General features: G+C 62.6%; 52 protein-coding genes, 3 tRNA genes and 4 pseudogenes (1 of these 59 only partly in view). 34 read left to right on the top strand and 25 right to left on the bottom strand.

Going from position 1 to position 56,691, the window contains the following annotated elements:
• Positions 1-260, top strand: partial view of an ArsR/SmtB family transcription factor gene (locus C476_RS03680; RefSeq protein ID WP_008009986.1) — the 3' portion only. Its footprint begins 31 nt before the window's first position; only the last 260 of its 291 coding nucleotides appear in the window; its start codon lies beyond the left edge, outside the window; its stop codon occupies positions 258-260.
• Positions 247-675: a hypothetical protein gene (locus C476_RS19325; RefSeq protein ID WP_241430466.1), complete on the top strand. Its 429-nt coding sequence runs from the start codon at positions 247-249 to the stop codon at positions 673-675. Before C476_RS03680 ends, C476_RS19325 begins: the two co-directional genes overlap by 14 nt.
• 413 nt (positions 676-1,088) lie before the next feature.
• Here C476_RS19325 and glmS read toward each other — a convergent pair.
• The 7 genes and pseudogenes from glmS to C476_RS03645 all read right to left on the bottom strand — a co-directional run bounded on the left by glmS (position 1,089) and on the right by C476_RS03645 (position 7,149).
• Positions 1,089-3,020, bottom strand: a pseudogene (glmS, locus tag C476_RS03670) (glutamine--fructose-6-phosphate transaminase (isomerizing)).
• An 87-nt stretch (positions 3,021-3,107) separates the two neighbouring features.
• Positions 3,108-3,476: pseudogene (locus C476_RS19630) on the bottom strand (phosphoglucosamine mutase); the annotation flags it as partial.
• A 165-nt stretch (positions 3,477-3,641) separates the two neighbouring features.
• A tRNA-Gln gene (locus C476_RS03665) sits at positions 3,642-3,745 on the bottom strand.
• Positions 3,746-3,855: 110 nt separating this feature from the next.
• Positions 3,856-4,605: an HNH endonuclease gene (locus tag C476_RS03660; RefSeq protein WP_008009977.1), complete on the bottom strand. Its 750-nt coding sequence runs from the start codon at positions 4,603-4,605 to the stop codon at positions 3,856-3,858.
• Between the two features lie 121 nt (positions 4,606-4,726).
• Entirely contained in the window at positions 4,727-5,875 is a 1,149-nt protein-coding gene (locus C476_RS03655; RefSeq protein ID WP_008009975.1) for a pyridoxal phosphate-dependent aminotransferase, read from the bottom strand.
• A complete protein-coding gene (gene ribH, locus C476_RS03650) occupies positions 5,872-6,306 on the bottom strand; it encodes a 6,7-dimethyl-8-ribityllumazine synthase (RefSeq protein WP_008009973.1) in 435 nt (144 codons plus the stop codon). Before ribH ends, C476_RS03655 begins: the two co-directional genes overlap by 4 nt.
• A gap of 123 nt (positions 6,307-6,429) precedes the next feature.
• The gene (locus tag C476_RS03645; protein ID WP_008009972.1) at positions 6,430-7,149 is read right to left on the bottom strand and encodes a DUF4097 family beta strand repeat-containing protein; all 720 of its coding nucleotides are present in this window, start codon (positions 7,147-7,149) and stop codon (positions 6,430-6,432) included.
• 307 nt (positions 7,150-7,456) lie between these two features.
• Between C476_RS03645 and C476_RS03640 the strand changes: the two genes are divergently transcribed.
• The 17 genes from C476_RS03640 (at position 7,457) to C476_RS03560 (ending at position 23,817) form a co-directional block, all read left to right on the top strand.
• Positions 7,457-8,620 carry a 5-(carboxyamino)imidazole ribonucleotide synthase gene (locus C476_RS03640; RefSeq protein ID WP_008009970.1) on the top strand — a complete coding sequence of 388 codons (1,164 nt, stop codon included), beginning with the start codon at positions 7,457-7,459 and terminating at the stop codon, positions 8,618-8,620.
• Between the two features lie 59 nt (positions 8,621-8,679).
• Positions 8,680-9,318 carry an AIR carboxylase family protein gene (locus C476_RS03635; RefSeq protein WP_008009968.1) on the top strand — a complete coding sequence of 213 codons (639 nt, stop codon included), beginning with the start codon at positions 8,680-8,682 and terminating at the stop codon, positions 9,316-9,318.
• Between the two features lie 313 nt (positions 9,319-9,631).
• Complete coding sequence (locus tag C476_RS03630; protein ID WP_049911582.1) at positions 9,632-10,036, top strand: NADH-quinone oxidoreductase subunit A; 405 nt, start codon at positions 9,632-9,634, stop codon at positions 10,034-10,036.
• The gene (locus tag C476_RS03625; protein WP_008009965.1) at positions 10,033-10,740 is read left to right on the top strand and encodes an NADH-quinone oxidoreductase subunit B; all 708 of its coding nucleotides are present in this window, start codon (positions 10,033-10,035) and stop codon (positions 10,738-10,740) included. The genes C476_RS03630 and C476_RS03625 overlap by 4 nt, the downstream gene beginning before the upstream one ends.
• A complete protein-coding gene (locus tag C476_RS03620; protein ID WP_008009963.1) occupies positions 10,737-12,392 on the top strand; it encodes an NADH-quinone oxidoreductase subunit D in 1,656 nt (551 codons plus the stop codon). Before C476_RS03625 ends, C476_RS03620 begins: the two co-directional genes overlap by 4 nt.
• 1 nt (position 12,393) lies before the next feature.
• The gene (locus C476_RS03615) at positions 12,394-13,515 is read left to right on the top strand and encodes a complex I subunit 1/NuoH family protein (protein WP_008009961.1); all 1,122 of its coding nucleotides are present in this window, start codon (positions 12,394-12,396) and stop codon (positions 13,513-13,515) included.
• A complete protein-coding gene (locus C476_RS03610) occupies positions 13,512-13,973 on the top strand; it encodes a NuoI/complex I 23 kDa subunit family protein (RefSeq protein ID WP_008009959.1) in 462 nt (153 codons plus the stop codon). The genes C476_RS03615 and C476_RS03610 overlap by 4 nt, the downstream gene beginning before the upstream one ends.
• Before the next feature lie 41 nt (positions 13,974-14,014).
• Entirely contained in the window at positions 14,015-14,287 is a 273-nt protein-coding gene (locus C476_RS03605; RefSeq protein WP_008009958.1) for an NADH-quinone oxidoreductase subunit J, read from the top strand.
• Positions 14,284-14,736, top strand: coding sequence for a hypothetical protein (locus C476_RS03600; protein WP_008009956.1), 453 nt, complete (start codon positions 14,284-14,286; stop codon positions 14,734-14,736). Before C476_RS03605 ends, C476_RS03600 begins: the two co-directional genes overlap by 4 nt.
• A complete protein-coding gene (gene nuoK / locus C476_RS03595) occupies positions 14,733-15,038 on the top strand; it encodes an NADH-quinone oxidoreductase subunit NuoK (protein WP_008009954.1) in 306 nt (101 codons plus the stop codon). The genes C476_RS03600 and nuoK overlap by 4 nt, the downstream gene beginning before the upstream one ends.
• Position 15,039: 1 nt before the next feature.
• Positions 15,040-17,091, top strand: coding sequence for an NADH-quinone oxidoreductase subunit L (gene nuoL, locus C476_RS03590; RefSeq protein WP_008009952.1), 2,052 nt, complete (start codon positions 15,040-15,042; stop codon positions 17,089-17,091).
• Entirely contained in the window at positions 17,088-18,614 is a 1,527-nt protein-coding gene (locus C476_RS03585) for a complex I subunit 4 family protein (protein WP_008009949.1), read from the top strand. The genes nuoL and C476_RS03585 overlap by 4 nt, the downstream gene beginning before the upstream one ends.
• Positions 18,614-20,140, top strand: a complete 1,527-nt coding sequence (locus C476_RS03580; protein WP_008009948.1) for an NADH-quinone oxidoreductase subunit N — start codon at positions 18,614-18,616, stop codon at positions 20,138-20,140. The genes C476_RS03585 and C476_RS03580 overlap by 1 nt, the downstream gene beginning before the upstream one ends.
• 45 nt (positions 20,141-20,185) lie before the next feature.
• Positions 20,186-21,679 carry a DHH family phosphoesterase gene (locus C476_RS03575; protein WP_008009946.1) on the top strand — a complete coding sequence of 498 codons (1,494 nt, stop codon included), beginning with the start codon at positions 20,186-20,188 and terminating at the stop codon, positions 21,677-21,679.
• Positions 21,680-21,763: 84 nt separating this feature from the next.
• Positions 21,764-22,108, top strand: coding sequence for a hypothetical protein (locus C476_RS03570; protein WP_008009944.1), 345 nt, complete (start codon positions 21,764-21,766; stop codon positions 22,106-22,108).
• A 39-nt stretch (positions 22,109-22,147) separates the two neighbouring features.
• A complete protein-coding gene (locus tag C476_RS03565) occupies positions 22,148-22,963 on the top strand; it encodes a CBS domain-containing protein (protein WP_008009942.1) in 816 nt (271 codons plus the stop codon).
• Between the two features lie 113 nt (positions 22,964-23,076).
• Positions 23,077-23,817: an NAD(P)-binding oxidoreductase gene (locus tag C476_RS03560; RefSeq protein ID WP_008009940.1), complete on the top strand. Its 741-nt coding sequence runs from the start codon at positions 23,077-23,079 to the stop codon at positions 23,815-23,817.
• Positions 23,818-23,884: 67 nt separating this feature from the next.
• Here the strand turns inward: C476_RS03560 and C476_RS03555 are convergent, their stop codons facing one another.
• A complete protein-coding gene (locus tag C476_RS03555) occupies positions 23,885-24,949 on the bottom strand; it encodes a polyprenyl synthetase family protein (RefSeq protein ID WP_008009939.1) in 1,065 nt (354 codons plus the stop codon).
• Between the two features lie 148 nt (positions 24,950-25,097).
• On the opposite strand from C476_RS03555, the gene C476_RS03550 reads away from it, so the two are divergent.
• Both C476_RS03550 and C476_RS03545 read left to right on the top strand, forming a co-directional pair.
• Positions 25,098-26,408, top strand: a complete 1,311-nt coding sequence (locus C476_RS03550; RefSeq protein ID WP_008009936.1) for a M28 family peptidase — start codon at positions 25,098-25,100, stop codon at positions 26,406-26,408.
• A 133-nt stretch (positions 26,409-26,541) separates the two neighbouring features.
• The gene (locus tag C476_RS03545; protein WP_008009935.1) at positions 26,542-27,315 is read left to right on the top strand and encodes an NAD(+)/NADH kinase; all 774 of its coding nucleotides are present in this window, start codon (positions 26,542-26,544) and stop codon (positions 27,313-27,315) included.
• A gap of 32 nt (positions 27,316-27,347) precedes the next feature.
• Here C476_RS03545 and C476_RS19315 read toward each other — a convergent pair.
• Both C476_RS19315 and nth read right to left on the bottom strand, forming a co-directional pair.
• Positions 27,348-27,608, bottom strand: a pseudogene (locus C476_RS19315) (hypothetical protein).
• Positions 27,609-27,709: 101 nt separating this feature from the next.
• Positions 27,710-28,393 carry an endonuclease III gene (gene nth, locus C476_RS03535; RefSeq protein WP_008009932.1) on the bottom strand — a complete coding sequence of 228 codons (684 nt, stop codon included), beginning with the start codon at positions 28,391-28,393 and terminating at the stop codon, positions 27,710-27,712.
• Between the two features lie 120 nt (positions 28,394-28,513).
• On the opposite strand from nth, the gene mvaD reads away from it, so the two are divergent.
• Positions 28,514-29,497 (top strand): phosphomevalonate decarboxylase MvaD, encoded by a 984-nt coding sequence (gene mvaD / locus C476_RS03530; RefSeq protein ID WP_049911574.1) that lies wholly within the window; start codon positions 28,514-28,516, stop codon positions 29,495-29,497.
• A 399-nt stretch (positions 29,498-29,896) separates the two neighbouring features.
• Here mvaD and fen read toward each other — a convergent pair whose 3' ends face one another.
• Positions 29,897-30,874: a flap endonuclease-1 gene (fen, locus tag C476_RS03525; protein WP_008009928.1), complete on the bottom strand. Its 978-nt coding sequence runs from the start codon at positions 30,872-30,874 to the stop codon at positions 29,897-29,899.
• Positions 30,875-31,186: 312 nt separating this feature from the next.
• Between fen and C476_RS19310 the strand changes: the two genes are divergently transcribed.
• From C476_RS19310 to C476_RS03500, 5 genes and pseudogenes are all read left to right on the top strand, one after another.
• Positions 31,187-32,809 (top strand): cytochrome ubiquinol oxidase subunit I, encoded by a 1,623-nt coding sequence (locus C476_RS19310; protein WP_008009926.1) that lies wholly within the window; start codon positions 31,187-31,189, stop codon positions 32,807-32,809.
• Positions 32,802-33,892, top strand: a pseudogene (locus tag C476_RS03515) (cytochrome d ubiquinol oxidase subunit II). Before C476_RS19310 ends, C476_RS03515 begins: the two are co-directional and overlap by 8 nt.
• Positions 33,892-34,215, top strand: a complete 324-nt coding sequence (locus C476_RS03510; RefSeq protein WP_008009924.1) for a hypothetical protein — start codon at positions 33,892-33,894, stop codon at positions 34,213-34,215. Before C476_RS03515 ends, C476_RS03510 begins: the two are co-directional and overlap by 1 nt.
• Positions 34,216-34,339: 124 nt before the next feature.
• Positions 34,340-34,552, top strand: a complete 213-nt coding sequence (locus C476_RS03505; protein ID WP_241430464.1) for a hypothetical protein — start codon at positions 34,340-34,342, stop codon at positions 34,550-34,552.
• Between the two features lie 136 nt (positions 34,553-34,688).
• Entirely contained in the window at positions 34,689-34,886 is a 198-nt protein-coding gene (locus C476_RS03500; RefSeq protein ID WP_152418171.1) for a hypothetical protein, read from the top strand.
• 1,197 nt (positions 34,887-36,083) lie between these two features.
• On the opposite strand, the gene cydB is transcribed toward C476_RS03500, so the two are convergent.
• The 6 genes from cydB to C476_RS03470 all read right to left on the bottom strand — a co-directional run bounded on the left by cydB (position 36,084) and on the right by C476_RS03470 (position 43,224).
• Entirely contained in the window at positions 36,084-37,097 is a 1,014-nt protein-coding gene (gene cydB / locus C476_RS03495; RefSeq protein WP_008009918.1) for a cytochrome d ubiquinol oxidase subunit II, read from the bottom strand.
• The gene (locus tag C476_RS03490; protein WP_008009916.1) at positions 37,090-38,490 is read right to left on the bottom strand and encodes a cytochrome ubiquinol oxidase subunit I; all 1,401 of its coding nucleotides are present in this window, start codon (positions 38,488-38,490) and stop codon (positions 37,090-37,092) included. Before C476_RS03490 ends, cydB begins: the two co-directional genes overlap by 8 nt.
• A 72-nt stretch (positions 38,491-38,562) precedes the next feature.
• Complete coding sequence (locus C476_RS03485) at positions 38,563-39,339, bottom strand: peroxiredoxin (protein ID WP_008009914.1); 777 nt, start codon at positions 39,337-39,339, stop codon at positions 38,563-38,565.
• A 236-nt stretch (positions 39,340-39,575) separates the two neighbouring features.
• Entirely contained in the window at positions 39,576-40,424 is an 849-nt protein-coding gene (locus C476_RS03480) for a DUF1641 domain-containing protein (protein WP_008009912.1), read from the bottom strand.
• Between the two features lie 2 nt (positions 40,425-40,426).
• Entirely contained in the window at positions 40,427-41,590 is a 1,164-nt protein-coding gene (locus C476_RS03475) for an NAD(P)/FAD-dependent oxidoreductase (RefSeq protein ID WP_083857023.1), read from the bottom strand.
• Positions 41,591-42,135: 545 nt separating this feature from the next.
• Entirely contained in the window at positions 42,136-43,224 is a 1,089-nt protein-coding gene (locus C476_RS03470; RefSeq protein ID WP_008009908.1) for a rhodanese-like domain-containing protein, read from the bottom strand.
• Between the two features lie 226 nt (positions 43,225-43,450).
• Here C476_RS03470 and C476_RS03465 point away from each other — a divergent pair, with 226 nt between their 5' ends.
• Positions 43,451-44,626: an MBL fold metallo-hydrolase gene (locus C476_RS03465; RefSeq protein ID WP_008009906.1), complete on the top strand. Its 1,176-nt coding sequence runs from the start codon at positions 43,451-43,453 to the stop codon at positions 44,624-44,626.
• Positions 44,627-44,646: 20 nt separating this feature from the next.
• Complete coding sequence (locus C476_RS18845) at positions 44,647-44,796, top strand: DUF7512 family protein (protein ID WP_008009903.1); 150 nt, start codon at positions 44,647-44,649, stop codon at positions 44,794-44,796.
• A gap of 415 nt (positions 44,797-45,211) precedes the next feature.
• On the opposite strand, the gene C476_RS03460 is transcribed toward C476_RS18845, so the two are convergent.
• The 3 genes from C476_RS03460 to C476_RS03450 all read right to left on the bottom strand — a co-directional run bounded on the left by C476_RS03460 (position 45,212) and on the right by C476_RS03450 (position 46,774).
• Positions 45,212-45,760: a GNAT family N-acetyltransferase gene (locus tag C476_RS03460; protein ID WP_008009902.1), complete on the bottom strand. Its 549-nt coding sequence runs from the start codon at positions 45,758-45,760 to the stop codon at positions 45,212-45,214.
• A 116-nt stretch (positions 45,761-45,876) separates the two neighbouring features.
• Positions 45,877-45,947: transfer RNA gene (locus C476_RS03455), tRNA-Gly, on the bottom strand.
• Between the two features lie 128 nt (positions 45,948-46,075).
• On the bottom strand, positions 46,076-46,774 hold the full coding sequence (locus tag C476_RS03450; protein ID WP_008009900.1) for a class I SAM-dependent methyltransferase: 699 nt from the start codon (positions 46,772-46,774) through the stop codon (positions 46,076-46,078).
• 204 nt (positions 46,775-46,978) lie between these two features.
• Between C476_RS03450 and C476_RS03445 the strand changes: the two genes are divergently transcribed.
• The 3 genes from C476_RS03445 (at position 46,979) to C476_RS03430 (ending at position 48,989) form a co-directional block, all read left to right on the top strand.
• Positions 46,979-47,050, top strand: a tRNA-Ala gene (locus C476_RS03445).
• A 330-nt stretch (positions 47,051-47,380) separates the two neighbouring features.
• Entirely contained in the window at positions 47,381-48,547 is a 1,167-nt protein-coding gene (locus C476_RS03435) for a thiolase C-terminal domain-containing protein (protein WP_008009896.1), read from the top strand.
• 49 nt (positions 48,548-48,596) lie between these two features.
• Complete coding sequence (locus C476_RS03430; protein WP_008009894.1) at positions 48,597-48,989, top strand: Zn-ribbon domain-containing OB-fold protein; 393 nt, start codon at positions 48,597-48,599, stop codon at positions 48,987-48,989.
• 79 nt (positions 48,990-49,068) lie between these two features.
• Here the strand turns inward: C476_RS03430 and C476_RS03425 are convergent, their stop codons facing one another.
• The 3 genes from C476_RS03425 to C476_RS03415 all read right to left on the bottom strand — a co-directional run bounded on the left by C476_RS03425 (position 49,069) and on the right by C476_RS03415 (position 51,628).
• Positions 49,069-50,007 (bottom strand): alpha/beta fold hydrolase, encoded by a 939-nt coding sequence (locus tag C476_RS03425; RefSeq protein ID WP_008009892.1) that lies wholly within the window; start codon positions 50,005-50,007, stop codon positions 49,069-49,071.
• A 113-nt stretch (positions 50,008-50,120) separates the two neighbouring features.
• Positions 50,121-51,215, bottom strand: coding sequence for a methylmalonyl Co-A mutase-associated GTPase MeaB (meaB, locus tag C476_RS03420; protein WP_394295553.1), 1,095 nt, complete (start codon positions 51,213-51,215; stop codon positions 50,121-50,123).
• Positions 51,212-51,628 (bottom strand): cobalamin B12-binding domain-containing protein, encoded by a 417-nt coding sequence (locus C476_RS03415; protein ID WP_008009887.1) that lies wholly within the window; start codon positions 51,626-51,628, stop codon positions 51,212-51,214. The genes meaB and C476_RS03415 overlap by 4 nt, the downstream gene beginning before the upstream one ends.
• Positions 51,629-51,850: 222 nt before the next feature.
• Here C476_RS03415 and C476_RS03410 point away from each other — a divergent pair, with 222 nt between their 5' ends.
• Positions 51,851-52,525, top strand: a complete 675-nt coding sequence (locus C476_RS03410) for an HD domain-containing protein (protein ID WP_049911573.1) — start codon at positions 51,851-51,853, stop codon at positions 52,523-52,525.
• Between the two features lie 489 nt (positions 52,526-53,014).
• Here C476_RS03410 and C476_RS03405 read toward each other — a convergent pair whose 3' ends face one another.
• The gene (locus tag C476_RS03405; protein ID WP_008009883.1) at positions 53,015-53,692 is read right to left on the bottom strand and encodes a LysE family translocator; all 678 of its coding nucleotides are present in this window, start codon (positions 53,690-53,692) and stop codon (positions 53,015-53,017) included.
• A gap of 206 nt (positions 53,693-53,898) precedes the next feature.
• Here C476_RS03405 and C476_RS03400 point away from each other — a divergent pair, with 206 nt between their 5' ends.
• Positions 53,899-54,522: a TlpA family protein disulfide reductase gene (locus C476_RS03400; protein ID WP_049911572.1), complete on the top strand. Its 624-nt coding sequence runs from the start codon at positions 53,899-53,901 to the stop codon at positions 54,520-54,522.
• A gap of 81 nt (positions 54,523-54,603) precedes the next feature.
• On the opposite strand, the gene C476_RS03395 is transcribed toward C476_RS03400, so the two are convergent.
• Positions 54,604-56,664 (bottom strand): outer membrane protein assembly factor BamB family protein, encoded by a 2,061-nt coding sequence (locus C476_RS03395; protein ID WP_049911571.1) that lies wholly within the window; start codon positions 56,662-56,664, stop codon positions 54,604-54,606.
• Between the last annotated feature and the right edge of the window lie 27 nt (positions 56,665-56,691).

The following is a 56,691-nucleotide window of genomic DNA, read 5'->3' as shown; positions in this document are numbered from 1 at the left end:
GGTCTCGTGGAGGCCGCAATCGGCTTCGTATCCTCCGCGCACTCAACGACCAGCCACGAAACACCAATCAATTGTCAAATGACCTGGGTCTGAACTACAAAACAGTGCAGCACCACCTCGAAATCCTCGAAGAGAACAATATCGTGGCCACGGAGGGTGACAATTACGGGCAGATGTACTTTCTCTCAAACAGAATGATGAACAACCTCGACATCATGGAAGACGTGGCGGAACAGGCCGGAGTTGATGATGATTCGTAACTGGATTGAGAGCCCTCTTGGAACGACAGTAGCGAGTGCCATCATCGCGGCGGGTATCGCACTTGCTGTCACACTGTCCACATCAATTCCATCTCATGGTCCTCCGGCGAGGACGCTGTCCTCACAGGTTGAACTGCTCATTCGGATGGAGATTTTCTTTACAACCCTGAACCTCGTGTTGCTAGTGGTACTTGCAGTCATATACGTGCAGCTCTATCGCGATCTTCCGAACAAGTACACAGCAAGCCTGCTTGTGCTAAGCCTCGCGCTGCTTCTATACGCGGGAACGTCAAATCCATTAGTACACAACGTCTTAGGCTTCCGGCCTCGCCCAAATATCGGCGCGTTTGTGTTTCTCCCAGACTTCTTCATCGGACTTGCCATCCTGGTTCTCCTCTATCAGAGCCAGACCTGAGTTCGCATTAATTTTCCAGATCTCTGAGGTGTCTTCATAAACTGGTTTCGTTGGTAGATTAGTTGGCAGTGCGACAGGAGGGGCGATTGAGAGGAGATTCGAAGCCGAACTAGTCACTGATTCGTCCGATATCACGCATTACAGGTCCGCTAAATCCGGTGTGGTCTCAACTTGCCCGTCGCCTTGCTTGAGGAGTCTTCCGCTGGACTGTCTCATCGTGTGCTGAGTCGGAACGCTGGGGCCATGTGGGAGAATGAGGGTACCCAGAGAAGAGCCTACCTGATCGTGACGCGAGAGCGCTCTCTCCGTCGTGTCGCTCCTGCTTCGCTCATGGAACGCTATGCGCGGCTTCGAGACGTGAACCGGTTGCGTCGAACTGACCGCGAAAAAACGTTAGCTGTGAGACGAGCCGATCATTCGACCGTCACGCTTTTCGCGAGATTGCGTGGTTTGTCGATCGGTCGCTCGAGCTGTTTCGCGGCGTGGTAGGACAGCAACTGCAACTGGACGTTCGCGAGCAGTCCCGCCCAGACGGGATGGGTCTCGGGAACCGACAGGTGTGCGTCGGCGACATCGACGAGGGGATGGTCGTCGGGTCCAACGGCGATGATCGGTGCCCCGCGGGACTGGGCTTCGATCGCGTTCGTCTTCGTCGTCTCGTCGTCGGCGCTGGTGTAAACCGCGAACAGCGGCGTCTCCTCGGTCACGAGCGCCAGCGGCCCGTGTTTGAGCTCGCCGGCGGCGAACCCTTCCGCGTGCTCGTAGGTAATTTCCTTGAACTTCAGCGCGCCCTCGAGCGCGACGGAGTGGCCGAGCCCGCTGCCGATGAAGAAGAACGACTCGCTGTCGAGGGTGTCCCGAGCGAGCGCCTCAGCTCGAGTCGACTCGAGGACGGTCTCGACGTGCTGTGGCAGGTCCGTGAGCGCCTCGAGCATCGCCGCTCGATCGTCGGCGGGGGTCGCATCCGGAACGTCACCGGCGATGCGCTGGGAGAGGAGCGCGAGCGTGACCGCCTGCGAGGAGTAGGTCTTCGTCGCGGCGACACCGACCTCCGGGCCGGCGCGGATGTAGACCGCGTCGTCGGCTTCACGGGCGGCTGTCGAACCGACGACGTTGGTGACTGCGAGGGTTCGCGCGCCGCGGTCGGCCGCGGTTCGGAGCGCATCGAGAGTATCGGCAGTCTCGCCGCTTTGTGTGACTGCGACGGTGAGCGTGGTTTCGTCGACCGGCGCGGTCGTCGACTCGTACTCGCTGGCCCGGAGCACGTCGGCCCCAATCCCGGCCTCGCGGACCAGCTGGCTGCCGTACATCGCCGCGTGATACGACGTCCCGCAGGCGACGAACTGGACGGACTCGATCCCGTCGAACGTCCCTGGCGGGAGATCCTCGAACGCGACCTCACCGTCCTCGATCCGGCCTTCGATCGTGTTGGCGAGGGAGGTCGGCTGATTGTGGATCTCCTTGAGCATGTAGTGGTCGTACTCGCCTTTCCCCGCGTCCTCCGGGTCCCAGTCGACGGTGTCGACCGATCGGTCGACCGGGTTGCCGGCGAGATCGGTGATCTGGTAGGAATCGGGCTCGAGGACGACCAGATCGCCGTCTTCGAGGTAGATCACCTCGTCGGTGTGATCGAGAAACGCCGGGACATCACTGGCGAGGAACCACTCCTCCTCGTCGAGTCCGAGGACGAGCGGCGACCCCTTCCGTGCGGCGTACACCGCCTCTTCACCGTCGACGATCGCGGCGATCGCGTAGCTCCCCTCGAGCGTGTCGACAGCCCGGCGAACGGCCTGTTCGGTGTCGCCGGTCGCGTCCCGATACTCGTCGATGAGGTGGGGGATGACCTCAGTGTCGGTGTCGCTGTCGAACTCGTGGCCCTTCTCTCGGAGCTCCGCCCGGAGGTCGTCTTAGTTGTCGATGACGCCGTTGTGGACCACCGCGACGTCACCTGCCGTGTCTGTATGCGGATGCGCGTTCTCGTCGGTCGGTGGGCCGTGGGTACTCCAGCGGGTGTGGCCGATCCCCATGTTTCCGTGTGGCCGCGTATTCAACGCCGATTTGAGGTCGGACACTTCGCCCGAACACTTGTGTACCTTGACGCCGGAGCCGTTCTGGACGGCGATCCCTACCGTCGCGTCGGTTGCCTCGACGAGCGCCGAGAGGTCACCAAGCGTCTCTCGTGTCGGCTCGCTCGGCCGACCCGGAAAGCGCCCGTCTCGCTGTCCGTTTAGCGTCACGACGTCGCAGCCAAGCTCCGCGAGAACGCGTGCAGTGATCGCGCCGGTCCCGTTCCCGACGTCGACGGCGACGCTCGTCGGCTCGTCGATCGAGACAGCCTCGCGCAACGCCGCAGCGTGGCGATCGGTCGCGTCTGCGAGCGGCTCGCGCGATCCCTGTCCGTCCCACGGACGGAGGTCGTACTCCTCGCCCTCGACGCGAGTGGCGATCCCGTCGAGTTGCTCGGGATCGAAGGCCTTGCCCGAGGCCGACCAGAGTTTGAGCCCGTTGTCCGGCGCGGGGTTGTGCGAGGCCGTCACGACGATGCCTGCATCCGCGTTCGTTCGCGGGACCGCTCTGGCGATCGTCGGTGTTGGGGCGATGCCGGCCTCGAGCACGTCCGCACCACACTCACGCAGTCCGGCGGTTACTGCATCGACCAGGACTGCACCGCTCTCGCGCGCGTCTCGTCCCACGACGACGCGATCGTAGCCGTCGGACGCGACGGCGCGCCCGATCGCAAGCGCGAGTTCGGCTGTTACCTCCTCGCCGACAGTGCCGCGGATACCGCTCGTTCCGAACATAGGATGGGCTCTCGAGGACGCAGGGATTACTATGGAGTTGTTAGGACGAGGTAGCGGGTATTCAGGGGCTGCTTCTGCCCATGTCTGTGTGCTACTGGCAGCAATCACAGCAGGCTGTGGGTCACACGGACTACCACTTCATCGAAAGTATAAGAAATATTATAGTAGTCCCGGGCAGATTCGAACTGCCGTCATGGGCTTGCTTCCGTGACGGACTGAACCGAAACACGTCCAAAGGCCCATATGATTGGCCACTACACCACGGGACTTCTCACTCCGATCAAAGTCCCGTGTACCTCGTAAATCCTCCGGATTTACTCGCCACCACGGGACTCAACGGAACGTCACTCGATAGATAGACTGCCATCGCACAATAGTGTTACTTTTCGTCGTGAGACGGAAGTGTGATCGTCCCCGCTTCGGCATGGCGATGACAGCTCCGACAGAGCGTTATCACGTTGTCCATCGTGTGTGCGTCTTCGGGTTGATCGAACGACCGGACTGGTCGGCGATGATGCACGTCTGGATTCCGGCCCAGTTCTTCGGCACTCGTCCCGCAGTGTTGGCACTCGTAGTCGTCACGCTCGAGTGCCTGCCGTCGAACCTGCCACCACTGTTGTCCGTAGTCGATCGATCCGCCTTCCCACTGATGGTGATCCGGTCCGACGACGTTCTCTGATAACCAGTCGCCATAGCACTCGAGCGTACAGAAGACGCCTCGTGTTTGCTTCTCGAGTCGCGCCGGCCGAACCTCGAGTTCGGCATCGCAGGCTTCGCAGCCGACGACGACCCGCTCACCCTTCTCCGACGGATTTCCCGGAACCAATCCGCGGGCACTCTCGACGCATTCTGAACAGTACATACCCGGCTTGTCCGAGGAATAGTAGTCGAACGTCGCTCCACACCGATCGCACGTCCCGGTTTCTTTCCCGCCTTTCCAGTTTCCGTTGTGTTCTCCGGCGTTTGGATTACAGTCGTCGCAGAACTCGAGTCGGGATTTTGGGTCGTAGAACTCGGTTCCACAGCCAGTACACGTCCGGTTCGGCAGCGACTCGTCGTGAACTTTGGTGTGATGCTGGCGCATTCCCCGTTCGGTGGTCAGGGACTTGCCACAGGTCGGACAGTCCATGAATAATACTAACTATATAGATGAATAAACAATACCAAACCAGAGTGAAAGTAACCGGTCAGACTCGATCACTTTCCAGAACCGAAATCAGCGACGGAAAATCCGCTCCGACGAGTTCAGCTTACAGGTAGCCTTCTTCGGCCAGTCGCTCGATGCCTTCCTCGAGTCGTTCTTCGCTCGCCGCATACGAAATTCGGGCGTAGCCGGGCGTCCCAAAGGCGCTGCCGGGCACGGTTGCGACGTGGGCGTCTTCGATCGCGCCCTCACACCAGGCCTGATCGTCGTCGTCGACGGGCAGCATCATGTAGAACGCGCCCTCGGGGACGGCGACGTCGACGCCGTGGTCGTCAAGCAGGTCGATGACGAGGTCGCGGCGCTGCTCGAACGCTTCGGTCATCTCTTCGACGGCTTCGTCGGTGTTCTCGAGCGCTTCGATTCCGGCGTGCTGGACGAAGTTCACGGCCGAGGAGACGGAGTGGCTGTGGAGTTTGCCGGCCTGATCGATCAGGTCCTGGGGGCCGGCGAAGTAGCCGAGCCGCCAGCCGGTCATCGAGTAGGCTTTCGAGAAGCCGTTGACCGTCACGGTGCGGTCGGCCATGCCCTCGAGCGTGCCGAGACTCGTCGGTTCGACGCCGTAGGTGATCTCCTTGTAGATCTCGTCGGAGATGACGGTGACGTCGTGTTCGACGGCCAGATCGCGGACGCCCTCGAGTGCGGCGTCGGAGTAGACCGCGCCGGTGGGGTTCGACGGGGAGTTGACGATCAGCAGGTCGGTGTCGTCGGAGACGGCGGCCTCGAGGTCGTCGAGGGCGGGCTCGAGCTGGAAGTCCGAATCGGAGAGGTCGACGCGGGTCAGGTCGCCGCCGGCCATCTTGACCATCGCCTCGTAGGAGACCCACGCGGGGTCGAGCAAGACGACTTCGTCGCCGTCCTGGATGAGTGCCTGAACGATCTCGTAGAGGGCCTGCTTCGCGCCGGGTGTGACGATGATCTCGTCTGCGGTGTGCTCCAAGCCGTCGTCGGCGAGTTTGTCGGCGATTGCCTCGCGCAGTTCGAGGATACCGGCAGAGGTCGTGTAGCCGGTGTGGCCGGCGTCCATCGCGTCCTTGCCAGCCTCGACGATGTTCTCGGGCGTGGGGAAGTCGGGCTCGCCGACGGAGAGGTCGACGACGTCTGCGCCCTCAGCCTCGAGTTCGGTGGCGAGTGCGGAGATAGCAAGCGTCGCGGACGGTTCGACTCGGGTTACACGGTCGGTAAATTCCATAGTCATTGTTGGGAATCGGCTACGGGACTGGGGTCCGGGAGTTCGTCGACGAGGTCGAGCGCGCCGTCGACAGCCTTGGCTGCGTTTTCGACGCGTTCGCGCGCTTCGGCGGCGGACATACCGGGGCCGGTCACGCCGAGTGTCACCGGCGTATCGCGCTCGAGACTCACGTCGGAGAGTCGCTGCGCGGTGGCGTCGGTGATCACCTGATCGTGGTCGGTATCGCCGGTGATGACGGTGCCGATCACGGCGACGGCGTCAACCTCGTCACGACGTGCGAGGCGATCGGCGGCCAGCGGCGCGTCGTAGACGCCCGGCACGTGGACCGTCTCGTACACGTCGGCACCCGCGGCCGTTGCGGCCTCGAGTGCGTCCTGCTCCATCTGCTCGGTGATCGGCCGGTTGAACTCCGCGACCACCAGTCCGAGCGTGGTCATAGGCGAGCGGTAGGGAGGACGGGTAAAAGAGGTACCGTTCTGCGGTGGCCGCGTGCTATCGATTGCCGACCGGGTCAGGGCTCGGCGGCACCCGATTCTCGCGCTCGATCCGGATGGGTATCGCTACGATGTGTCGGTACTGCGAAGCGTCACGTCGCCGTTGGTCGTCTCGAGGCGGATGCGGCGGGTTCCATCACCCAGCGTCATTTCGAGCGAGCCATCGCCCGACGCGTTCGAGTTTTCGAAGCCGTCGATCGAGATGTCGCCGTTGGTCGTCGAGACGCTAACGGTCGCATCGAGTGAGTCGGGTGCCCGAACCGTGATTTCGCCGTTGGTACTCTCCGCGGTCAGGTCGCCGTCGCCGTCTGTAAGCGAGACGTCGATATCTCCGTTGGTCGTCTCCGCATCCACGTCGTCGGTCACGTTCCGAGTCTCGATGTCACCGTTGGTCGTCTCCGCTCGCGCAAGTCGGATCCCTGCCGGGACTGTCACCTCGAGGTCGACCTTGGGCTCGGGACCGAACAGAAACGCCGACGTTTCCGAGTCCGCCTCGAGCGTCAGGTGTCCGTCGCTCCGGCTAGACGCGAGGGTCACCGACTCGAGGATGTCTTCGGTCGGTGCCGCTTTGGTGGCCGTAACCTCGATCGCGTCGCCTTCGTGTCCGTCGACGGTGATCGAGCCGTTGACGGTCGTGAGTGAGAGTGAACTGAGGTCAGTGGTCTGGTAGGTTTCCGTCACGGTTTCCGTTGCGCCCCTGCCGGTCGCGAGACAGCCAGCGATCGTGCTGAGCGCGCCGAGACTCCCCCCACCGAGCAACTGGCGTCGTGAAATGTTACTCGTCATACTCATACAGATGTGGTCCGATCGACATATGTAATACTAGTCAGTTTTCGACACGGGTGTTGTCCACGAAGATTTTTATATGATAACGGTAGCAGCGCCTGTGACGGGCTGTTGTCACTGTTTATCGTCGAATCCGCAACCCGTCATGCGGGTGCGCCGGAACTGACCGACAGGAGTTCGTATGACGGCGTCACCCTGTGACGTGCCAGCTTCGAGATCGGACGCCTCGGTGACAGGCAGAGGATAATCGCGTCTCGAGCATGCCGTTTGAGAATTCTTAAGCGCGGGCGACGATAACCGCGGCGTAATGACGACGCTACGGACGCCGGGACCGACGATCGGCGTAGTCGGAGGGGGACAGCTCGGGCGGATGCTCGCCGAGGCGGCCGCGCCGCTGGGTGTCGAGGTGGTCGTGCTCGATCCGACGCCGGACTGTCCGGCGGCGCTGGTCGCTCGCGACCAGATCGTTGCCGACTTCGACGACGAGGCGGGGATCCGCGACCTCGCAGAGCGAGCCGATATCCTCACGTTCGAAATCGAACTCGCCGACCAGAACGTCATGGATCGCATCAGCGAGGAGACGGGGACGCCCGTCCACCCGAAGCCGTCGACGCTCGAGACGATCCACGACAAACTCGTCCAGAAACGCGAGCTCGAAGATGCGGGCGTTCCAGTGCCGCCGTTTCGCAAGGTCGACGATGCCGACGACATCCGCGCGGCGATCGACGACTACGGCGCGCCGGTGATGCTCAAAGCGCGGACCGGCGGCTACGACGGGCGTGGCAACGTCCCCGTCGAATCCAAAGCCGACGCCGAGGACGCCCTCGAGTCGGTCGCTGGCCCCGCGATGGTCGAGTCCTTCGTCGACTTCGAGCGCGAGGTGTCGGTCATCGCCGTCAAGGGTGACGACGAGGTCGCGACCTTCCCACTGGGAGAGAACGTCCACGAAGACGAGATCCTCCGGGAGACGATCGTCCCTGCCCGCTCGAGCGAAGCCGTTACCGAGCGCGCATATGACGTTGCGCGGGACGTACTCGAAGTAATGGACGGGCGTGGCGTCTACGGGATCGAGCTCTTCGAAGCGACGGACGGCGAGATCCTGCTCAACGAGATCGCCCCGCGCCCGCACAACTCTGGCCACTGGACGATCGAGGGGACCCAGACCTCGCAGTTCGAACAGCACATCCGGGCCGTGCTTGGCTGGCCGCTCGGTTCGACGGCCCTGCGTTCGCCGACGGTGATGACGAACCTGCTCGGCGATGTCGAGGAAGAAGGGCTGGCACAGTTGGGAGATATCGACGAGATCCTCGAGACGCCCGGTGCGTCCCTCCACTGGTACGGCAAGCACCAAGCGCGACCCCTTCGGAAAATGGGCCACGTCACGGTGACTGCCGACGGAGACGACGATTCGGTCGATGACCTCCTCGAGACAGCACGCGACCTCAAGGCCGCCGTGACGTTCCAGTCGTAGCATCCCTCGCCCATCTCGTTTACCACTGTTTCAAGTCATTCGCCCGACCAGCATCGCCCATGAGCGACAGTGTTAGCGACCTGATCGACCGACTGCACGACGAAGCCAAGCAGGACCGCCCGGCCGCGGAAACCCCCGATGTGGGGATCGTGATGGGGAGTGACTCCGACCTCGAGACGATGATGACCGGCGGCCGGCGGCGGGGTGCTTACGACGCTTTCGTCGACAAACTCGGCTTCGCCGAGCAGACCGACTACGAGAGTGCGCCCGACGAGCGATTCACGTTCGAGACCTACGTCACCTCAGCCCACCGGACACCCGACTTAATGACGGCTTACGCCGAGACCGCGGAGGATCGCGGTCTCGAGGTCATCATCGCCGGCGCGGGCGGCAAGTCCGCAGATCTGCCGAACATGACTGCCTCGATCGCGTATCCGCTGCCAGTCATCGGCGTCCCGGTCCAGGAAAAATCCGTTGACAGCGTCATCGGGATGCCGACCGGCGCGCCGCTCGTCGCCGTCGACGCCGGCAAGTCGTTCAATGCCGCGCTATCGGCCGCTCAGATCCTCGCTCGCCAGCACGACGACGTTCACGACCGGTTGGTCGACTACCACGGGGGACTACGCGAAGGCGTCGGAGCTGTGTCCCGGAAACTCCACGACGAGGGGACGCCGGCGTTCCGAGAGCGCGAGCAGTAACGAGCGCGTCGCGTTCGGGACGGGGACGGTACCGTCTCGACGTCCGGTGGCAGATCTGCCGCGATAATTGTTTCTGAGCGTCGACGCCAGCTTGGCCGAGAACAGGCCCGCTCGAGTGCCTAACGTTATTGGTTCGACGGCGAGTAATATTTCTTTACCGGTCCGACACCTCTCCAGGTATCTATATATAGGATCATGTGACTATTCACATGGGAGTTATTCACGCTGAAATCCCGTTGTAGCCCGTGTTTCCCGCAAAAACAAAGGATCAACCCTTATGTGCGTGCGGTTTGAAGCCTCGAACGTTACCGAGATGAATGATTGGATCGCCATCGGGGCACTGGCGCTCGTTGGGGTACTGATACCGTTCGGGATGATGACGGTATCGTATCTCCTGCGGCCCACGGTTCCCGAAACGAGTAAACGCGCCACCTACGAGAGTGGCGAGATTCCGACCGGCGGAACGCGCATCCGGTTCAATATTCAGTACTACATGGTTGCGCTTCTGTTCGTCGTCTTCGATATCGAGACCGTCCTCCTGTTCCCCTGGGCGGTCGCCTATCAGGATGCGCTCGCGGCGGATATCCCGCTTGCCCGCGCCCTCGGGCCGATGCTGGCGTTCGTCGCCATCCTGCTCGTCGGACTCGCGTGGGCGTGGCGCACAGGCGCGGTACAGTGGGCACGGACACCTCGCCAACTGGACGCTGACAGACCATGAGTAGCGAACAACCACGCCAGCAGATCTACGACAGCACCGCACCGTCGACGGACACCCGCGATTCGCGCATCGGTGAGGGTGCCGACGACCGCTTCAATTCCAAGCTTCGCGAGGCCTTCGGATCGACCCCCTTCATTCTCACGAAGTTCGACAAGTTCATGAACTGGGTGCGGGGCAACTCGATGTTCATGCTCCAGTTCGGGATCGCGTGTTGCAGCATCGAGATGATGCACACCTACGCGATCAAACACGACCTGGACCGCTTCGGGGCCGGTGTGCCGCGTGCATCACCCCGGCAGGCCGACGTGATGATCGTCCCCGGGACGATCGTCTCCAAGTTCGGCCCCCGAATGAAGCGGGTCTACGACCAGATGCCCGAACCCAAGTTCGTCGTCGGCATGGGCTCGTGTACGATCTCCGGCGGCCCCTTCCAAGAAGGCTACAACGTCGTCAAGGGTGCCGAGGAGATCATCCCTATCGACATCCACGTCCCCGGCTGCCCCCCGCGGCCGGAAGCACTCGTCTACGGCATCGCCAAACTTCAAGAACGGATCCGCAACGGCGAGTCGACGCCCGTCGTGGTCAAGCCGTACGAACTCGAGGAGTTCGGCGACCTGCCGAAAGACGAGCTCGTCCAAAAGCTCGCAGACGACATCGACGAAGACGACCTCGTGATGCGCTACAACTGGGCTGATTCACCATGAGCACGGGACTCGAACGACAGCCGGCAGTCGAGGTCACCGAAGACGAACTCGAGGCGATCGTCGGTGATCGCGCGCTCGCACGCGACGATCATCTGAACGCGCCCGGATTCGTCATCCGGCCGGACGACGTTCAGGACGTCCTCAAAGACCTCCGGGACGAGGCCGGGTTCGACCACCTCGCCAATCTGACTGCACAGGAGTATCCAGACCGGTACGAATCGATCTACCACCTCCGGAAGTACGCCGATCCGACACAAGAAGTATCGGTCGTCGTGCCGACCACGACCGACGAGCCAGTTAGCCAGACCGCCGAACCGGTCTTCCGGACTGCCGACTGGCACGAACGGGAGGCGTTCGACCTCGTCGGCATCGACTACGAAGGCCATCCTGATCCGCGACGGATCCTCCTGCCCGAAACCTGGCAGGGCCACCCGCTCTCGCGGGACTACGACCAGGAGAAACCCCAGCTGGTGACGCTGACGGAACATGCCAATCCGATCCAGCCCGACCACCACGACGACGAGTCGGACACGATGTTCCTCAATATCGGGCCACACCATCCGGCGACCCACGGTGTGCTCCACATCGAGACGGTGTTAGACGGCGAAACCGTCGTCGACGTCGATCCCGACATCGGCTATCTGCACCGCTGTGAGGAGCAGATGTGCCAGCAGGGAACCTATCGCCACCAGATCATGCCGTATCCCGACCGCTGGGACTACGTCTCGGCTGGTCTCTTGAACGAGTGGGCCTACGCACGCGTCGCTGAAGACCTCGCGGACATCGACGTCCCCGAGTACGCGCAGGTCATTCGGACGATGGGGGCCGAACTCTCCCGGATCGCCTCACACATGCTCGCGCTGGCGACATTCGCACTGGACGTCTACGGCGACTTCACCGCCATCTTCCAGTATGGGATGCGCGACCGCGAGGTCGTACAGGACATCTTAGAGGACCTGACCGGCCAGCGACTCATGTTCAACTACTTCCGGCTTGGCGGAGTCGCCTGGGACCTGCCCGAACCCCGCGAGGAATTCATCGAGAAGACACGTGACTTCCTCGATGGCCTCCCCGCGAAGGTCGACGAGTACAACGACCTGCTGACCGCAAACGAGATCTTCCAGATCCGGACCCACGACACCGGCATCTTAGAGCCCGAGGTCGCCAAACAGTACGGCTGTACCGGGCCCGTCGCTCGCGGCTCCGGCATCGACTATGACCTCCGCCGGGACGATCCCTACGGCTACTACGACAACTTAGAATGGGACGTCGTCACCGAGGACGGCTGTGACAACTACAGCCGCGTCCTCGTGCGCATGCAGGAAGTCGAAGAATCCGCGAAGATCATCGAGCAGTGTCTCGACTTGCTCGAGGACTGGCCGGAAGACGAACGCACCGTCCAGAGCAACGTCCCGCGGACGCTGAAACCCGACGCAGACACCGAGATCTACCGCGCTGTCGAGGGTGCGAAGGGCGAACTCGGGATCTACATCCGCGCGGACGGCACGGACAAGCCGGGCCGGTTCAAGATCCGCAGTCCGTGTTTCCACAATCTCTCGGCGCTGCCCGAGATGGCCGAAGGGGAGTACATCCCCGACATGATCGCCTCGCTTGGCAGCCTCGATATCGTGCTTGGGGAGGTGGACCGCTAGTATGACTGGTCTGCAGTTTGCGGCCCCGGTCGATACGACGCCAGCGGTGCCGACGGTACCGCTGCAGGATACGGTTTTGCTCCCCGAGCGGATCGGCGAGCTGACCGGCCTCGACGGGTTCGGACTCGGTGGGGAGTTGCTCGCGACGTTTATTGCCGCCTTCATCGTCGGCAACCTGATGCTCGCGATGACCGGCGTCGCGGGACCGTGGGCCAAACGGAAGATCACTGCCGCATTCACCGACCGGATCGCGGTCAACCGGCTCGGGCCGGCAGGCCTCTTTATTATCCTCGCCGACTCCGTCCGGCTCCTCTCGAAGGAGCTGGTCATCCCCGAGAACGCGGATCGGCCGGCCTACGACCTCGCGCCGATCGTCGTCGCGGGGTCGGCGCTGCTGGGCTTTGCCGTCATCCCGATGGGCAGCGGCATCCACCTCGCGGATCCTGAAGTCGGCCTTGCGTACGTCTTCGCCGTCTCGGGGATCGCCAGCCTCGGGCTGGTAATGGCCGGCTACTCGTCTGCGAACAAGTATTCGATGCTCGGCGGGCTGCGTGCAGTGGCACAGAACATCGCCTACGAGATCCCGCTGGTCATCACCGGGATGTCAGTCGTGATCTTCGCCGGCACGCTACAACTGGGCGAGATCGTCGCGGCCCAGCACGAGACGCTGGTGGAGATCGCGGGTATCTCGATTCCGACGTGGTACGCGTTCGTCAACCCCTTCGCGTTCGTCCTGTTTCTGGTGGCGAACTTCGCGGAGGTCGGTCGCAACCCCTTCGACACGCCGGAGGCACCGACCGAGATCGTCGCGGGGTATCAGACCGAGTACTCCTCGGTCTACTTCGTGTTGATCTACCTCGGTGAGTTCCTTCACATCTTCCTCGGTGGGGCGATCATCGCGACGATCTTCCTCGGCGGTCCGGCCGGACCAGGGCCCGCAGCACTCGGCATCGTCTGGTTTATCATCAAGATCTGGGGCGTCTTCTTCGCGACGCAGTGGCTGCGCTCGGCGGTGCCACGCGTCCGGATCGACCAACTGATCGAGATCGGCTGGAAGGGACTGCTCGTCCTTTCGTTCGCTAATCTCGTCCTGACTGCGGTAATCGTGGGGCTGATAGCATGATCGGGATACTCAAATCGATGGCAACGACGATGAAACACGCACTCGACGGCTCTACGTTCACGGTGGAGTATCCGGAGACCGCACCGGACGTCTCGCCGCGATTCCGCGGCGTCCACAAGTTCAGCCAGGAGCGGTGTATCTGGTGTCGCCAGTGTGAGAACGTCTGCCCGAACGATACGATCCAGATCGTCACGAACGATCAACGACAGGGCGAACAGTACAACCTCCACATCGGCCAGTGTATCTACTGCCGGCTTTGCGAGGAGGTCTGTCCCGTCGATGCCATCCTGCTGACGGAAAACTTCGAGTTCACCGCGGACACGAAACACGATTTCGTCTACAACAAAGAGCAGCTGAAAGCGGTACCGTGGTACAAGGACATCGACCCGCTCGCCGCCCGCGAGCCCGATCGGGACGCGTGGGTCGGTGAGGGTGAAGGGGAGGTCGATTATCAGTAACGGGTCCGCCCGTCCCGCAAACGGGCAGTAACTACCAATACATGAACTACGAGCTGATCGCGTTCGCGCTGTTTGCGTTACTTACGCTTGCCAGCGCGGTGGGTGTCGTGCTCATGCAGGACCCGTGGCATTCGGCGCTCCTGCTGGGCGTAGCGCTGCTCAGCGTGGCGATTCATTACGTGATGCTGGCGGCTGAGTTCGTCGCCATGATGCAGGTCCTCGTCTACGTCGGCGGGGTTCTCGTCCTCATCACGTTCGCCGTCATGCTGACACAGCGCGACGAATCCGACACGGACGAGGTGGTACAGGCATGACGACCGGCCCGAAACTCAGACTCGGCAAGACGCTGGTCCCCGGACTACTCGCGGTCGGGCTGTTCGGCGTGATGGCGCTGATCACACTGAACGCGGCCTTCGAGCCGATGACCGCGGCTGCAGGGGCTGGCTTCCCCGCCGACGTCTCGATTACGGCCGAACTCGGCTACGCGCTGTTCGGCTTCGACGAACTCCAACAGATCGGCGGCACCGAACCGTTCCTCGCCGCCGTCTTGCTCGTCGCCGTCGCACTCGACGCCGCACTCGACGCCTCACTCGTCCTCGCGAAACGCGAGGAGGAAGGCGAACCCGTCGCCGCGCTTGCAAGCGCCGGCGAGGAAGCGAGCGCGACTGGCGGACCGGAACCGGCCGTGACTGACGGCGGGACCGATGACTCGAGTACAGCAACGACCGACCGGCACACAGACACTGGAGGTGAGAGCCGATGACCGTCGACGTGCAGTATTACGTGCTGCTGTCGATGGCAGTGTTCTGTATCGGGCTCTTCGGAGTGTTGACGCGTCGTAACGCACTGTTGTTCCTGATGTCCGTTGAACTCATGCTGAACGCGGCCAATATCAATTTGATCGCGTTCTCGTTCTATCACGGCAATCTCACCGGGCAGCTATTCGCGCTGTTTACGATGGCGCTGGCTGCTGCCGAGGTGGCCGTCGGACTCGGGATCATCCTGGTGTTGTACCGTAACTTCCGTGACATCGACGTCACGGTTCCGACGACGATGAGGTGGTAAGATGGCAGCAACAGCAACAGGACCGTTCGGATTCGCACCGGCGATCGCAGTGCTCCCGCTCGTGGCCTTCGCCGTCACGCTGCTCTTTGGGAAGCACTTGCCGAAGAAAGGCGCGCTTCCGGGTATTATCGCGACGGCAGGCTCGCTACTGATCTCGCTCGTGATGTTCGCGGCAGTCGGCGGCGGGAACGCATATCACACGACGCTGTATGAGTGGACGGCCGGCGCGGCCGCAAGCGAGACCGGCGCTGAAGGGATCGCCTTCACGTTCGGCGTGTTGATCGATCCGCTCTCGGCGCTCATGTTGGTGATCGTCTCGCTGGTCGCCTTGCTCGTCCACGTCTTCAGTCTCGGTTACATGAACGCCGAAGGTGAGACCGGGCTCCCGCGGTACTACGCCGAACTCGGCCTCTTTACGTTCAGCATGCTCGCCTTTGTCTTCGCGGACAACCTGCTGATGGCGTTCATGTTCTTCGAACTCGTCGGGCTGTGTTCGTACCTGCTGATCGGGTTCTGGTTCCGCACGGAATCGGCCCCCTCGGCCGCGAAGAAGGCGTTCCTGGTCACCCGCTTCGGTGACTACTTCTTCCTGATCGGGGTCGTCGCCATCGCGGCGACGTTCGGCACGGTCGGCTTCGCCGGCGAGGCCTCGTTCGTCACCGCCGCCGAGACGGCGATCGACGACGGCGCGACGCTGTTCGGCTTCGACGCCCAGACGTGGGTGACGATCACCGGACTGCTCGTGTTAGGCGGGGTGCTTGGCAAGTCCGCGCAGTTCCCGTTCCACACCTGGCTGCCCGACGCGATGGAAGGTCCGACTACCGTCTCCGCGCTCATCCACGCGGCGACGATGGTCGCGGCCGGTGTCTATCTGGTCGCGCGGATGTTCGGCTACTACGCGCTTTCCCCAACGGCGCTTTCGATCATCGCGTTCGTCGGCGGCTTTACCGCGCTCTTTGCCGCGACGATGGGCGTCGTCAAAGACGACGTCAAACAGGTGCTGGCGTACTCGACGATTAGCCAGTACGGCTACATGATGCTCGGGCTCGGTGTCGGCGGCTACGTCGCCGGCGTTTTCCACCTGCTGAATCACGCCTTCTTCAAGGCCTTGCTGTTCCTCGGTGCCGGGGCCGTCATCGTGCTCATGCACCACGAACAGAACATGTGGAAGATGGGCGGACTCAAAGACAAAGCACCCGTCACCTACTACACCTTCCTCGCCGGCGCGCTCGCACTCGCGGGGATCGTCCCCTTCTCCGGCTTCTGGTCGAAAGACGAGGTGCTGTTCGACGCGCTCATCATCGGCTTAGAGCAGCCGATCATCCTCGCGGCCTACGCGATGGGACTGGTTGCGGTGTTCTTCACGGGCTTCTATACGTTCCGGATGGTCTTCCTGACCTTCCACGGTGAGCCCCGCTCGGAGACCGCCGAAGACCCACACCCAGTCGGCTGGCCCATCAAGGTCCCGCTGATCGTGCTAGGGATCCTCGCGACGGTCACCGGGCTCGTGAACATGGCCCCCGTCGCGAAGCTGCTCGACGTCGAGATCACGTTCCTCGAGTTCTGGCTCGACGGTGAGTATGGCTCCGTCGAAGGACTGACCTACCACGCGTACCACGAGACGGTCGCCTTCGAAGAGGGAGTCATCGGCGGCTCCGAGACGACTACCATGCTGTTGAGTGCGGGCCTGTCGCTCGGGCTCGCACTGGCCGGTGCGTTCACCGCACACACGCTGTATAACGTGCCCGAGCCGACCCGCCACATGCAGAAACTCGGCGGGGCGTACAGTCTCCTGCGGCGCAACTACTACCAGGACGAGTACCAGGTCTGGCTCGCGGAGGGCCTGACACTGCCAGTGGCTCGAGCCGCCGACCGGTTCGACCAGACGGTCATAGACGGGCTCGTCAACGGCACGTCGACGGTGAGTCTGTTCAGCAGCAGTTGGGTGAAACGCATCCAGACGGGTATCGTGACTAACTATGCGGCGTTGCTGGTGGGCGGGTTCATCGCCTTACTGCTCGTCCTCGGCTATCTCGGAGGGTGGTTCGCATGATGATTGAAATACTGATCGCGGTTGCACTGGTCGGCGCGTTAGTGACGTTCGTCGCGCCGAATCGCATTGCTGGCAAACTCGCTTTCGCTATCAGCCTCGTACCGACGGCGCTGTCGCTGTGGCTGTTCGCCGCCTTCGATGGCAGCGGCAACGCCTTGCTCGACGGCGAACTGGCGTTCGAATCACAGGCAGCGTGGCTCGAGATCGGCGGCTACTCGATCTCGTGGTTCGTCGGCCTCGACGGGATCAGCCTGCCGCTGGTCGTCCTGACGGCGATCCTCTGTACGCTGGCGATCGTCAGTTCGTGGACGCCGATCGACGAGCGCGAGTCGCAGTTCTACGGGCTGATCCTCTTTATCGAGGCGATGTTGATCGGCGTCTTCTCGGCGCTTGATTTCTTCCTGTGGTTCGTCTTCTGGGAGGCAGTCCTGATCCCGATGTATCTGCTGATCGGCATCTGGGGTGGCCCGCGTCGCAAATACGCCGCCATCAAGTTCTTCGTCTACACGAACGTGGCGTCGCTGGTGATGTTCGGGTCGTTCGTCTCGCTCGTCTTCGGCCTCGGTGACTCGGTCACCTCCTTTGGACTGCCCGAGATCGCGTCGGCGATGCTCGCCGGCGGCCCCGAGGGCTTCTTCGGCCTGAGCGGGACGACGCTCGCGTCGCTTGCGTTTATCGGCATGTTCCTCGGCTTTGCGGTGAAGGTGCCAGTGGTGCCGTTCCACACGTGGCTGCCCGACGCTCACGTCGAGGCTCCCACGCCAGCGTCGATTCTGCTGGCCGGCGTGTTGCTGAAGATGGGGACCTACGCCCTGCTCCGGTTCAATTTCACGATGTTCCCCGACCAGGTCGAAGCCTACGCGGTCCCGATCGCGGCAATCGCCGTCATCAGCGTCATCTACGGCGCGATGTTGGCGCTCGCCCAGACCGACCTCAAACGGATCGTCGCATATTCGTCCGTCTCGTCGATGGGCTATGTCATCCTTGGGCTGGTCGCATACACCCAGTTCGGGGTCGGCGGCGCGACCTTCCAGATGGTCTCCCACGGCCTGATTTCCGGACTGATGTTCATGTCGGTCGGCGTCATCTACAACGCGACCCACACCCGGATGGTCACCGACATGTCCGGGATGGCAGACCGAATGCCGATCGCCGTCGGCGTGTTGATCGCTGGCGCGTTCGGCTACATGGGCCTGCCGCTGATGAGCGGCTTCGCCGCCGAGTACTTCATCTTCTTCGGCTCCTTCGGCTCCGAGTTGCTCGCATACTCGGCCGCTTTCACCTCGTTGGCAATGTTCGGCATCGTCATCGTCGCAGGCTACTTGCTGTTTGCACTCCAGCGGACGGTGTTCGGGCCGTACAACCTAGAAACCGACTACGAGGTCGGCCGCGCCCCCGTCCACGACGTTGCGTCGATGATCGTCCTGCTGGGGCTGATCATCACCCTCGGCGTGGCCCCTGACTTGATCTTCACCATGATAACCGACGCAATCGATCCGATCATCCAGGGAGGTGGGCTCTGATGGCAGTCTTCCAGCTTCCCGAATGGGCGGCACTCGCCCCGGCACTGATCCTGGCGGGAACGGCACTCGTCCTGTTCCTGTTCGATAGCATCAATCCGCGGTCGACGAACCGCCCGCTGCTTGCTGGCACCGCCGTCGCCGGCTCGCTGGCCTCGCTCGCCGTCGCCGTCTGGTTTACCGCCGCCGGCGTCGGTGCGACCGGGATCGAAAACTACGGCGTCGTCGACGTGATGAACGGTCAGTTCATCGTCGACCGGTTGGCGCTGTACTTCATGATCATCATCTCGATCGTCACTGCCCTCGTCGCGGTGGCGAGCTACGACTACCTGCGTGATCACACCTACCAGGCCGAGTACTACTCGCTGGTCGTCCTCGCGGCGACCGGGATGTCGATGATCGCGGCTTCGAACAGCCTCGTGACGATCTTCATCGCACTCGAGCTGACGAGCCTGCCGTCGTACGCGCTGGTCGCGATCCTGAAAGACAACCGCGGCAGCGTCGAAGCGGGGCTGAAGTACTTCCTGATCGGCGCACTGTCGTCGGCGATCTTCGTCTACGGTATCTCGCTGGTCTACGGTGCGACCGGCTCGCTGCAACTCGAGGCCATCGCGGCGAACCTCGGCGCAGCGGGCGAGATGGGCGGCCTGCTCGGGCTTGGCATCCTGATGTTGGTCGGCGGCGTCGCGTTCAAGACCGCCAGTGTCCCCTTTCACTTCTGGGCCCCCGAGGCCTACGAGGGTGCGCCCGCGCCGATCTCGGCGTTTCTCTCCTCGGCCTCGAAGGCCGCCGGCTTCGTGCTCGCCTTCCGCGTGTTCACGACGGCGTTCCCGCTCGAGGCGACGACCGCCGTCATCGGCGTCGACTGGACGGTGGCGTTCGTCATCCTCGCGATCGTCACGATGACGCTTGGGAACTTCGCGGCGGCGACCCAGGAAAACGTCAAACGGATGCTCGCATACTCCTCGATCGGGCACGCCGGCTACGTGCTGATCGGGCTGGCAGCCCTCTCGACTGAGGCCGGCGATCTCGTGATGGGTGCGGCCATGATGCACCTGCTGGTCTATGGCTTCATGAACACGGGTGCGTTCCTGTTCGTCGCGCTGGCCGAGTACTGGGGTGTCGGCCCCACGTTCGCTGATTACAACGGCCTCTCGAAACAGGCACCCTTCGCCTCGGCGGCGATGGCCGTGTTCATGTTTAGCCTCGCCGGCGTGCCGCCGTTCGGTGGCTTCTGGAGCAAGTACTTGCTCTACACCGAGACGGTCAACGCGGCCGCAGATAACACGGTCTTGCTCGTCCTCGCCGCCGCGCTCGTCGTCAACAGCGCGCTCTCGCTGTACTACTACTCGCGGCTGGTCAAGGCCCTCTGGATCGAGGAGCCGATCCTCGATCGGGATCGCCTCACCCAGCCCACCGGTCTCTACGCGGCGATCATCGCCGCCGCCGTAATGACGGTCGTCATCCTGCCGGCGTTCGATCCGATCGCCACCGCCGCACTCGAGGCGGCGGCGGCAGTCGTCGGCTAACGCGACCCGGTAGCTTTTACCCCTCGGGGTCGCAAGCCGCGATAAATGGTTTTCCGGCTCGTGCTCGGTTGTGGGACCATCTGTCGGAAAGTGGCCGAACAGGTCGCCGAGCGCGACGGCCGCGTACTCGTCATCACTGACGATGCAAGCGCCGTGGAGACGTTACGCGACGAGAGTGTGCCCGCCCGGCACGCGGATCCAACCGATCCAGACACCATCGCAAGTGTCGACCGACCGGACGTTATCTTCGTCGCCGGCGACCGAACCGACGGAAATCGGACTGCACTCGAGCTCGCGCGTGAGCAGTTCCCCGCTGTCTCGATCGTGGCCTATCTGGGCGGGCACGCGACGGCGACGGACCGCAGCCAGTTCGCGGAACTGGCGGATCACGTCGTCGACCCGACGGAGGCGATCGCAGACTACGCACTCGAGACGGCGAGTGCGTCGGCCGAAGCGGCCATCGAACTCCGGGCGTCGCTTGCGGGGATCGACGGTCGACTGGCGGTCGTAACCCACGACAATCCCGATCCGGACGCGCTTGCGAGCGCGGTCGCGCTCGTCGACATCGCTGAATCCGTCGGCGTCGACGCTGACGCCTGCTATTTCGGCGACATCTCCCATCAGGAGAACCGAGCGATGGTCAATTTACTCGATCTGGACCTGCAAAACATGGCTCCCGACGACCCGTTGACGGACTATTCGGCGTTCGCGCTCGTCGATCATTCCCGACCCGGCGTCAACGACCAGCTACCGGCGGACCTTCACGTCGACATCGTCATCGACCACCACCCACCTCGCGGGCCGGTTCCCGGCGACTTCGTCGACCTCCGGCAGGAGGCGGGCGCGACCAGCACCGTCCTGACCGAGTACATAGAGCACTTCGATCTCGCGTTCGATCCAGCGACGGCGACGGCACTGTTGTATGGCATTCGAGTCGATACGAACGACTTTACGCGGGAAGTCTCACCGGCCGATTTCCGGGCTGCCTCTGTGTTGTCTCCCCACGTCGACACGTCGTTGTTGCGTCAGATCGAACAGCCGTCGCTCGAGGGCGAGACACTCGAGACGATCGCACGGGCGATCAAAAACCGGATCGAACGAGGGTCGGTCGCCGTTGCCAGCGTCAATCGGATCAGCAACCGGGACGCGTTACCGCAGGCCGCAGATCAACTGCTGACGATGGAGGGGATCGAGACGACGCTGGTCTTCGGGTTCGACGACGAAATGGTGTATCTGTCGGCCCGCTCACGGGCGGCAGATGTCGATCTCGGCGAAACGCTTCGGGACGCGTTCGACCGAATCGGCAGCGCCGGCGGCCACGCCGACATGGCTGGCGCACAACTCGAGATCGGCATCTTGGGCAGTGCCGACGACGAGGAAGAGGTCGAATCGATCGTCAGCATCGTCGAAGAAGTGATTATCAACCGCTTTTTCGAGGCACTCGAGACGCGGCCAGGGGTCCCAGTTGGAGCCTACACACAAACCAGCGAGTGGCTGTTCACCCAGCGCGGTGGGTCGGAAGACGGCGAGTCAGCATAAGGGCATCCGACTCGAGTCGATACCTGTCGAGGTTCGCGGTCGGGGCACAACGTCTTTTGTCATTGTTTTCATACAATATGATAGATGGGAAACAGAGCACAGTGGCTTACCGACACGATTGCGGGTGTCTCGACGCTCACCGGCCTCAGTGGGTTCGTTCTCGCCGCAAACGGAGAACTACAGTTCACTACCGTCTTTGCGGCTCATGCGACAGTTCTCGGTCTGTACGCTGCCATCACCCACCTCGCCAGTGACACGCCCGTCTCTGTCACAACGCTCGTTTCGATCAGTCCACTCCTGGGGGTTGCCACCGTAGTCCTCCCACTTCGAGTCAGGCTGGTGGTCGTTTCACTGCTGCTCACCGCCGGCGGGATCGCGCTTTCGCTTGTTACAACGGAGACACGATCCCCAAACGGCCTCCCCGAATAGAAGACAGTGCTTTTGCGCGCGGCACCCGTATAATCGTCTATGGAGGTCGTGTCGGACCGGACGAAGCCCCGGGTCAAAGACTACATGACGCGCGATGTCGCGACAGTGTCGCCCGACGAAACGGTCGGCGAGGTCGCGAGGCGAATCGCCGAGAGCGACGAACACAGCGGCTTTCCCGTCTGCGAGCGCCGCCGCGTCGAGGGGTTCATCAGCGCCCGCGACCTGCTGCTTGCGGACGACGATGATCCGATCTTCAAAATCATGGCGACGGAGTTGCTGGTCGCCCATCCCGACATGAAGGTCAACGATGCCGCCCGAGTCATCCTCCGGTCCGGCATCCAGAAACTGCCCGTCGTCGACGACGCGGGCAACCTCGTCGGAATCATCTCGAACGCTGACGTCATCCGGAGCCAGATCGAACGCGCGACGCCCGAGAAGGTCGGCAAACTCATGCGAACGTTAGAGCAAATCCACGAGATCGATCTGACTCAGGAGCGCCGCACTGTCCCGCTCTCGGAGCTGACACCTACCCAGGGCCGGGTGTACGCCGACGAACTCGAGGGGAGACGCTACGAGCTCGAACGCGGGCTGGCCGAGCCGCTGGTGGTGATCGACAACGGCGGGATGCTGTTGCTAGCCGACGGCCACCACCGTGTGCTCGCGGCCGATCGGCTCGGGATCGACGAGATGGATGCCTACGTCATCGTCATCGACCATGAGATCGAGTTGGGGATGGCAGACACGGCCAAAAAAGAGGAGTTGGAGCAAATCGACGATATCGATGTCGTCGACTACGCGCGCCATCCGTTAGTCAAGACGACGAAGCGACTCCAGTCCGACGATCGGGCCAACTAAAGACAACTGCCGACCACGAGAACGGACGACAGCGTTTTCATATTCGATATTTTGACAGTCGTGGACGGCAACTGCTGGTGAGCGTTTTCAGTGTCCGTGCGGTAACTCGTTCGATGGATCGCTCACGCATACCCGATCAGGTCCTCGTCGCCGGTGCCAGCGGGGAAACCGGACAGGAACTCCTGTCAGTCCTCCGGCCGACCGAACTCTCGGTGCGCGCGACCACGCGGTCGTACGCGAACGTCGACATGCTCGAGCGACACGGGGCGGACGACGTAATCGTGGCCGATTTCTTCGAGTCGGCCGACGCCGTCGCGGCGGTCGTGGACTGCGATATCGTCTACTGTACGCTCGGAACGCCACCGGGGGTTCGTCACACGATCGGGACCCGACTGGTCGATCGAACCGGTGTCATCAACCTCATCACTGCTGCCGTTGGGTCCGGTGTCTCCTATTTCGTTCTCGAGAGCGCGATCGGCGTCGGAACCTCGAAAGCGGGGCTGTCGCTTCCGGCTCGGCTCTTGATCCGGGGCACGCTGTCGGCCAAGCACGACGCCGAAACGGCCCTGCGCCGATCGGGACTGGACTACACGATCGTTCGTCCCGGCAGGCTCACGAACGATCCACCAAGCGATACGGTCGTGGTCAACGAGGGTGGTGGTTCCGTCTCGGGGTCGATTCCGCGGGCCGATGTCGCACAGGTAATGGCGGCGTCGCCGTTTACGCCCGACGCGCGGAACCGAACCCTCGAGATCGTCAGCCGCGATGGCATGACGAGCGAGCCGCCCAACCACGTCGACATCGACTGGGCCGATGACCGCCTCACTGCCAGCCGTGAACACCGTCACATCTGATCGCTGATCGGCCACTCGAGTAAGGATGATCGCGGTCCGCTACGAATGGGCTGTCTATACCGCCGCGCTATGCGTCGCGTTCGATGACGAACTCCGTGAACTCCTCGAGTTTCCGCGTCGTCTCGGTGTCGAAGTTCACCTCGTCGATCGCCGCCCGCGCTTGGGCAGCCAACTCGAGGGCACACTCGCGGGCGTACTCGATGCTCCCGGTTTCCTCGAGAATCGCGAGGGCCTCGTGGATTTCGTCGTCGGTGTTGTCCTCGGCTTCGAGAATCGACTGCAGCTGTCGGGCACGCTCCGGCTCGCTTTTTTCCATCGCGTGGATGACAAGCAGCGTCTTCTTGCCCTCGCGGATGTCGTTGCCGAACTCCTTGCCGAACTCGCCGGCTCGACCCAGCGAGTATTCGACGTCCAAGATGTCGTCGCCGATCTGGAAGGCAACGGCGGTCAGTTCCGCGTACGTGGCAACCGCCTCCTCGACCGCGTCGGGCTGATCGGTGATAATCGCGGCCAGTCGGGCGACGATCCGCCCGAGACAGCCGGTCTTGCACGCACACATCTCGAGGTATTCGTCGGTGCCGACTCGGACCTCGCGTTCGTTGTGCCAGCAGATGTCCATGCCTTGCCCGAGGTGGGTCCGGTTGAGTTCGTCCATCAACATCTCGTAGGCAGCCAGCTGCCGGTCAGCTGGCAGGTCGGCCGGATTCTGTGTAATCACTTTCAGCGGCAGGAAGTACATCGCATTGCCGACGTTGAGCGCGATGTCGTGTCCGTAGACGTGATGCAGTGCCGGATCGCCCCGCCGGATCGTCGCCCCGTCCTCAACGTCGTCGACGATGATCGTCCCGTTGTGCAGGAGTTCGGGAATACAGGCATAGGGGAGATACTCGGCGGGATCCTCGTCGAATCCCTCGATGAAGACGAGAAAGAGAATCGCACGCCACCGCTTCCCCCCGCGGTCGAGGAGGTCCCACAGCGGCGTCGCAAGCGCACACTCGATGCCAGTGGCATCGTACTCGTAGGTCGGCGGCCCGAAGAACGTCTCGAGGTAGTCAGCGTCGATCTCGCGTGGGACCAGGTCTGCGATTGCCTCGTCGATGGCCGGCCGCCAGTCGGCAAGCGTCTCCCGCATACCAGTTTCGAGCAGGAGTGGCGTAAAAAAGATTCGTAGTTACACCTGTCATCGAAAATGAGAAACTGGCGACCCGTTCGAGATCTGCCTGCAAGCGCAGCGACGGCCGAGCGGTACAGTTACCCGGCCGTCCGCCCACGATACGGTTATGACCGCCTGGATCGGCTCGATCTTTGAGAGCGACGTCGGCTGGACCCACCTCGAGTCTCTCGTCGATATCGGCAATCGCATGGCCGGCAGCGAGGGTGAACGCGAGGCTGCCGAACTGACACGGGACGCGCTGGCCGACGTCGGCGCTCGAAACGCCCACCTCGAGCCCTTCGAGATACAGGGCTGGACCCGCGGCGACAGCGCGATCACGGCCGGCGACACGACACAGGACTGTATCGCGCTACCGCGAAGTCCAGACGACCGCGTCACCGGGCCGCTGATCGACCTCGGCTACGGCCTCCCCGCGGACTTCGAGGCGACCGACCTCGAGGGGGCGATCGTCATGGTCCGCAGCGACGTGCCCGACTACTACGACCGATACCTCCACCGCCGCGAGAAGTACTACCACGCCGTCGAGAACGGTGCCGTCGGCTTCATCTATCGCAACCACGTCGAGGGCTGTCTGCCGCCGACCGGCAGTGTCGGAACTGATGCGTCGCCGGTCGGCGAGATTCCGGCCGTCGGCGTCTCGAGCGAAGTCGGCGCGCGACTGGCCCGGCGGTTCGACGGCGAGTCGATCACGCTTGCCGTCGAGGCCGACATTCACACCGCCGAAAGCCAGAACGTTCATGCCGAACTCGGACCCGACACCGACGAGCGCATCCTCGTGACGAGCCACGTCGATGCTCACGACATCGCCGAGGGGGCGATGGACAACGGGGCCGGCACCGCGATGGTGGTCGAACTCGCGAACGCGCTCGCCGCCCGCGAGGACGACCTCGAGACCCGCGTCGAGTTCGTCGCCTTCGGTGCCGAAGAGGTCGGGCTGGTCGGCTCGACCCGGTATGCCGAGGCAGCCGACATCGACGCGATCAAGGCAGTGGTCAACAACGACGGCGTCGTCAACGATCGAACGCTCGAGCTCGTCACGCACGGTTTCGACGCGCTCGAGGAGGTCGCAAACGAGATCGCCGAGCGATACGACCATCCGATCGAGACGGTGCCGACGCTTGGCCCCCACAGCGACCACTGGCCGTTCGTCGCCGAGGGCATCCCCGGCTGTTACGTCAGATCGGTTTCCGAGGGTGCGGGCCGGGGCTGGGGGCACACCTTCGCGGATACGATCGAGAAACTCGAGTCCCGGACCCTGCGCGAACAGGCGATCCTCCTGACCGCGTACATCGTTGCACTCGCCCGCGAAGACGTGACCGTCGCCCACCGCGCGTCCGACGCCATCGCAGCCGACCTCGAAGCGCAGGACCTCGCCGAAGGCATGAAGATCACTGGCGACTGGCCCTACGACGACTGAAGTCGTGGGCGTTCTCGCGCTGCTACCGCTGTAACGCGTCGCCACCCTCGGACACACCGGACGGATCGACCGCCGGCACGCGGTCCGCGACGACAACCGTACCCTTTTCATTGGGCCGTGTGAACTGACGACCATGGATGCCGCGTGGAGCGCCGGCGAAGAGCCCGTCGTCGGCGTCGTCGATGGCCAAGCGGACGACACTGACGCCATCGAGATCGGTGCTCGCCTCGAGTCGGCCGCCGCCGACGTGACGATCGTCAGCGACGGCCTCGAGGCCGTGCTCGAGGCGGAGCCGTCGGTACTGGTCACGGCCGGCGAAGCGTCGCTGACAGCGCTTGCGCGAGCGGGCATCGACGCTCCCGTCCTGCCGGTCGGTCCGGTGTCGGGTATCGAGTCGGTCGACCGCGAGCGCATACCCGACGCACTCGAAGCGGTCATCAGCGGTGACGCCGTCTGCCGTCCACAGCCCGTACTCGGTGTCACTCTCGAGTCGACCGACACCGTCGTCCGCGATCGCGCACTGTTCGACGTGACCCTCGTCACCGACGAACCGGCGCGTATCTCCGAATACGGAGTCCACAGTCGCGGCCAACCCGTTGCGACGTTTCGCGCCGACGGCGTCGTCGCGGCGACGCCCGCCGGAAGCCACGGCTACGCCAGCACCGTCGACGCTCCCCAGCTCTCGGCGGCCATCGACGCAGTCGCCGTGGCTCCGATCGGTCCGTTCGTTACCCAGACTCGTCAGTGGGTTCTCCCCGACGATGACCTCGCGTTTACCGTCGAGCGCAACGAAAACGACGTCCGTCTCGTCGTCGACGACCGATCGGTCGGTATGGCGCCAATGGATGCACGAGTCACCATCTCCGTTACCGACACGCTCTCGACGCTGATCGTCCCGGAGCGCTAAGAACGAAAATTGCAGCAGCGTCCCGGGTCCGGTTAGCTGTTGTATGGCGCTTCGTCTCGGTGACCGTCCGAGTTTTCCTGCTCGAGCGCGGCGTCTTCTCGGTCGTCAGATTTGTGTTCGATGTCCTGTCGGCGCTGTTTTTCGTCCTGTCGCTCGCGGGCTTCCTTTTCTTCCTCGGTCAGTTCGTCCTCGTCGCGCGCCTCCTCGGGGTCGGTCTGTTCGTGCTCGAGTTAGACGTCGCGTCCGTGCTCCTCTTTGCCGGTCGTCTCGCGTTCGTCGGTGTCGTCGGACATGCTGATCCCGACCGGGCATAGCTGTGATCTCCGAAAAGACGTTGGGCTTGCCAAGAACGGTGACCGGTCGCTATCGACAGGGGTCGGTCTCTAATCAGCTATTACCACGGTTCGCCGGCGGCGAGATCGATCTCGCTGTCGCCCTTCTCAGAGGGGCAGATATCCGCCAGTACGCAGTCACCGCAGTCAGGATTCCGTGCCGTACAGACCGCTCGCCCGTGGTCGATACAGAGGTGGGTGAACTGCTGCCAGTAGTCCTCGGGAACTATCTCTATCAGCTCCTCCTCGATCCGTTCAGGGCGTTCCTCCTCGGTCAGCCCAAGCCGTTGTGAGAGCCGCTGGACGTGCGTGTCGACGACGATCCCCTCGACCACGTCGTGGCCGTGCTGGAGGACGACGTTCGCCGTCTTCCGCCCGACTCCCGACAGGTCGGTCAGTTCGTCCATCGTATCCGGCACCTCGCCGTCGTGGTCCTCAAGGATCGTCTCACAGGCGCTGCGAATGTACTTCGCCTTGTTGTTATAGTAGGTAATCGAGTTCAGGTCCTCGGCGAGGTCGTCCTGCGCTGCGTTTGCGTAGTCCTCGGGGCCGTCGTACTTCTCGAAAAGTTTCTTCGTCTCCTGGTTGACCCGCTCGTCGGTACACTGCGCCGAGAGGATCACCGCGATCAGCAACTCGAGGCGATTCGAGTACCGCAGCGAAATCGTCGAATCGGGGTATTCCGCCTCGAGTCGGTCGACGACCGTCTCGGCCTGTGCCTGCCGCGTCTCGCGTGGGGTGCCCATAGGGGTGTGGTGGCAGTCGGTTCGTTTCAGCGTTCGGGTTCGATTCCGGCCGACACAGCGGGGACCGACCGATAGCCGAATGCCGTGAGCTTTAAGCGGCCCTCAGCCACCTATCAGGGTATGAAAGCCACGGCCATGGCCCACCCCATTCAGGGGCTGGTCAAGTATCACGGGATGCGCGACGACATCAAGCGGTTCCCGTATCACGACAGCATCAGCGTCTGTACGGCCCCAAGCCACACGCGGACAACCGTCGAGTTCTCGATGGACTACGACGAGGACACGTTCATCGTCGACGGCGAGGAACTCGACGGCCGCGCGTACGAACGCGTCGAGGCCGTCGTCGAGAAGGCCCGCTCGAAATCCGACGCCGCCCACACCGTGTACCCCGTTCGTCTCGAGAGCGAGAACAGCTTCCCCTCGAACGTCGGCCTCGGCTCCTCGTCGTCTGGCTTTGCAGCCGCAGCGATGGCACTTGCCGAAGCAGCCGACCTCGACGCGTCGCGCCAGGAGATCTCAACGATCGCCCGCGTCGGCTCGGCCTCCTCGGCTCGAGCGGTCACTGGCGCGTTCTCCCAGCTCTACACTGGACTCAACGACGAGGATTGTCACTCCGAGCGGATTCCGTCGGATCTCCACGAAAATCTGAAGATCGTCGTCGGACTCGTCCCCTACCACAAGGAGACCGAGGACGCCCACCGCGAAGCTGCCGACAGCCACATGTTCCAGGCGCGCAACGCTCACATCCACGGCCAGATCGCCGAGATGCGCGATGCGCTTCGCGACAACGACTTCGAGCGCACGTTCGAACTCGCCGAACAGGACTCGCTGTCGCTTGCGGCGACCACGATGACCGGCCCCTCGGGCTGGGTCTACTGGCAGCCCGCGACCCTCGCGATCTTCAACACGGTTCGTGAACTCCGCGAGGAAGAGGACATCCCCGTCTACTTTTCGACCGACACCGGGGCCAGCGTCTACGTCAACACCACCGAAGAGTACGCCGAGCGAGTCGAGGAAGCCGTCGCCGACTGTGGCGTCTCGACGACCATCTGGGATGTCGGCGGCCCCGCCAAACTGTTGGACGAAGACAAACACCTCTTCTAACCAACCTTTTACGCTGTCGTTCGAGAGAGCTTTGCTCTCTCGTGACTGAGCGAATCGAAGATTCGCGATGTCCGCGAAACCGAAGGTTTCGCTTGATGACGAGACGCCTTTGGCGTCTCGAACCACGGTCTGTCGCGAGCGAGGCACGGAGCGCCTCGCTCGCGACGTCTCTCGATGAAATCTCGAGAGAGCTCCGCTCTCGGACCTCGCGGGAGCGAAGCTCCCGCTTAGGGTTGATCAAAAGCACCGGAAGACGATCCTGCTCGCTATCGCTCGCGGTCGGTGTCGGTACAGCGGCCTGCCCTCCCCCGAGTCGCGCGATCAGCCGCACATTGCGGCTGCCCACCGCTCCCGGCCATCGGTTTTGGATACCGATCTTCGACCACACGCCCGCTTCGCTCACGTCCAGCGATCCAGCCCGGTCTGGGTGACGCTTTCTTCGATTCGCTCGAATCCGCGTGCAACCTCGTCGGCGTCGATCTCCCACTCGTCAGTGACGTACTCGCGGGCCGCCGCGAGATCCGGCTCGAGTGTCGTCTCGAACTCGTAGTCGTCGGTCACGTTGGGATCACGGAAGAGCTGTCTCACACGGTCGCCATGATCGATGTGGTCGCCGCGAGCCTCGAGAACGCTCCAGAGGTCGCCGTGATCGGCGATTTCGGAGAGCGCCGTCTTGGGGCCGATGCCGGAGACACCCTCGTTGAAGTCCGTCCCGATGAGGATCGCCGCGTCGATCAACTGCTCAAGCGTGAGGTCGTGATGGTCGAGGGTGGCCTCGAGATCCATCAGTTCGGGATCGCCCTTGCTCGTAAGCTGGCGAAGGGTACGCGGTGCCCCGAAAAGCAAGGCGTCGTAGTCCTCCGAGCCGACATAGTCGGCGTCACCGCGTTTAGCCATGTGGGCGGCCTGTGCTTCTCCCTCCGCGGGTGCTTCGACGATCGGCACGTCGAGCAATCGGAGGAGTTCCCGGCTAGTCTCCTGGATCGTCGGCGTCAGCCGCTGGGTTCGGGACTCGAGTTGCGCGACCGCGACCGCGTCGCCTTCTTCGCGAGCGGTCTCGAGTTGTTCCTCGTAGCTGCGGCGTTGCTCGCGGCGAGATTCGATCTCGTCGTCTTTGAGTTCGGAGGGACCGCCGTCGAAGACCATCACCGGCGTCACGTCGTTCTCGAAGAATTTGGGGAGGCCCTGGACGATGCCGACGAGGTTGGCGACTTCGGTGCCGTCGGCGGTCGTATACGTCTCGCTGTCAGTCCACTTGACCGTCGTCGTTAGATATCGGTAGAGCCAGTTGTGGGCGTCGACGGCGACGACGCCTTCGATGTCATCGAAAGGGATCTCCTCGATGACAGCGATATCCCGGAGTGCAGCGTTTCCCATTGTTGGGTACTTGGGATGGCTGGGATTTCAATCGTCGGCTTCCGATGCGGTTCGTCCCCATCGGTGAGCCCCGCGCCGGAGCGGTGGACTGGCGACTGGCCGTTGTGTCGGTCGGACGAACGGACCACAACAATTTGTCGTTATACCGGCGGCCGGAACAGCCCCCTCGAGACAACAGTTAGGGGTGAGCTATAAGGTAACTCGGTCCTAACTCAACCCTAGGTATGACAGCGAGATCATATAACGCTACGCACTCTTTCTGGTACGTTCCCACAAAAGACGTGTCAGCGCCGCTATCCCCACGTTCCTGCCATGCTTGAGCCCGTCGCTGCAAGCCGACTGCAGTTTGCGGTGACGACGATCGTTCACATTATCTTCCCCGTGATGAGTATGGGGCTCGCGCCCTTCCTCATCTATTTCACCTGGAAGGATATCCGCACTGGCAAGCCCATCTACGAGCAGCTTCGGCGGTTCTGGACGAAGATCTTCGCCATCAGTTTCGTCGTCGGCACCGTCACGGGGATCGTCCTCGAGTTCGAGTTCGGGACGAACTTTGCGGTGTTCTCGACGGCCGCGGGCGATCTCTTTGGCGGGCCGCTCGCCCTCGAGGGGATGATGGCGTTCATGCTCGAAGCGACGTTCCTCGGCATCTTCGTTTTCGGCCGCCAGCGCGTGGGGAACGTCCTCTATATGATCTCGGCGGTCGCAGTCGGTATCGGCACTTGGCTCTCGGCCGTCTGGATCCTGGTTGCGAACTCCTGGATGCAGACGCCACGCGGGTACGAACTGGTCTCCGAAAACGGCCAGCAGGTGGTCACGCTCGTCGATCCCCTCGCTGCGTATCTGAACCCGCGATTCCTCTGGATGTACGTCCACATGCAAAACGCCGCCGTCGAATCCGTGGCNACGCTCGTCGATCCCCTCGCTGCGTATCTGAACCCGCGATTCCTCTGGATGTACGTCCACATGCAAAACGCCGCCGTCGAATCCGTGGCGCTCGTTCTGGCGGGGCTGGGCGCGTACTTCGTGTTCCGCCACCACATCTGGGGCTACCCGATCGAGAACGTCGAGTTTTGGGAGACGACGCTCAAGTTCGGGCTCATCGCCCTCATCATCACTGCGCCGCTGCAGGTCCTCCACGGTGACCTCTACGCACGACACGTGTTCGAAACGCAGCCACAGAAGTTCGCCGCNCTCAAGTTCGGGCTCATCGCCCTCATCATCACTGCGCCGCTGCAGGTCCTCCACGGTGACCTCTACGCACGACACGTGTTCGAAACGCAGCCACAGAAGTTCGCCGCGATGGAAGCCATCTGGGAAACCGAGTCGTACGTCCCCGAGTACATCATTGCGTTCCCGACGAGTATGCAAGATCTCCTCGATCCCCGGGCGAAGGACATCTTCGGCATCGGGATCCCAGGTGGCGCATCGTGGCTCGCCAGCGGTGGCGATCCACAGGCGACGATCCGCGGCCTCGAGGAGTTCGAAGGCCCACAGCCACCCGTCGCCCTCGTCTTCTGGTCGTTCCGGGCGATGGTTGGCCTCGGGTTCTGGTTCATCCTCCTGGCCGTCTGGGGCGGCTACCGCTGGATTCGTGGCCAACTCCTCGAGGACGACCTGCTGCACCTGGCGCTGATGGCGTCGACACCGCTTGGTATCTTGGCCGTCCATCTCGGCTGGGTCGTCACCGAAGTCGGTCGCCAGCCGTGGATCATTCAAGACGTCATGAAGACGAGCGCCGGCGTTTCGTCGGACCTCACCGGCGCAGAGGCGACGGCGACATTGGCCGGCTTTACCGTCGTCTATCTAGCGTTGCTCGTGTTGTATCTCTATGTCGTCGCCCGAATCGTCCGTAGCGGCCCGCCAGCACCGGCAGACCTCACGGTGACTGAGCGTCCGGAAACGCCGACGGACGAGGTGGGCGCTGATGACTGACGGCGGCTGGCTCGCGAACGGCCCGTTGTTCGACTTGCCGCTCGCGGATATTTGGTTCGGACTGGTGTTTTTTATCTTCGCGATGTTCCTGTTTCTCGACGGGTTCGACTTTGGCGTCGGATTACTGTTTGCGACCCGTGCAGACAGTCACGAACGTGAGCAGTTACTGGCCGCGATCGGCCCGTTCTGGGACGGCAACGAGGTGTGGCTGGTCGTCTTCGGTGGTGCGCTCTTTGCGGCGTTTCCGGCCGTCTACGGCAACCTGTTTAGCCGTCATTACCTGCTGATGTTCGCGATCCTCGGCGCGCTCATCGTCCGCGGGCTCGCCCCCGAGATGTACGAACAGCGCGAGGACGACCGGTGGCACTACTGGTGGGGCCGCGCGTTCATCGTCGGCAGCGTCGCAGCGCCGTTTTTCCTCGGCATGTTCACCGCCAACTGGTTGGTCGGCGCGACGANTGGTGGGGCCGCGCGTTCATCGTCGGCAGCGTCGCAGCGCCGTTTTTCCTCGGCATGTTCACCGCCAACTGGTTGGTCGGCGCGACGACCATTATTACCCTTCCCAGCCTCGTCGTTGGCCTGGCCGTCGTTGCGCTCACTGTCGTCGACGGCGTCGCCTTCCTCCGGCTGAAGACACGGGGCGAGCTCCGTGCCGATCTCCAGGCGGACGGCTATCGCGCGCTCGGCGCTTATCTCGTGTTGATCGTCCTGACGCTTGCGTACATCGCCGTCGCGGTCCCTGATCTTCGGTCGGCACTCGTCTCGCCGCTCGTGGTAGCACTCGTCGTATTGACGCTCGTCCTCGCCGGCGTATACGCCGTGGCGACGAGCCGTGATTGGTACTACGTGGCGTTCGTCGCTGCTGCGGGGCTCGTGTTCAGTCTCGTGAGTATCGTCGCCGGGCTGATGTATCCGACCATCGACCCTGCAGTTGGCTTGACCGTCGATGCAGCGATCGTCTCGACGGTCCCGCTCAATCTCATGTCGATCGGTGCAGGCCTGCTCTTGCCATTGATCTTCATCTACTTCGGCGTGTTGTACTCGGCGTTCAGCGGACCGATCGACGTGGAGGAATCGTACTGATGGAGCGTGACAAGACGGACGGCAACGGAACGAGCACCGTCGAGAACGACTCGATTCGTGACGAGGAACGCACCGGTACCGGTGTTGAACGCCGCCGATCCGATCGTGAACAGTCACCCCCGCAACTCGGCTCGCGAATACTGGTTACGTGGTTCGAACTCACCGCCGTCGGCATTACCGGCAGCCTCCTCGGTACCACGGTCGGTGGCCCGGTTGGCTTTCTCATCTATCTCGCGACGTCGCTTCTCACCGTCGGCGTCATCTTCTACAACGTGAACCAACTGATCAAGGGCTGGGTACAGATGACCGGAGAGGTACCGTAACAACATATGTCCGACTCGAGACTCCTGTTCGCAATTATTACCTCGAACCGCGAAGTGCCCTCTAGAGCGGACAATACTGTCCAACAGGTCACCACTTTAGCGCGTTCGGGCCGTTGTACCACATGTGAGCCAACCCATGTCACAGAACGATGGACACAAGCCGTACAACAGTTCCCTGTTCGTAAGCGGCGTCGCGATGGTCCTCGCGAGCCTCATCACAGCCGTTTGGATGTTCAGACTCGGCGATATCGTCACGGCACTCGGCCTCGGGTTGATCGTCGCCGCTGGCCTCCTGCTGGCGGGAATCGGCCTCTCGCCAGAGGCGACGACGCACTGACGCCCGCGCTCCTTATCCCCGGCCTCGGTACTCTGCATATGCCAACTAGACACACTACCCCAGCGGACGACTCAAGGAGAGACATCGTGAGCAACCGCTGTCGCCTGCAGTCACCGTTGACGGGGTGGATCCAGCCGTGAATAGTACTGATACGGTCGACGATGCGACGTGGATGCTCGTGTTATCGATCCTCGTAATCGCGGTACTCGTCGGCGTCGGCCTGTTACAAGTGTATCTCAGCGGCGATTACGGGTCGCTCTTCCGGAGCATCGGAATTGGGCTGCTCCTGTTGCTGTTCAGTGTCGGCTTCTATCGCAAGTGGCATGGGACGTGATCGGCCCCGATGTGAATCCGAACTGGATCACCGCGCGACCGTCGCCTGATACTGCCGAACAAAACGGTTCATCCCTCGATCGCACCTAATACGGTCTGCTGTCAGTCATTTCCGGCGGGACCGCGAGCCGTCCTGCGGTCCCTCCAGTAAACAGTTACAGCAAACCGTATAAGACGCTGTCGCCGACGGCGACAGCCATCGAGACGCGATCGAGTATTCACTGACTGTTGTCCGGTCGTATGAGCTGTCGTACCTAATACGGATCACTGTCAGTCGGTGCTAGCGAGAGAGACAGTACATTGGGAGAGAGGGCCCGTAGACTGTATACTGTCGCTGCTGCTGCTCGAGCTTTCTAGCAACGACGCACAGAATCGGGTGTAGGCAACCGTAACAGTAGTTGGAGATGTTTTTTACTCATTTTTACCAGAGTATAAAACTATAACAGCCAGATTCGATAACGACTGGACCTTATTTGGCAGAAAGTATTCATACTGATTGCTGTATGTTTAGGTAATGCGTGATCGCTTGCTGAAGGTGTTCTGTACTTTCGCAGTGATACTACTCGTGACTGGATGTTTAAGCACTCCCGTTTCGGAACAACCGGACTCAGATCATCCAGTGTCTCTCGAAAACCACGGAAACGAGAGCGCGACATTCGACATTACTGTTGTACGAAATGCAACGGGCGAAACCGTCCACAATCAGAGTTATGTACTTGACTCCGGCGAAAATCGAGAGGTCTACAACACCGACAGAGCGTCTCCCAACGGCATCGAGACCTTTGAAATCCACTGGGCTACACGTAATGAAACCGGACAGGTAAACGTTAAGACGAACCAATGTTACGGCAGCGCACATGTGATGATTGGGGAGGACGGTACCGCCTCATCTACTTACGGGATTTGCTGAAAAAATCTCCCTGTACTAACCGATACGTGTGACCCTGTACGTACCGCGTGTTTCACACAGTAGTCTGGATGAAGAAATCGTGCTACTACCGACTGGGAAGCGGGGGAGTCCTCGGACACACGCGGTGAGCGTCTCTCGTCCCACCTGAACCGATTCACAGACGGGTACAGGGCCGTCGTGCGCTCGGGTTGTCGTGACGGGCAGTAGTTATGATCGCAATCACATCGTCGAGAGGACTGCAACGTCATGCGCGACGAGGTCGCTCGCGTCCGAAAAGAGACAGCAGCCCTACGTGTAGGACTCGCCCTCTTCAACGGGGCCGCTGAACGACGAGTACAGCACGATGAAGTACGTCGCGATCAGTGGCAATAGGATCGACGAGCCGATGGTCATTATATTCAGCGACAGCGGCGACACGATCGCATCCGCGACCGTGAGCCCAGTCGCCGGGTCAATTAGCGGGAACAGCAGCGTCGCCGCGAGTGCGACGAGTCCGTACACCTGCCCCGCGACGGCCGCAAAGGCCAGGTAGTAGCGACCGGCCCACCCGGCGACCACGTGAACACCGGCGAGCAGCACCGTCAGCCCAAGCAGGCCGAGCGTCGGTACCGAGAGCAACTCGACGTGTGGTGACGACCGACTGCCAACGACCAGCGTCGCGACTGCCAACAGGAGGTAGACGACCTGCGCGAGATGGCCGAGTGACCGCGTCTCGAGCCGGACGTCGCCTCGGGTTTTCAGTCCGAGGAAGGCAGCACCGTCGACGATCGTCAGCGCGACGACGGCCAGGCCAGCCAGCAGGCTCGCGATCGATGCGACACCCTCGACGCCGAATAGCCAGTTGCCGACGAAGACACCGAGGAAGAACGGTGACACGATGCTCCCGACAATGAACGCGCGGCCCCACCAGCGTTGCCAGTCCTCGTCGTGGCGCTGCTCGTACATCTCGGGGGCGAGCCCACGGATGATGAGCGCACCGAGGATGGCGAACATCAGCAGGTAGTGGCGACTGAACAGCGTCGCGTACACCGACGGAAAGACGGCGAACAGCATGCCGCCGAAGACGACCAGCCACACCTCGTTGCCGTCCCAGAACGGGCCGATCGAAGCCAGCAACTGCTCACGCTCGCCGTCGGTCGTTCGCGTGGCAAACAGCGCGCCGACGCCGAAGTCGAACCCGTCGAGAAACAGGAACGTTCCGAAGACAGCGAACACGAGCGCGAACCAGAGTTCCTCGAGCGGCAGGCCGAAGAGTGGCCCATTGGCGAGGGCGGGCGTCGCCACGATCGAGATGTCAGTCATCGCTCGGAACGACCTCCTCGGGGACGTTCGTCTCGCGTTTCGGCGTGGGCGAACGGGTCGGAGCCTCCGTCCGGATGAGTCGGATGACGACGTACCAGTAGAGGACGAGCAACGCCGTATACACCCCGACGAAGCCGACGAGCGTAGCAAGCGCTTCCGAGCCGCTCAATGACGACGAGACGCCCGCATGCGTCTTCATCACGCCCTGTATGACCCAGGGCTGACGGCCCACCTCGGTGACGATCCAGCCCAGTTCGACGGTGAAGATTCCCAGTACCGACGATCCCATGAACGCTTTCGCCAGCAGATCGTCATCGAACAGGGTGCCCTGGTACCATCGGTAGCCGCCCCAGAACGCCAGCAGGATAAACCACGTTCCGAGGCCGACCATCGCCCGGAACGCCCAGAAGACGATGGCGACTGGCGGACTCTCGGCGTCGATATCGTCCAACCCGGTTATTGTCGCCCCGGGATCGCCCCCGCTTGCAAGTAATGATGCGACGAACGGGATCTCGATGACGAAGAGGTCGTCAGCATGAGGATCAGTGATATCGCTCAGGCTCGTCGGAATCGCTATCAGCTTCAGTCCGGCCCCAGAGTCGGTCTCGTACTGTGCCTCCATGGCGGCGAACTTCTGTGGTTGCGTGTCTGCAACGTGTCGCCCGTAGGCGTCGCCATGGATCGCCTGAAACGGGGCGGTGACGAGCAAGACGGCGAGGCCGACTTTCATCGTCGTGCGCCAGAACTCGGTGTCGCGGTTCGTCCAGACGAAGTAGGCGGCGACGCCGGTCAAAAACAGCGCAACCGACAGAACCGCCGCGTTCTGCATGTGGACGTACATCCACGGGAACCGCGGATTGGCATACGCCGCAATCGGGTCCACGAGGCTGATGATCGGCTGGCCGCTCTCTGTCGCCACCTCGTAGCCACGGGGCGTCTGCATCCAGGAGTTCGCAACCAGGATCCAGACGGCCGAGAGCCAGGTGCCGAGGCCGACGAGGACGCTCGAGAGCATGTAAAGGCGGTCGCTAACGCGGTCACGCCCGAAGACGAAGATGCCGAGGAACGTCGCTTCGAGCATGAACGCCATCATCCCCTCGAGGGCGAGCGGCCCACCGAAGAGTTCACCGGCAGCTGTCGCGAACGCCGCGAAGTTCGTCCCGAACTCGAACTCGAGGACGATGCCTGTGACGGTGCCGACGACGAAGCTGATGGCGAAGATCTTCGTCCAGAAGGTGCGGAGTTGTTCGTATACCTGTGCGCCCGTCCGTATCTCCTTCCACGTGAAGTAGATGAGAAAGGGCGCGAGCCCCATACTCATAACGGGGAAGATGATGTGGACTATCGTCGTCACCGCAAACTGAAGTCTGCTGGCGATGACTGGATCGATCATAGTACAGTTGGGTAATGTCGGGTTCGGTTGCGGTCACCCAACAGAGGGTGCCGCGGGGGTATCAGTCAGTTGTTACTTGTCGCGGGTGACGAACCACCAGTCGTAGTAGTTCAGGTCGTCGTCAGCAGCGTCGGCTTTGCGCGCTTCGGCGTCCGCCTCGGTACCCGGCGGTGACAGGAGGACCTGATCACCGAACTTCTCGTTGTTCGGCCAGTCAGCGGGAGCGGCGACACCGTCGTCGTCGCTCTTCTGGAGTGCACGCAGCGAGCGGAGGACTTCGTCGATGTTGCGGCCGATCTCCATCGGGTAGGTCAGACGCAGCCGAACCGTCCCCTCTGGATCGATAACGAAGACGGTGCGGACGGTTGCCGTTCCTGCACCAGGGTGGAGCATACCGAGTTGCTGGGCAACCGCTCCCTGATCGTCCGCGATGATCGGGAACTGAATGTCGACGTCGAGGTTCTCGGCGATCCACTCCGTCCACTTGATGTGTGAGTGGACGCGGTCGACCGACAGCCCGAGCAGTTCGGCGTTCAGTTCCTCGAACTCCTCGCGGCGCTGCTCGAACGCGACGAACTCCGAGGTACAGACCGGCGTAAAGTCACCGGGGTGGCTAAACAGGACGAGCCACTTGTCCTCGTAGTCGTCGGGCAGCGAGCGCTCACCCATGCTCGTCTCGACGGTCAGNAAGTCACCGGGGTGGCTAAACAGGACGAGCCACTTGTCCTCGTAGTCGTCGGGCAGCGAGCGCTCACCCATGCTCGTCTCGACGGTCAGGTCGGGAAACGGATCGCCAATACCAGGTACGTCAGTCGTCGGTTCGTCCGTGGGAGCGGGTGATTGCGTCATTCTTCATCAGCCCCTTAGGATTAGGGGTATTAAAGTTGATTTCTACCAACTATATTTTCTTTTTCGAGAAACATACTACACCATACAGAGCATATTTTCCGATAGTTCGATCGGTACGGAGCTCGGACGGCGCTACAGCAGCGCGCCGTCGTTTGGAATCGTAAAAAGCGTGGTTGCACCGTCACACGGCCTGCGATCGGCGTGTGCGTATGCCTCGACTCGATTCGATTGTGACGCTATTGCTCTTGTTGATCCGACTCCTCGATTGAGGTGCTCCCGAGTGCGCGGGCGGCTGCAAGGAGCCGGCCGAGCGCACGTCGGACGTCGGCGTCGAACAGCGCCTTGGTGAGCCCGATCAGGCCGACCGGTTCGGGGTCGTCCTTCGTGAGGCCCTCGATCGAGGCATCGACGACGTTGGTGAACTTCGGATCGCCCATCGTCTCGACGAGCGCGATCATGTTACCCGCGTTCCGCCCGAGTTCGTACATGTCGACATCGGCGTCCTCGTGGGCATCCGCAAAGCCCGCCGCGGCCATCCGGAGATCTCGGATAACGTTCCGGTTGTCCTGAGCGACATCCCGTAGTTCCGGGGTGAGGTCCATCGCCAGGTCGTGGGTTGCATCGAGCAAGTCGAGCATCTCCGCGAGCGTCTCGGTGTTGTCACCGAGTTTCTCGAGGAGGATAATCGTCTCTTCGCTCTCTAAGGCGAGCCGAACGCGCTCGATAACCTCGCGGTTCTCGCGGATCGCGACCTGCAGTTCCGGAACGAGGTCGTCGGACAGCTCTTTCGAGACCGCAAGGATGTCAAGCAGTTCGATGAGCGTGTCCGACTCTTCGCCGACCTTCTGTAAGAGGACCAACGTCTCCTCGCGCTCGAAGGCCATGCGCAGCTCACGGATGGGTTCGCGGTTCTCACGGACGGTCTCGCGGAGTTCTGGGGTCAGGTCCGCGGCCAGTTCTTCCGCGACCGTGAGTAGCTGGAGCAGTTCCGCGAGCTCCGCTTCGTTTTCCTCGATCGCGCGTGCCAGTTCGGTTTCGTCACTGAGCGTGCCGTCGGCGTCGAGGGATCGTTCGTTGCTCGCCATCGTTATGGGAGTGGGTCGTAGCCGCGCAGCCAGGAGTCCCAATAGAAACTGGGCAGGATGTTGACGTCCATGATCCAGTTCATCCGGCTCTCGACGGGTGCGGAGATGCTGTTCTCATAGTCGAATTCGGCGACCATCGCCTTGCCCTTCTTCGTCAGCAGCGGACAGGCAGCGTAGCCCTTGTACTTTGCCGTCTGGCGTTTGCCCTCCATGTGTGCCGTGAGGTTGTCGAGGACGACGTGAGCCTGCTTGCGCGCTGCAGCGGCCGTTTTGGCGTTAGGCGTGTCACAGCCGTCACCGAGTGCGAAGACGTCCTCGTACTCGGTGTGCTGAAGCGTGTGTTCGTCGACAGTGACGTACTCGCTACCACCGGTCAGCGGTGAGTTGTCGGTGAGTGCCGGCTGCCCGTACTGCGGTGGCACGGGCGCGTAAAGATCGTATTCCTGGGTCTCACCTTCTTCGGAGTGGATAACCTGCGCTTCGTGGTCGATCTCGTCGACCGTGAAGTTCAGGTTGGCTTCAATGTCACGGTCGGCCCAGATCTCCTCGAGTTTCTCGCGGTACGGCGAAACGCCGAAGACGGCGTCGCTGCCCTTGGTCATGACGACATCGACATCGTCGCGGATGCCCTGTCGGCGGAAGTAGTCTTCCGCGAGCATCGTCATCTTCAGCGGCGCGCCGCCACACTTGATCGACGTGTCGGGGACCGAGACGACGAACGTGCCGCCGTCGAAGTCCTTGAGCGCGTCTCGCAGCTGCATTGCAGCCTCGAAGTGATAGAACGGGTAGACCGAGTCGGTCTCCTCCCAGCCCTCGAGCATGCCGGGTGTCGTCTCGGGTGCGAGTCGGTGGCCCAGCGCGACGACGAGGTAGTCATACGACAGCTCGCCGTCCTCGAGTGCGACGGTCTTTGTGTCGGGATCGACACCTGTTACGGCAGAGTGCACGAAGTCAATCCCGTCACTGAGGAGCCCGCGGATGTCTCGGAATTGATCTTCGGGCTCCATATACTCGAACGGGAGCAGATAGAACGAGGGTTGGTACGCGTGTTCTGTACTTTTGTCCACGATGCTGATCTCCGCATCGGAGCGGTCCAATCGACGGCGGAGCATGTTGGCGGTCATCGTGCCGCCGACGCCAGCACCAAGCACGACTATATGGTCCATAGACACCTAGCCTTTAGACGTATACTACCTGAATGCTGAGGTAGCTGAAATAATAGTTGGGAATGGTTCTCTCATACTGAAACTTACAGAGAAAATTGCTGGGAGTTGCCAATCACGCGCTGGTCGACCGCCGACTGCCGAGTTGCATGGCAGATATCCGCGTGTCGTCTCGAGCGGTCCGTCGTGAGACCAACGCGAAAAACAACCCACAATTATTGCTTTCTTTCGCCAGCGACGTCGATGACGCACGGAAAACTGACTGGGATGCCGTCAACACGCTCACAGACAGGCGAAACGCGACAATGAGGGAGCTATCGCTCGCTCCAAACACCACGACTCCAGGTCTGTCCGCCGCCAGGAATTGCATCGGGGGCGGTCATGGCCGTTAGTTACAATCCTCTTCGGAACCGCAGACTGTTCTATACGCCGAGCGATAGTCCTCACGACAACGGGTACCAATCGGATAACAATCGTCCGTTCTGGTGTGGGGCCGTCAGTGGCGGCGCTCGAGTACAGCGGCTGACGGATGGATAGCAGGACAGGGGTTACCGGTCGGTCGAATCGCAGGTTTCGACCGGGACATCGACGAGGTTCCCCCACTCGGACCAGGAGCCATCGTAGTTTGCGACGTTCGGATAGCCGAGCAGTTCCGAGAGCGCAAACCAGACCAGGGCCGAACGTTCGCCGACATTACAGTAGACGAGGATCTCGTCGTCTTCGGTGATTCCTGCTTCGGCAAACGGTCGTTCGAGTACCTGTTTGTGCTCGAACCGGCCACACTCTCGAACGACGCTCTCCCACTCGATGTTTACGGTTCGGGGAATGTGTCCGCTTGCACGCGCGGGTGCGTCGGCCTCCCCACAGTATTCCTCGGGCGATCGGACGTCGATAATGGAGACATCCTCCGAGAGCGCACTCTGGACGTCCTGGCGGTACGCGCGGATGTGTTCGTTCGGCGGTTGCGTCTCGTACTCGGCCGGCGTGACCGTTGGGGTCGACTTCGTCATCGGATAGTTGTTCTCGGTCCAGTAGTATTTGCCCCCGTTGAGCAACCGGACGTCCCGATGGCGGTAGTATTTGAGCGTCCAGTAGACGAACGCCGCAAACTCGTTGTAGCCGTTACTATAGAGAACGACCGTGCTGTCAGGCGTGATCCCCCGCTCACCTAAGATCTTCTCGAGCCGGTCAGCGCTGGGAATCGTCCGCGTGCCGGCATCGAGGAAGTCTTCCCGTGGGTCGAGTTTGACGGCACCCGGGACGTGGCCCTCCTCGTACTCGGTCGAAATCTCGACCAGTCGAAGGTCGGGGTCGTCCGTTTTGAACGCTTCAAGCCGTTTGTGCGCACTGTCCGGCTCGACGAGGACCTGTTCGGGATAGCCAGTGCGGTCGTTTCCGATCGACCGGTGGCTAATACTATAACAGGTCTGTCGCCCGTCGTGAAGCGCCGGTGCGGCCTCGATCAGGTTTTCCTCCTCGAGTTGCGTGAGTCCATATCGTGCTGTCCGCGAACAGAGAAGTGTCTCCTCCGTGATCTGTTTGAGCGTCATCGACCCCTCCCGAGACAGTGTCTTATAAATAAACTTCGAGCTCGGCGGAAGGTCCATCAGCGCCTCCTCGATGTCTGAGGTTTGCATTGTCCCTACAATATCAGTAAGAACTTGCGCGTAAAGACGCTATTGGTATATTTGTCTCCAATGTCAGCTTTGAGTCCGGTTCCAGGTTGTGTGCGCCGAACCTCGAGCGAAGTTGCGGAAATTATGTAGGGTACCTCCGCACTTTCCTCTCACCCCCAATATTTGAGGGAAATTATTCTCCCCGCTCAAACCGTTTTACGTGGGCACTATATACAATACAGTGACGATGGTCGAGACAATCACTGCTGAAGCGTTGCGAGATATGATCGACGCCGACGAGGACTTCGTCCTCTTCGATACCAGATCGCCCGAGAGTTTCGAGGACTGGCATATTGCCGGTGCCAAGAACGTCGAGTATTCGGGGAGCGACGACGAACTCGTCGGCGAGTTCGACGAAGACGCCATTGACGCGGACGACACCGTCGTGACGATCTGTGCGACGGGCCGATCCGCGAACGGGTTCGCGAACTACCTCGAGGACGAGGGATACGTTAACGAGGTCAAGACCGTCGATAACGGCATGGAGGCCTGGAGTATGGTCTACGACATCGTGCCAATCGCCACGGAAAACGACGATCTCGTCGTCGTCCAACTTCAGCGGCGCTCGAAGGGCTGCCTTGGCTACCTCGTCGGTTCGAAACGCGCCGGCGAAGCCGCACTCGTCGACGTCACCCGCGCAACCGACGAGTTCCTCGAGGCCGCAAGCGAACGCGGACTCGAAGTAACTCACGTCCTCGACACGCACATCCACGCCGACCACATCTCGCGTGGCCGACAGCTCGCCGACAAGCTCGGCGTGCCATACCACCTCGGCGCACCCGCCGAAACCCGAGACCCGCAGTTCGAGTTCGACCCCATCGAACCCAACGACGTCGTCGAACTCGGCGACGTCGAGATCAAGGCCGTTCATACGCCGGGCCACACGACGGGAATGACCTCCTATCTCGTCGACAACGAGGCACTGTTGACCGGTGACACGCTGTTCGTCGAATCCATCGGCCGGACCGAACTCCAGTTCGCGGACAAGGACGCCCGCGACGGCGCTCGCGTCCAGTACGAGACGCTTCACAACGTCATCATGACCGAGCCCAACGACGTCAAGATCCTGCCGGGGCACTTCTCGGTCACCAACGACGGCGAGTACATCGACGTGACGCCCGGCCAGCCGATGTTCTCGACCGTCGGCTACCTCTGGGAGAACAACGAGATCCTCCGCATGGACGAAGAAGACTTCGTCGAGCATATGTTCGACAACCTGCCGTCGAAGCCACCGAACTACGAGCAGGTCATCGCGACCAACGCCGGCGAGTACGAACCTGAAGACGAAGACGAAGAGACCGAACTCGAGCTCGGTCCGAACCGCTGTGCCGCCACGTCGGATAGCGCCGTCGCTGACGACTGAAACCCCAACCCTGTCCCATAATGTTTGGCATCGAATCCCTCTCGGGAAACGCGCAAGCAGTTGCCCTCGTCGGTATCGTCTTACTCGAGGCGATAATCCTCTACATCGGGTACGGCGGCCTCGAGCAGGCCTTCGGGGACTACGTCGTGGATCTGCTGCGAGGCGAGTAACGAGAGCGCTGCCAGTGTTGACGTGGTAACCTGAGCGGCCTCGAGCCTTCGGGGTCGCTAGCTATAGCGGTGTCACGGTGCTTCGTGCGAGCACGAGCATCTCACCACTCCCTTCCGATTACCGGCTTCTAGTTTCCGCCGGTTGTCAACGGAACCTCACTCCTCGGCAATTATACTGGGCACCGCTCGCGCAGCCGTTCGACGACCCGACTGATTCCGGTCGACGCTGATCGAAGGCACTGCCGTCCCGCATGGACACGCCGCGCGAGTGCAAACCGGATCGCGTCGTAGGTGTTTCCCAGCAGGTTTCCAATTGTCTAGCGCCCCGCTATCGATCCGCAACTGTGCGCTCCCCCGAGTGAAACTGTATACCAGTGGCCGCTACTCACCGAGGCGGTCTGACTACCACTGAGCCTCACTCGTCGCGTGTCTCGCGGTCCGGCGGCTCGTTGTCACGCCGCGTGTCGAGAAACGCCGTCTCGTCGTCGGAGAGATCGCGATCGCGAAACTCCTCGAGTCCAGCCTGATAGCGCTCGCGGTCGTCCCAGTCGGTGTCGTCGTCTGGCGTCGGATACTCGAGGATCAGTTCCGCGATCCCCGTCGTCTCACCGGTGTAGGCAAAGCCGGCCCGGTAGAGCGCTTCGTAAGCGAAGGGGTTGTTGACGGCGATCCGGAGCCGTTCATAACCACGCTTGCGGGCCCGATCGCGGACTTCTCGGCAGAGGGGAGGGCCGATGCCCTCGCCGCGCCGGTCGCGGTCGACGGTCACGTAGCGCAGCCACAGCGTGTCCGCATCGGTGCGATCCTCGTTGAACGCAACTGCCGCGACGATCTCGCCGTCCGCTGACCGCGCTACCGCCTTGCCGGTATTCGTCATGACGAATTTGCCGGCGTAGCTGAACCGTTCGTAATCGAGCCGGAGTTTGGGGCCGTCGGGTGGCCAGCCGAGCAGTTCGTACTCCACGGACTGTCTTGGAACGCAGCTTACTACAATCCACGGAGTCTTCCTGCTCCGGCTTTCGAAATCTGACACAAGAGCGTAACACTCGATGTTGCTTCCGACGTTGCTCGCAGCAGAAATGCGCGGACCGGGATTTGAACCCGGGCCATGAGCTTGGAAGGCTCAGGTCCTACCACTAGACCATCCGCGCGCATTCTCTGGTTTTCGTTCCACGTTTAAGGCTCTTCCTTTTCCGATCCGTTGCCCGCCCGTGAGTACCGCCGCCGTCAGCCGATCATCGACCGACAACTAGCGTCTCGAGCCGCTATCCGCGGTCGACTACGGTGTCGACTCCGTGCCTGCCACCGTCGCATAACAGTTCCCGCTCGAGACCTCCGACTCGAGCACCGAGAGGGCGCTCTCGGCCAGATCCGTTTCGAACTCGTCGGGTGCGTAGATGTGATAGAAGCGATCGACCGTCTCGCCACCGGGTAGGGTCCACTCGACCGTCGTGTCGAAGCCGTCGGTTTCGTCGAACCGGTCGTGAGCGGTCGACCACGCGCTGACGAGCGCGCGGCCGTCGGAGGCCAGCACCCGCGCGAGTTCGTCGAGACTGTCCCGGCGGGCACGCCGGGTCGGCAGGTGATGCAGCGTTGCGACGTAGATCGCGATATCGACGGTGTCGTCTCCCAACGGAAGCGAGGCCGCATCCCCCTGGACCAGCGCGACATCGAAGTCACGCTCGAGCGCCCGCTCGCGGCCCGTCTCGAGCAACCCGCGGCTGACATCGAGTCCGACGACCGACTCGAGGTCGGCTGCCAGCAGTTCGGCGTGGCGGCAGTTGCCACAGCCGAGATCAAGACCGACACCGGCGGTGCCGCAGTCGGTCGCGTGGCGCTCGACGAAGGCTTCGACTTCAGGCCAAGCGTACTCCCGCGTCGAGGCGAAGTGGGTCGCGATACGGTCGTAGGTGTCACGCACGTCTGCGCAGCTGGTGTGCTCGTCATCTCGACGGTCACGGTCCTGATCCCCGGCCATCGGTCAGGCTTCGTCGGGGAACCCGCAAAAAGCGTTCGTAACCTGCTTGGACGGAAACCACTGTGAGATCTCGATTGGCCGAGAACGACTGCAGCGCCGATGGGCCCGATTGAGCGTCAGCCGATGAGAATGTGTGAGCGTGACGGGGCTCGAGGAATTCGAGGGGTTTATCTATACCCGACGGGAACTGTGGAATGCGTACGAGGGCTCGTAGATCAGGGGTAGATCACTCCCTTGGCATGGGAGAGGCCCCGGGTTCAAATCCCGGCGAGTCCACTCGAATTTCTCCGCCGTAACCAGGGTTCGACATCGATGAAGACAGGTCTTGAAGCGTCCAGCTTTCGCACAGACGCTTGAATACGTTGTCAGCGCACGTATTTTACCACTTTCCCGTCCCGATCAAGACGACCGTCACGCTTCCGATAGCGATCAACGGCAAGCAGTTCGTCATGAGTGTCGTCAGCCTTCGCGCTCATCGCTTCCGCTGCGACGCACAGATCGCAACACAGCACAACTACTCGCTGGATGAGACCGGAGCCGATCGCCGACTGTGATAACAGCTCCGTAACCGCGGACTATTAACGGGACCATCCAGTATGTGTGTATATGGCTAACGTACGTGTTGCAGGAACAGGGTTAACAGCGTTCGGAGCCAGTCCCGAGCGGACCGGACGGGATCTCTTCGCCGAAGCAAGCATTGCGGCCTTCGAGGACAGCGGTGTCTCTCGAGACGACGTCGAGGCCGTCTTCTACGGCAATTTCATGGGTGAACTCGCAGAACACCAGGGCCATCAGGGGCCGCTGATGGCCGAAGCCGCAGGCGTCCAAGCACCCGCGACGCGGTTCGAGTCCGCGTGTGCCTCGAGCGGCGTTGCGGTCCGCGAGGCGGTCAAGCGGATCCGTACCGGTGAAAACGACGTGCTCCTCGTCGGCGGCGCAGAGCGGATGACGAATCTCGGCACCGCGGGCGCGACGGAGGCGCTTGCGATCGCCGCGGATGACCTCTGGGAGGTCCGCGCCGGGACGACGTTCCCTGGCGCGTACGCGCTAATGGCCCAGGCCTACTTCGACGCGTTCGGCGGCGACCGCGAGGATCTGGCCCACATCGCCGTCAAGAACCACGACAACGCGCTCCCCAACGAGAAGGCCCAGTACCAGCGCGCGATCGAGGTCGACGACGTGCTCGAGGCTCCGCTGGTCTCGGAGCCGCTCGGTCTCTACGACGCCTGTCCGATCTCCGATGGCGCGTCCGCGCTCGTACTGACCAGCGAGGACTACGCCGCAGACCACGATCTCGAGGCACCAGTCGCGATCACGGGCACTGGCCAGGGCGGCGATCGGATGGCGCTGCACGACCGTGACCATCTCGCCCGCTCGCCAGCCGCCCGCGAGGCCGGCGCGGAGGCCTACGCCGACGCCGGTATCGATGCCGGCGACGTAGACGTCGCGGAAGTCCACGACTGCTTTACGATCGCCGAAGTGCTGGCGCTCGAGGCGCTCGATCTCGAGCCGATCGGCGAGGGGATTTCGGCGGCCCGCGACGGGCGAACGACTGCCGACGGCGAGTTGCCGGTCAACCTCTCGGGTGGGCTGAAGGCGAAGGGCCACCCGGTCGGCGCAACCGGTGCCTCTCAGGTCGCCGAGATGGCGACGCTGCTTGCGGGCACGCATCCGAACAGCGACCACGTCGCGGATGCGACGACCGGCGTCACCCACAACGCGGGTGGGACGGTTGCGAGTGCAATGGTTCACGTCCTGGAGGTGGTCGCGTGAGCCGAGCGATCGCGATGACGCCGGACGGATGTCCGGAGGTGATGGACGAATGAGCGACGCTGATGACGTCGCGGACGCCGGCTTCGACGAGTGGCTCGACGCCGCCGAAACCGGCGACGCCTACTACCTCGAGTGTGCCAATGGCCACGGCTCCCTGCCCCCGCGGCGGGTCTGTCCCGACTGTGGCGCGACCGATCTCGAGGCGGTCGTCCTCCCCGAACGCGGCGAGATCGAGACGTTCACCATCACGCACGTTCCGACGCCGGCGTTCGAAGCGGACGCTCCGTATGCGACTGCTATCGCGACCGTCGGTCCCGTGCGGATCACTGGGCAAGTTGTGAGGATCGATCCCGAGGCGGTTGAGACCGGGCTCGAGGTCGAACTCGAGATTACGGTCTCGGAGACGACCGGCGAGCGCGTGATCGGGTTCCGACCGGCATAGTCCGTTCGCGGCCGTCGGTGCGTGTCTTTCATGGCCAGCAGACAGCACGAGCCGCAGTTCCCAGCTCGTCGACGGTCGACTACTCGTCGATGTCGACAGCCAGCAGTTCCGCACGCAGATACTCGACGAACTCGTCGGGATGTTCGGCGTGGGGCAACTGCGTCGCGTAGTCGATGACGACTAGATCCAGATCGGCAGCCGCCGCGAGATCGCGCCCATCTCGAAGTGGAACGAGGCCCGCATCGCGGCCCCAGACGAGCGTGGTCGGCGTCTCGAGGACGGCCAGTTCGGTCGCGAGGTCGAACTCGGGATCGAGGGTGCCTGCGGCAAAGGAGGCGGGAGCGTAGCGCGCGCCGGGCTGGTGGGCGCTGTCCCAGGTGTACTGAACCGTCTCCGGATCGATCCGGCTGGTATCGTAGTACCCCTCCCGGTCGTAGAAGTAGCGGATCGAGGGTTTGCTCGCGAGCAGGTTATAGAGCGTCGTCCCGACGACCGGTGTCCGAAACAGGGTTCGGAGCCACGGCCGCTCAGTCGCCGTTTCGTCGGTCGGGCAGATCAACACCAGCTGCTGAAAGTCGGTCTTGGTGGCGGCGTCGACTGCAAACGCACCGGTCAGCGAGGAGGCGACGACGATCGGCTCCGCTGTCACGTCGGCCGCAAAGTCACGGATGAACTCGGCATATAGGGACGGCGCGTAGATCAGCGGCGGTCGCTCGGAGCGGCCAAAGCCCGGCAAGTCGACCGCGTAGACGTGATAGTCCTCGGCTAACTGTTCAACGATCGGTTCGAACTCGTAACTGCTTGCGCCTGCGTAGATCCCATGGCACAAGAGCATGTCCGGATCGGTCGGATCACCGGCGACGGTGTAGGTCGTCTCGATCCCTCGCCAGCGATAGGTGCGTTCGATGCCGACCAGCGGGTTCTCGAGGTCGCCGGCACGCCGTTTCAGCAGGCGATTGCCGATGATGGCCCCGCCGACAGTTCCGATGGCTGCACCGAGGACTGTTCGGGCTTTCATACAGGGATGTAGGACGGCGACAGCCTTAGAGTTCAGGTTCAAATACAGGTTCTGCTGCAACCGGCGTATCGATCTGCAACCGCGCGCGGGTGCTGCGATTCGAGCGACCCGGCCTACTCGGCACTCGAGTCGTCCGCGTCGGCAGCCAGATTCTCGACGCAGGCCTCGACGGGTGCGAGCACGTCGGTGGCGATCGAGTAGGGATCAGTCTCGCCCTGCCGGACGGCTTCGGCGAGCTCATCTATCCCGCCGCTGTCGGCGAGTTCGTCCTCGAGGAGGGCGTGGACGTCCTCGCGCAGCAGCGTCCGGATCTCTTCGGCGTAGCGCTGGCGGACCTTCTCGGCGTGGGTCCCAGAGTCGACGAGATAGGTCCGGTGGTTCGCGAGTTCGTCAATAAAGGTGTCGACGCCGGTCCCCTTCGTGGCGACCGTCTCGACGATCGGTGGGGTCCAGTCGTCTTCCGCATCGCTCTCGTCGGCATCGCCCCAGCTCGAGTCATCGCCGTCCATCGCGTCGACGCCGTGGTGGCCAGCGCTACCGGCGAGTCCGCTTTCTTCGCCAAGGTGGACCATCTCACGCAATTCTTGGACGGTCCGATCCGCACCCTCGCGGTCGGCCTTGTTGACGACGAAGACGTCTGCGATCTCCAAGATCCCGGCTTTCAGCGTCTGGATATCGTCGCCCGATCCCGGCGGGACGAGGACGGCGACGGTGTCGGCGGTCCGAACGATGTCGATCTCGTTTTGGCCGGCACCGACGGTCTCGATAATGATCTTGTCCTTGCCGAAGGCGTCCATCGCCTTGACGGCGTCCGCGGTGGCCGTCGAGAGCCCGCCGAGGGTGCCACGGGCGCTCATCGACCGGACGAAGACGTCCATGTCGCCGACGGTCGACGCCATTCGGATGCGGTCGCCCAGTACGGCACCACCGGTAAACGGCGAGGAAGGGTCGATCGCGATGACCCCAACCGTCTCGCCACGCTCGCGGTAGGCCTCGGCGAGTTTGTCGACCAGCGTCGACTTGCCAGCGCCCGGCGAGCCGGTGATGCCGATTACGTCGGCGTTGCCCGTATGGGCGTAGAGCTCCGAGACGAGGTCCCGATAGCCTGGCGACCGGTTCTCGATCTTCGAGATGACCCGGGCGAGTGCGCGGTGTTCGCCCGCCAGCAGCGCCTCGAGTAGCGATTCGTCGGCTTCGTCCATGGTCATCGCTGCGGCGCGTTCTCGCGGACGAACTCGATAGTTTCCTCGATCGAGGTCCCGGGGCCGAAGATGGCCGCGACGCCGTCGTCTTTGAGTCCCTCGCGGTCCTCGTCGGGGATGACGCCGCCGGCGAGCACGAGCGTGTCGTCTTTGGCACCGTACTCCTCGAGCCCGTCCATGATCTTCGGGACGAGCGTGTCGTGGGCTCCCGAGAGAATGGAGATGCCGAGGACGTCGACGTCCTCTTGGACGGCGGCCTGGACGATCTGATCGGGCGATTTGTGCAGTCCGGAATAGATGACTTCGAAGCCGGCATCACGGAACGCGCGTGCGATGACGTGTGCCCCGCGGTCGTGACCGTCGAGGCCGACTTTGGCGACGAGACACCGAATCGACTCCGCTTCCTGTTCGCTGCTCATACCCCCCTCTTTCCGAGCCGACTGTTTGACTTTAACGGAAAATTATTTCCATCGGCTGGTGCAGCGACGGAATTCCGTGGCGGCCACGGGTCGGTGATCGAGTGGAGTTGTGACGGCATGACTGTCATATCGCCCAAAACTGGACCGAACCAAAGGCTAAAGAGCGAAACGACCGAACATTCCAGTAATGACTATCGTTCGTCTGCTGCGGAGGGATCTATCGTGGGCGTCGAAATAAAAGAGACCAGGGTGACCGACGCCGAGTTCGAGGAGATGAAAGGATTCGTCTTCGAATATCTCGCGGCCAGCGTCGAGAAGGAAGACGAGGGTGGGCGGATGCGCTGGTATCCGTGGCACTCCGCCGAGTACCGCCATAATCACATCCTCAACGTGGTCGAGCTCGCGACGGAAATCGCCGACGGCGAGGGCGCAGACGTCGACGTCACCCGCGTCGCCGCCCTCTTTCACGACGTCGCCAAACTCGAGACCGACCAGGAACTCCACGCCGAGGCCGGCGCTCGCGTCGCCCGTGAGTACCTCGAGTCCCACGGCGAGTATCCCGAGTCGTTCATCCAGCAGGTGTGTCGTTCGATCGAACACCACTCCTATCAGGGCGATTTGACCGATCTCGCCCTCGAGACCCAGTGTCTCATCGAGGCCGACCTGCTCGATAAGGTCGGTGCAAACGGGACCGCACTCATGCTGTTGCGCATGGGCTATGAGGCTCGCACGCACATGGACAGCGAAGAGATGGTCGAGCGCGTCTTAGAGCGTGGGTACGACGCCGCCTCGCGTGTCCAAAGCGAGACCGCAGAGAGCATCGCCCACCAGCGGCTCAAACGCGTCAAGTGGTTCAGCGAGTGGCTCGAAGACGAAATCGCGGCGCTGGGCGAGTAACCGATCCGTCGAGGACAGCGACCACTCGAGACGGGGGGTTTCGAAACGTAACCACCCACAGCAGTGACTGGTGTAACAGTAGATGGGTGACCGATTTCGTTATTCAGATTCTGCCTGAAGCTAAATTGGGTAGTTCGGTCACTACACGTGCGGATTGATCGTTTCCTGTTCCACGAATTTTCCTAAAATCATCCGACATTCATATATGTGTATAAACCAAATGCGTGAATAATGCCCGCTATATCCCTGTTCGGTATTGTATTATTTGTTCTCCAAGCTGGTGTTGGATACCATCTCTATCGTTCACTTTCTAGTAGTGGAAACGGCTCTGGGATGCTAATTGGGGCTATGGTCACAGGTGTGGGGATCGCATCCCTGTTTATATTTGGTATGATTCCGACTCTTGCACTTGATTTTGTGCTTTTATTGATATCTGCGTTAGTATCTCGTTAATCAAATAATCCACCGCCAGCGCTGGTGAGGTCACCGTTAGACGATACCGAGTCCCATCGCGAGAAAGAGCACGCCGAAGCCGACGAGGACGACGGCACTGCCCGCAGCGACAATGGGCGCGAAGGCGTCGACGCGGCGACCTGCAGCGACCAGCGCTGCCGGATAGGCGACGATCCAGCACGCGATTCCCGCGAAGAAGCCGACCAGCAGCGCCGGCGATCCCGTCTGGACGACCAGCGATCCCGCGAGCGCGCTCCCAACCGCCGGGGCGTATGCGAGGACGTCGAGCGTCCCGGGCTCGAGCAAGCCGACGCCGACGGTGAGCCAGAAGCTGATCTGGTAGGGGTTGGTCAGCGAGAGCGCGAACGTCTTGCGAAAGCCAGAGGCAGCGCTCCCGGCAGCGTCGGTAAACGACGTGGCGGCTCTGGCCTCGTCGATCGCGCCGACGGCGAAATACAGCATCAGACAGCCGCCGGCGACGTACAGCGCGGGGCGAAGCCCCGACAGGCGATCGATGACGGCGACGACGCCGGCCAGCGTGAGCACGAAGAAGATCGCGTCCGCGAGCATGGCCCCAAGACCGGCCCGGAAGCCGGCTGCCCAGCCGCGGACGACGCTCTCCTCGGCGATGATTGCGTTCATCGGCCCCGGTGGGGCGGCCAGTGCGAGTCCGAAGAGGATGCCAGCCAGTGCTGTGACGATGAGGGCAGTCACGCGTCTCGCTCGGCAGTGGGTGATACAGCGCCAAAAGCGCAGCGAACGCCGCGGGCCGGCGACAGTCCACTCGAGCAGGGGGCCGACAGCGGTAGCGGCCCTGGTTCGACACATAAACCAATGACAGCTTAGTTGCTCGCGCCCATACCGGTGCACATGGAGCACCGTCGGTTTCGATCGCGTCCGTTCCAGGTGGTGAGCGTGCCATGAGACGCAGGGAAATCGTGGCTGGGTTCGGCAGCATCGGGGCCCTAGCCGGTGCAGGCGGACTGCTTCTCGGAGACGGGCTCTCGTCTCGAGCCGACACCGCCGACGCGGACGATGGCGGTGACGACGGTGGGCCGCTCACCGTCGAGACGATCGACGCGCGGGGCAGCGACGCCGGGACGCTGTCGGTCCCTAACGGTGATCTCATGGTCGTCGAACTCTTCGTCACCGGCTGTGGCAACTGCCAGGCGCAGATGCCGAACCTCGCCGAGGCACACGCACAACTCGTCGCAGACTATGGCGACGAACTGACGTTTCTGGGGGCGACGTACCAATCCCCGGAGGGCAAGCCGCCGGCCGAACTCCGGGACTGGTGGCGCGACCACGGCGGGAACTGGCCCATCGGCTACGATCCGACAGGGGACATTGCGGCCCAGTACGGTATCGTCGGCTACCCCGTAACCGTCGTCATCGACGGGAACGGCGAAAAACGCTGGGAGAAACTCGGCGTCACGTCGCCGGACGTAATCGTCGACCGCGTCGAATCCATCCTCGAGACGAGCAGCGACGGGACGACGAACTCGTCTGCCGACGCCAACGCCACCGAGTCGACATCTACCTGAGCGGCCGTCCATGGCCCGTGGCAGTGGGCTGTTTCGGATCGGAACGAGCCACCGATTCTGCCCGCAGGCAGGCGTAAGCAGCTACTGTTCTCCCGGTCCGTCTCCGAACCCAGTGAGGAGGCCAGTGATCGACGCCGTCCACGACGACTGGTCAGCACCGAACGCAGTGAGTCCAGCGTCGCTTCCGAGGCAGAGCCGGCCGCTTGCGGCGGCGATCGCTGGCTCCGTGCCGACTGCATCCGGCGTGGACTCCCACCGTTGCGAGCCGTCGGCAGTCGAGAGCGCGTGCAGTCGTCCATCGGTGGTCATCAGACAGACGGTGTCGCCGAGAACGACCGGCCCGGTCACCGCCTGCCCGAGCGCTTCTCGCCAACGTTCGCTCCCGGTACTCGCGTCGATCGCATAGAGGCTGCCGTCCGCACTGGCGACGTAGACGGTTCCATCCGCGACCGCTGGCGACGCTGGGAGTCGCCCGCCGGTATCGAAGCGGAACTGCCGTTCGCCGTCAGCGGCGGCCAGCACGCACAACGTGTCGCCACAACTCAGGTAGACCCTCCCGTCCGCGACCGCCGGCGCACTACGGATCGTCCCCTCGAGAGCGATGTCCGTCTCCCAGCGCTGGTCCCCATTAGCGGCCGCGAACGCGACGACGCGCTTGTCACAGGCGACGTAGACGACACCATCGGCGACGGCGAGCCCGACGATTCGATCGTCGACTGACTTCGTCCAGACCGACTGGCCGGTCTCGACATCGATCGCAGAAAGTGTCTCGCCGCCGACGTAGACCGTCCCGTCGGAAACGGTCGGCGGTGTTCGGACTGGCTCGTCCATCGCGTGTCGCCAGACGCGCTCGCCGGTGTCGGCCTCGAGCGCCGAAATCACGGCGTCACCAGCGATGTAAACGGTATCATCGACGACCGCGGGCGTCGTTTCGATCGCGGTGTCCGACTCGACACGCCAGCGTTCGCTGCCGTCTGCGAGCGCCAGCGCGGCCACGCCGTTCCCGTCGGCGAGGAAGACAATGTCGCCGACCAGCGCCGGTGGAGCCTCGATGTCGCCGGCGGTCTCGAGATGCCACTGGACCGTCGGTCGGGTGCCGAGTTCGTCGCCCGCCGCGACGGCGTTCGTCCCTGCCGGACCTGCACCCGCCATCGGCCACTCGCGACCGTCGTCGACCTCGTGGCCGCTGACGTACTCGAGTCGCTCCGTCGCGGTCGTCGCCGCGCCCGCGACGCCCGGAACCGGGTCGTCAGTGAGCGGCCGAACGGCGGGAAGCGCGTCGACGGCATCGACCGCCGTCAGAATCCGGAGGACGCGGGTCCGAACGCGCCCGTCGGGATCGGCAAGCCGCGGCCGTAGATCGGTTGTGAGCCGGTCTTCGTCTCCCTCGAGCGCTTCCGTCAGCTCGGCGATGTCGGCCAGTGTCGCGCTAGCCGTCGCGCGAACGTCGGCGTCTGCATCCGACAGCGCCGCACACAGCTCGTCGGTCACCGCGTCGAAGCTGTCAGGATCGTCGGCGGCCATCGACGCCAGCGTTCGTCCGGCGGTGACGCGGACGATCGGACTCTCGACGCCGAGGCCGGCTGCGATCTTCGAGATGCCCGTCGGACGGAGCTTCGCTGACTCGTTGGCGAGGACCGACAGCGCGAGAACAGCCAGCCCGGCGGCCCACGGTTCATCGTCGAGTCGCCGCCCCATTCCGGAGAGTTGCGTGTTGATCTCGTCGGTGTGAGTCGGCGTCTCGCCGCTGACGAGCGAGGCGGCTGCGTGCAGTCGACCGTCGGTTTCGTCGATCGCGTCGCCCAGCGCAGCGCCGTCGTCCCGGCCCGTTACTGTGAGGATTCCAAGCGCGAGCGCTGCATACCCGCGGACAGCTTCGTCCTCGGCCTCGAGCAACGCGACGAGTCGATCACGCGCTGCCGCCGCGTCGTCGGGGGCAGCAGCTGCCAGTCGAGCGATCTCGCCGGCGAGCGATTGTCGGTCCACGCCGTCTGCGTCGAGTTCGTCGCACAACGTCGCGGTCACGGGCCGTCCGTCGGTCTCCGCGACAGCCGTCGTCAGCGCACGCTCGAGGGCGCGCCGTTGGCGGCCGTCCATCGCCTGCAGTCGCTTGGAAAGCGGCGTCCTCGCCGCGGCGATCACTTCGGGGTCTGTCTCTTATACACATCT

Origin of the sequence: Natrinema limicola JCM 13563, from assembly GCF_000337475.1 — an archaeon.
Classification (GTDB): domain Archaea; phylum Halobacteriota; class Halobacteria; order Halobacteriales; family Natrialbaceae; genus Natrinema; species Natrinema limicola.
This window is presented reverse-complemented; position numbering and strand designations above follow the sequence as displayed.

Excerpts from the sequence above, each read along its gene's own strand:
- C476_RS19325 (WP_241430466.1), top strand. The coding sequence starts at position 247 with ATGATGATTCGTAACTGGATTGAGAGCCCTCTTGGAACGACAGTAGCG.
- C476_RS03660 (WP_008009977.1), bottom strand. The coding sequence starts at position 4,605 with ATGGACTGTCCGACCTGTGGCAAGTCCCTGACCACCGAACGGGGAATG.
- C476_RS03655 (WP_008009975.1), bottom strand. The coding sequence starts at position 5,875 with ATGACTATGGAATTTACCGACCGTGTAACCCGAGTCGAACCGTCCGCG.
- ribH (WP_008009973.1), bottom strand. The coding sequence starts at position 6,306 with ATGACCACGCTCGGACTGGTGGTCGCGGAGTTCAACCGGCCGATCACC.
- C476_RS03645 (WP_008009972.1), bottom strand. The coding sequence starts at position 7,149 with ATGACGAGTAACATTTCACGACGCCAGTTGCTCGGTGGGGGGAGTCTC.
- C476_RS03640 (WP_008009970.1), top strand. The coding sequence starts at position 7,457 with ATGACGACGCTACGGACGCCGGGACCGACGATCGGCGTAGTCGGAGGG.
- C476_RS03635 (WP_008009968.1), top strand. The coding sequence starts at position 8,680 with ATGAGCGACAGTGTTAGCGACCTGATCGACCGACTGCACGACGAAGCC.
- C476_RS03630 (WP_049911582.1), top strand. The coding sequence starts at position 9,632 with ATGAATGATTGGATCGCCATCGGGGCACTGGCGCTCGTTGGGGTACTG.
- C476_RS03625 (WP_008009965.1), top strand. The coding sequence starts at position 10,033 with ATGAGTAGCGAACAACCACGCCAGCAGATCTACGACAGCACCGCACCG.
- C476_RS03620 (WP_008009963.1), top strand. The coding sequence starts at position 10,737 with ATGAGCACGGGACTCGAACGACAGCCGGCAGTCGAGGTCACCGAAGAC.
- C476_RS03615 (WP_008009961.1), top strand. The coding sequence starts at position 12,394 with ATGACTGGTCTGCAGTTTGCGGCCCCGGTCGATACGACGCCAGCGGTG.
- C476_RS03610 (WP_008009959.1), top strand. The coding sequence starts at position 13,512 with ATGATCGGGATACTCAAATCGATGGCAACGACGATGAAACACGCACTC.
- C476_RS03605 (WP_008009958.1), top strand. The coding sequence starts at position 14,015 with ATGAACTACGAGCTGATCGCGTTCGCGCTGTTTGCGTTACTTACGCTT.
- C476_RS03600 (WP_008009956.1), top strand. The coding sequence starts at position 14,284 with ATGACGACCGGCCCGAAACTCAGACTCGGCAAGACGCTGGTCCCCGGA.
- nuoK (WP_008009954.1), top strand. The coding sequence starts at position 14,733 with ATGACCGTCGACGTGCAGTATTACGTGCTGCTGTCGATGGCAGTGTTC.
- nuoL (WP_008009952.1), top strand. The coding sequence starts at position 15,040 with ATGGCAGCAACAGCAACAGGACCGTTCGGATTCGCACCGGCGATCGCA.
- C476_RS03585 (WP_008009949.1), top strand. The coding sequence starts at position 17,088 with ATGATGATTGAAATACTGATCGCGGTTGCACTGGTCGGCGCGTTAGTG.
- C476_RS03580 (WP_008009948.1), top strand. The coding sequence starts at position 18,614 with ATGGCAGTCTTCCAGCTTCCCGAATGGGCGGCACTCGCCCCGGCACTG.
- C476_RS03575 (WP_008009946.1), top strand. The coding sequence starts at position 20,186 with ATGGTTTTCCGGCTCGTGCTCGGTTGTGGGACCATCTGTCGGAAAGTG.
- C476_RS03570 (WP_008009944.1), top strand. The coding sequence starts at position 21,764 with ATGGGAAACAGAGCACAGTGGCTTACCGACACGATTGCGGGTGTCTCG.
- C476_RS03565 (WP_008009942.1), top strand. The coding sequence starts at position 22,148 with ATGGAGGTCGTGTCGGACCGGACGAAGCCCCGGGTCAAAGACTACATG.
- C476_RS03560 (WP_008009940.1), top strand. The coding sequence starts at position 23,077 with ATGGATCGCTCACGCATACCCGATCAGGTCCTCGTCGCCGGTGCCAGC.
- C476_RS03555 (WP_008009939.1), bottom strand. The coding sequence starts at position 24,949 with ATGCGGGAGACGCTTGCCGACTGGCGGCCGGCCATCGACGAGGCAATC.
- C476_RS03550 (WP_008009936.1), top strand. The coding sequence starts at position 25,098 with ATGACCGCCTGGATCGGCTCGATCTTTGAGAGCGACGTCGGCTGGACC.
- C476_RS03545 (WP_008009935.1), top strand. The coding sequence starts at position 26,542 with ATGGATGCCGCGTGGAGCGCCGGCGAAGAGCCCGTCGTCGGCGTCGTC.
- nth (WP_008009932.1), bottom strand. The coding sequence starts at position 28,393 with ATGGGCACCCCACGCGAGACGCGGCAGGCACAGGCCGAGACGGTCGTC.
- mvaD (WP_049911574.1), top strand. The coding sequence starts at position 28,514 with ATGAAAGCCACGGCCATGGCCCACCCCATTCAGGGGCTGGTCAAGTAT.
- fen (WP_008009928.1), bottom strand. The coding sequence starts at position 30,874 with ATGGGAAACGCTGCACTCCGGGATATCGCTGTCATCGAGGAGATCCCT.
- C476_RS03510 (WP_008009924.1), top strand. The coding sequence starts at position 33,892 with ATGGAGCGTGACAAGACGGACGGCAACGGAACGAGCACCGTCGAGAAC.
- cydB (WP_008009918.1), bottom strand. The coding sequence starts at position 37,097 with ATGACTGACATCTCGATCGTGGCGACGCCCGCCCTCGCCAATGGGCCA.
- C476_RS03490 (WP_008009916.1), bottom strand. The coding sequence starts at position 38,490 with ATGATCGATCCAGTCATCGCCAGCAGACTTCAGTTTGCGGTGACGACG.
- C476_RS03480 (WP_008009912.1), bottom strand. The coding sequence starts at position 40,424 with ATGGCGAGCAACGAACGATCCCTCGACGCCGACGGCACGCTCAGTGAC.
- C476_RS03475 (WP_083857023.1), bottom strand. The coding sequence starts at position 41,590 with ATGGACCATATAGTCGTGCTTGGTGCTGGCGTCGGCGGCACGATGACC.
- C476_RS03470 (WP_008009908.1), bottom strand. The coding sequence starts at position 43,224 with ATGCAAACCTCAGACATCGAGGAGGCGCTGATGGACCTTCCGCCGAGC.
- C476_RS03465 (WP_008009906.1), top strand. The coding sequence starts at position 43,451 with ATGGTCGAGACAATCACTGCTGAAGCGTTGCGAGATATGATCGACGCC.
- C476_RS18845 (WP_008009903.1), top strand. The coding sequence starts at position 44,647 with ATGTTTGGCATCGAATCCCTCTCGGGAAACGCGCAAGCAGTTGCCCTC.
- C476_RS03450 (WP_008009900.1), bottom strand. The coding sequence starts at position 46,774 with ATGGCCGGGGATCAGGACCGTGACCGTCGAGATGACGAGCACACCAGC.
- C476_RS03435 (WP_008009896.1), top strand. The coding sequence starts at position 47,381 with ATGGCTAACGTACGTGTTGCAGGAACAGGGTTAACAGCGTTCGGAGCC.
- C476_RS03430 (WP_008009894.1), top strand. The coding sequence starts at position 48,597 with ATGAGCGACGCTGATGACGTCGCGGACGCCGGCTTCGACGAGTGGCTC.
- C476_RS03425 (WP_008009892.1), bottom strand. The coding sequence starts at position 50,007 with ATGAAAGCCCGAACAGTCCTCGGTGCAGCCATCGGAACTGTCGGCGGG.
- meaB (WP_394295553.1), bottom strand. The coding sequence starts at position 51,215 with ATGACCATGGACGAAGCCGACGAATCGCTACTCGAGGCGCTGCTGGCG.
- C476_RS03415 (WP_008009887.1), bottom strand. The coding sequence starts at position 51,628 with ATGAGCAGCGAACAGGAAGCGGAGTCGATTCGGTGTCTCGTCGCCAAA.
- C476_RS03400 (WP_049911572.1), top strand. The coding sequence starts at position 53,899 with ATGAGACGCAGGGAAATCGTGGCTGGGTTCGGCAGCATCGGGGCCCTA.